We start from the raw sequence: 50301 nt of genomic DNA, 5'->3' as shown, positions 1-50301 counted from the left end.
CTCGTCGAGCCTTGCTCTTCTGAGAGGCGCTCAAGCCGCCCTCTCAGACTCTCCAGGCAACCGTCTCCCCCTACAGCTCGAATCCCTACCGCACCTCAGAACCAACACCCACTTACCGCCGTCCATCATCATCCGCATCCACCCAGCTCACGCCACTACAAACCCCTCTCCTACCGCCTCTCATCCCTACTGCTACAACCTCTACTACATAACACACCTAGGCATTCTTAATTTGTCGGTGTCGCTTGCGCCGTCGATCACGTACTCTCGTGACCATGCTTCGCATCACGCCGATCTCCGGAGGAGAGGCAGGGCTCAACTACCTGCTCTCCGGATCGGGCTGCCAGGGCGAGCACCAGGCCGGCGTCGAGCCGGGCCTCGAAGGCCCGGAGGGCTACTACGCCAAGGGCACGGAGGCAGGCACTCCGGTTGCCGTCTGGATCGGCAACGGCACTTCCGAGTGGGGCGTCGAGCAGGGCGCGGACGCTACCGAGCGTGACATCCGGGCGATCTTCGGGAAGCACGCGCACCCCGAGGAGTACCGGCAGGCGATCGGTGCCGCGAAGGCGTACATCGACGAGAACGGCCTCACCGGCACCGCCGCCAAGAAGGTCATGGACGACGCCGAAGCGTCCGCCCGCCGGGGCCGGAAGCCGTACACGTACCGCACGGTCGAGGAGCGAATCGACGACCGCCTGGCGAAGGAGCCGCAGGCCGACCCGGAGCGTGTCGCGGAGATCCGGAGGGAGGAGCGGGACAAGGGCCAGAGCTCCCCCGCCATGTACTTCGATCACACTTACTCGGCTCAGAAGTCGGTCTCCACCTACCTCACCGCGCTGGAGGCAGCGGGCCGCCACGAGGACGCCGCCAAGGTGCGCGGTGCGATGAACGAGGGCATCGCCGCGGCGATGAAGGTCTTCCAGGAGGAGGCCGGCCTCGGCCGGATCGGGTACCACGGGAAGGCCAAGGGCGACCGGCCCAGCACCGGCAGGTACGTCGACTCCACCGGCTTCACCGCCGCGATCTTCACCCACGAAGTCTCGCGGGCCGGGGACCCTCAGCTACACGCGCATGTGGGGGTTCTCAACAAAATCAAGGTGCTCGACGAGGACGGGAACGAGCACTTCGTCACCCTCGATTCGCGGTCGGTGAAGAACGCCCGCGAGGCCGCGGCCGCCGTGTTCGAGCGCACGATGGAGCAGGCCATCGAGCGGGATCTCCCCGTGGTGTTCGAAATGCGCCCGGACGGGATGGCCCGCGAGATCAAGGGGTTCGACACCGAGCTGCTCGACGCCCTGTCGGAACGGTCGTACGAGATTGACGCCCGGTACGAGGAGCTGCACGAGCAGTACGTGCAGGACCACGGCCGCGAGCCCTCCGCGTACACGAAGACGCGGCTCAAGGAGATGGCCACGCTCGACACCCGCGACCCGAAGCGGAATGAGCACCAGTCCGCCGAGGCCCGCATCGGGCGCGCTACCCGGATCGCCGAGGGCAAGGTCGACGGGGGCCTGCTCGGTGCGCTGGAGCGAGCCGAGCGGGTCGGGTTCGACACGAGGATGGCCGAGGTCGACGCGCCCACGTTCGACCGCGAGGAGGTCATCCGGGAGTCGCTGGAGGCCCTGCAGACCAAGCGGTCGACGTGGGACCGCAGCGAGCTCATCCAGCAGATCAACACCACGCTCGGTGACAGCCTCTCGCGCGACGTGCCGCTCGCGCCGCTCGCCAACGAGCTGGCGACCGAGGCACTCAAGAGCGGCCAGTACGGCGTCGTGCAGACCGCCGGCCTGAGCATCATCGACGACGCGCCGTCGCGCATCCGGCAGAGCGACGGACGCTCGGTGTTCTCCCCGCGCGCCATGTCCAGCGAGAAGTTCTCTCTGGAGGAGCACCTCAGCGACGAGGCCCGTGTCGCGGCCCGTGCCCACCAGACCGGCGCCCCGTGCCTGGCCCCGCCCGTCCTCGACCAGGTGGTCAAGGAGTCTGGCGTCACCGCCGACCAGGCCGACGTCGTGCGCGGTGTCCTCGGCGACAGCCGCAAGGTCAGCGTGGTGGAGGGCCCCGCCGGCGCGGGCAAGTCCTACGCGACCGGCGTGGTCGCCGACGCCTGGCAGGAGCACACCGGAGGCCGTGTGATCGGCCTCGGCCCCTCCGCCGTCGCCGCCGAGGTCCTCGGCGAGGAAGGCATCGAGATCAGGGAGAACACCGCACGCTTCCTGATGTACTCCAAGGGGATGGGCGCCCAGGCCGAGCGGGAGAAGTTCCGTCTGCGGTCGGGCGACCTGGTGGTCCTCGACGAGGCCGGTATGGCGTCGACCAAGCACATCACCCAGATTTCCGAGCTGTGCGAGCAGGCCGGGGCCAAGCTCGTGCTGATCGGCGACCAGCAGCAGCTGCAGTCCCCCGAGGCCGGTGGCCTGCTGCGGTCCATGGTCGAGGAGGGCCCGCACTACTCCCTGTCGAACGTGCGACGGTTCCGTGAGCCGGACGGCACGGTGCGCGAGTGGGAGGCGAAGGCGTCCCTGGCCCTGCGCCGCGGTGACGTCCGGGCGCTCGAAGAGTACGAGCTGCAGGGACTCATCACGGGTGGCACGCTGGAACAGATGAAGGCGGACGTCATCCAGGCGTACGTCGCGGACACCGTCGCCAACCGCGAGTCCGTGGTCATGACCGCCACCAATGCCCGCGCCACCGAGGTGAGCAGGGAAATCCGCGCGGAGCTCGTGCGGCTCAAGAAGGTGGACGAGAACGGGCTCCGGCTCGTTGACGACAACCGCGCGGGCGTCGGGGATCTGATCCAGACCCGGGAGAACGACGCGAAGCTCAAGGACTCCGAGGGTCGGCTCGTGCTGAACCGCCGGGTCTACCGGGTGACCGGCATTGGCGAGGACGGGCAACTCACCGCCCGCCGGGTCGCTGGCCGCGACGACAACGGCACGGAGCGCCTGGCGGGTACCGTCACGCTTCCTGGCTCGTACGTGGAGAAGAACGTCGCCCTGGCGTACGCGGGCACGGTCAACGCCGTGCAGGGCCGAACGGTCGGCTACGGCGGGTACCTCCTGGTCGAGGAGGGGATGAGCCGCCAGCAGGTGTACCCGGGCCTCACCCGCGCCCAGCGGTATAACCGGGCGTTCGCCGCGTGCCGGGTCCCCGGCGACGAGCACCGTCTTCAGGGCCTTGACCAGGACGCCATGTCGATGCTGCAGACCGCCGTCGAGCGCGACGGGGGCGAGCTGGCCGCGCTGCAGGAGCTGCGGGAGAGCCAGGACTGGGCGGAGTCGATCCCGGCGCTGGAGCCGCGCTGGCGGGACTACGTCACCGAGCACGTCCGCAACCAGTACGAGCCGCAGCTGCGGCAGCTGCTGTCCGAGGACCAGTACAAGGAGATGCGCCAGCAGGACCCGAGCACCATCTACCGGGCCCTGCGCGAGGCCGAGCTGGCTGGCCACGACGGGCCGCGCGTCCTGCAGAACGCCATCACCTGCGCGTCAATGACGTCCCCCGAGCCGGAAAACGTCACCGCCCTGATCAACTGGCGGATCGATCGGGAGCTCAAGGACCGTGAGCCGGAGAACGCCCCGGCCGGGCACAACTGGAGCGACCGCACCCCCGACATGCCCGGATTCGAGGGCATGGTCGCCCACGAGCTGGCCGAGGCCATGGACGCCCGGCGCGACGTGCTGGGCGAGCGCCTGGCGGAGGAGCCCCCGGAGTGGGCGGTCCGCCACCTCGGCCCCGTGCCCGAGGACGTTCTCGAACGCGCCGAGTGGGCCCGCCGCGCGGGCACCGTCGAGGGATACCGCGAGCTCTACAGCATCGATGCCCCGAACACGGCGATCGGCCGTCTGCCCGCGAAGGGCGCCGTGGAGCAGCGCGCCGCGTGGGAGGCCGCGCATTCCGCCCTCGGCCGCACCGAGGACCAGGAGACCCTCGCGCGGACTGGCGACGCCGCCCTGCGCGAGATGGTCAACCGGTACGAGCGCGAGAAGTCGTGGGCCCCGGGCCACTTTGGGGAGGAGCTGTCCGAGGCCCGTCAGATGGTTCTGCGCTATGAGGAGAAGGCGATCCTGGCTCAGGCCGACGCCGACATGTGCGAGGACGCCGCCGAGCGCGCGGAGCTGGAGGCACAGGCCCGCGGCTACGAGGACCTGGTGGTCAACCTGTCCGGCCGGGTCGAGGTCATGGAGCAGATCGACGCGGCCCGTTCCGCCTGGTACGAGGAGACCGCGCCGGCGCGCGAGGCCGCCGAGGCCGCCCGCGATGAGCTGGACCGCCGTGGCGCCGACGATCAGGTCCAGCAGGACGCGCAGGCTGAGGATGTCGAGCAGCAGCGGGACCAGGAGGTCGACGAGGAGTTCGTTGCCGAGCCAGAGTACGACCTTGACCAAGCGCTGGAGCTGGACTGGGAGGTCGAGGGCGAGACCCTTGACCAGGCCCCGGATGTGCGTGAGGAGGCAGAGCTGGCTCCTGCCCTTGCCCACGAGGAGCAGGAGGAGCTCGACCAGGCGCTCGCCGCGTACGAGCAGAAGTACCGCGCGGCCGTCGAGGTCGAGGACGATGTCGCCCTTGACCAGGCGCCGGACGTCGACTGGGGCGACGTGCTCGGGTTCGAGGAGTCCGAGCCGGAGCTGGACGACGTCGCGCAGCAGCTGACCGAGGAGGACGAACAGCAGCGCGTCCAGAACGAGCTTGCCGCCGAGGCTGCCGCGTACCACGAGGACCGGCGGATCGAGGCCGAGCAGGCTGCGGCCGCCGAACAGGTCCCGGCCGTCGACTGGGGGGTCGAGGGCGCCACCTGGCAGGTCGAGGAGCGCGTCGACCAGGACTTCGAGCTGCAGCCGGAGGAAACCGAGCAGGTCACGGCCGAGGAAACGTATGTCGCCCGGCCGAACCCGGAGGTTGACGCCGCGCTCGCTGCGTACGAGCAGCAGCTGCGCGAGCAGACCGTCGCGGCCCGCGACGCCGAGCCGGAGTACGACCTCGACCAGGCCGCCCCGGAGATCAACTGGGAGGTCGAGGACGAGACGTTCGAGGCGCGTCCCGAGCAGGCCGAGGCCGTCGAGCAGGCCGTCGAGGAGGAGCTGCAGCCGGAGCAGGCGCCGGTGGTCGCCGGGCCCACGGTCGAGGACCAGCTGCGCGAGTACTACGAGCGCCAGTACGTCGAGGACTCCATCAAGGCTGAGAAGGCCCGCGCGGCCAGCGCCCCGGAGGCCGAGGCCGAGCAGGCTCCGAAGACTAAGCAGCTCCCTGTCCACCTGGCCGACCTGCAGGAGGACCTCGACAAGGCGCACGCCGCCCTCACCGAGATTGTCGACCGCATGGCCGAGAGTAACCGGGCTGCCGCCGAAGCCGACGACGCGGCCCGTGCCGAGCAGGCTGAGGTCAGCCGCAGCCGCGAGGCCGAGGCCGAGGCCGAGGCCGTACCACAGATCGAGCAGGACCAGGGCCCGACCATCAGCTACTGACACGGCCCGCCGTATCTCAACCAACCAGGAGATGATCCGATTTGAGCACCGCACAGGGGTGGACGCCGCCCACGTTACGGCCGCAGGACGAGCTCAAGGCCATGACTGCATACGTCACCGAGCACGGATACGGCGACGAGAGTAAGACATACGTCCGGGGCATTGTCACCGCGCTGAACTGGGCGACCGGTGAGAGCCCGGTGTCCCCGATCACCGGCACGCGCCTTGGCCGGCCGGTCGAAGGTACGGACGCCAGCAGTGAGCGCAGCCGGGCGTACGAGGCTCTGTACGCCAACAGCGACCCCGCCCTGTGGAAGGTCACCCGGGACAACGGCCAGGACTACACGCTCGCCGTCGAGCACACGCTCGCGTGGGCCGCAGGCGGGAATGAGGGTCTGGCCGTACCGGCTGACTGGCCATGGCCCCAAGACCGGTAGCAGGAAGGCCGTAGAGGCAGCACGAAGCCCCCGACGCGTACGGTGTCGGGGGCTTCGTCGTCCGTGGGGCTACGAGGCCGCCACAGGGCCGGGAGCGGGTGCCTCCCGGCGGTTCTGCAGCTCCCAGCTCAGGAAGCCGGACAGGATCTCGTCGTCGTCGATCGCACGCGGAGCAGTGGGCAGCTCCGGGTGGTTCTCCCAGGGGTCGTCTTGGTGGACACCGGCCTGGATGCATTTGCCCAGCGTGCTGATTAGGCGGCGCTTGACGCCGGGCGCGTACCGGTCGTGCCAGTCCCCCGCGCGGGACGGGGTGCCGTACGACGTGCGGTAAATCTTGATCCACTCCTGGCACAGCCAGCCCATCTCCCGTACGGCCTCCCGGTGCCGGTACCAGCACGGCGGGATGCGGTCGGCCTCGGCCGGGGAGCCGGGCACCGGGTTGTTGCCGGCGAACGCGCCCGACTTCCACCCGACCCAGCCGTACCCGTACTGCAGCTCGTAGCGGACCCACTTGATCAGGACATCCCAGGCTTCTCCGGCCTCCTCACGGTCCATGCCCTGGTTGAAGGACCAGTTCCAGACTGCGAGCTTCTCCTCGGCCGGTCCGGCCGCCAGGGCCTTGAGGTCCTCCCCGATCTGCTTGACCGTCTTGGACAGGGAGTCCAGGCCCAAGCGGATCGGGGCCAGGGCCTGCACCTGCTCCTGCAGGCCACTGGTCCGCTCCTCCAGGTGTTCGAGCGCGTCCTGCGCGTTCCCGAGCTGGGTGAGCGCAGTACGGACGTCGCCGTCGTTCTTGCCCAGGGCCTCGACGTCCTTCTCGACCTTGGCCAGGTCCTTGGCCAGGGCGAAGACCTGCCCGGCGAGGCCGCCGCCGATCTCCGCCATCAGCGGCTTCCCTTCGTCATCGAGACACCGGCGCCCGCACGCTGGCCAGGCACGTTGGCCTTGGACAGCCTCTTGACGTCGCGCCGCTTCCACAGCGGCTTGATGTGGGTGATGACCGGGCTGCACCCAGCGAAGATGACCAGGGACTGCCTTTTGCCCAGCCTGAAGATCTGTCCGGGCATGATGACCGGCTTCTCCTCCGTGACCGTCGAAATCGACCGCTCGCCGTTTCGCGTGGTGGTGGTTTTGCGCTTCCGCTGGTAGGTGCCGCACATGTCGCTGATGTCCTTGCGGACTTGGCTGTCTCCGATGCCGCGCAGGAAGATCCTCACGTTGGCGTCATCCCAGATGATCCGGCCGCGCTGCTCGCCCCAGACCTCGAACAGCTGGGCACGGGACTGGATGACGATGACCAGGGTGATTCCCCGGCCGCCGGAGTCCGGCATCCACTTGTCGACCGGCAGCGGGATCAGGTTGGCGATCTCGTCCAGGGCCCACAGGGTGGGCGGGTCCATCCGTCCGGTGCCGTTCTTGTTGCCAAGGTCGACCGTCACCGACCGCAGGTAGTCGGCGAACATCACGAACAGCGGGGCGACCGTCGAGCCCGGCTTGTCGTTGCCGATCATGTAGAGGGTGCCCTTGTTGAGCAGGAAGGTCTCGGCGTCGAAGTGCTCGCCGGGGCCCGGCAGGACCGTCTCGGCCACCCTGGGGTTAGCCATCCAGCCGAGCGCGGAGGATAGCGTGGTGAAGATGCCGTCACCTGTGCCCTGCACGACCGTCTGCCGCTGGACCAGGAGGTTCGCCCAGTCCTGCGAACCGGCCGTAAGCAGGATGTTCGCCGCCGTCTGGTCACCGCGGTTCTGCGACCACGAGTAGACGTCCACCATCGTCTTCCCGCCGAGGGCGGCCGCGTGCATGAAGCGCGCGAGAACCTCGCAGGCCGTCGACTTGAAGAACGCGTCCACGCCTGAGCCAGAGTCGGAGCCGCTGCGCGAGCCGTACAGCAGGTAGGCGGCCCGCTGGATGGCCACCTCGCGCACCTCACAGCCGCGGATCGGGTCCCAGCGGAAGGTGCTGAGCGGCGTCTCACCGGACAGGCCCAGCGGGTCCCAGACCCACACGGGACCGAGCTGCTTGCGCATGGCCTTAGTCGCCAGGTGATCGTGGACCTTGGACGACGTGTGTACGACCGCGCCGTCCCACCGGTAGATCATCGAGTTGAGGATGATGGACTTTCCCTGCCGCGACGGGGCCAGGATCACGTAGTTGTTCTCCGGGGTGCCCCAGATGCTGGTGGGCAGGCCGCCGGAGTGCAGGCGGCCCAGCGGCACGGCGTACGCCGTGGTGGGGACCTTCTTCTCCTGGCCCTGCAGACTGGGACGGGTCTGCCTGATCATCTCCCGGGCGTGCTTGGCGGACATCTCCTCGCGGATCTCCCGCTTGGAGGCGAAGCCCGGTTTGGGCGCGTATGCCTTCCAGACCGCGCCCAGGCCGCCGAGGGTTGCCATCGCAGCGACGCCGGCCACGATCCCGGCGGGGCCCGTGACGAAGTCGGCGAAGGTGTTCAAGTACTCGAAGATGGCCGGGTCCGTGTCGCTGCCCGGCAAGCCGGGCGTCGGCACAGAGGCCGCCATGGCCGTGGTCTGCGTGTGGATCATGCGGGGTTCCTCCGTTGTCTTGTCTCGTCCGCAGGGATCAGCACTGCCATCGCCCTAAGGGGGTGTCCGACTGGTCCGGCGACCCTGCGCGCACCGAGTGCGCGGGGCCGGACACCCTTCCGCGCGTTTATCGCTGGGCGCCGCTCGGCAGCGCGCGGTTCCCCTGCGTGAGGCGATCGGACGACCGCCGCGTTCGAAGTCTGCAAAGCCGGGCCTGTGGACAACTTCCGCGCACTGCTGACTGATGGGTCGTCATACTGGCTGGCGCTGGCCGTTGATCAGATGGGGCCGCTCGGCATCCTCGGCCCGCTCATGACCGTCCGCGCGGGGGTCGCTCGACTCCTGCCGCGCGGTGCGCGGTTCCGCGCGGCGGGAATCCGAGCGCGCGGTTTCGCCCTCATGTTGCCGCGCGCCGCCGTTGGCGATCATCGCGGCCCGGATCTTGCCGAAGTCGATCAACCAGTTGCGTGCGTTGCCCTCGGCGACGCCGTACACCGTTGCCAGTTCCTTGGCGGTCGGGAGCTCCAGGCCCTCCCGTACAGCCGCGATGTACTCCTCCCAACCGGCCTGCTTCTCCGGGCTCCGGAAGGCCGGCTCTGCCGCGAGCGCGGCTGCCTCGGCCTGGCCCCCGAGCCGGTCGGCCAGCTGCGGACGCAGGGACTCCAGCAGGGCCTGCGCCTCGGTGGCCTCGGTCAGCGAACGGGCAGCCGCCTCGACCGCCTCACGCTGGTTCTCCTCAGCCTGACGCCGCAGCTCAGAAGCCTGTTCGGCCGCTGTGGTGTGCTCGCGCACCGCTTCCTGCGCCTTGGTGAGAGCCGACTGCAGGCGCTGGACTTCTCCGGTCACCTGGCGGGCTTCCTCGGCCTTGGTACGGGTCGTGTCCTCGGCGGACTCCCGCTCGTTGATCAGTTCCTGCAGCTCGTCGCGGAGCGAGGTCACCGCAGCCGCCGCCTTGCTGTGCCGCTGGGTCTCGTCGGCGATCCGGTCCTGCACCTGGGCCAGTTCGTCGGCCGCCTTAGAGAGCTTCTTCTGCTCCTCCTCGGCCCGCTCAGCGAGGCGAGCGACATTCTGCGCGTCTTCGGTCATTTCGGATTCCGCGCGCTTCCGAGCAGCTTCCGCGCGCTCCCGAGCGTCCTCCGCGCGGGCCGCCTCGGCCTTGGCCGCCTCGGTCTCCTCTGCCGCCTTGGCGAGTGCCTTCTCGGCCTCCTTCCGCGCGGCTTCCGCAGCCTCCTTCTCCCGGGCTGCCGTGCGCGTCTCCTCTTCCGCGCGCTCCCGCGCAGCCTCGGCCTCGACCCGGACCGCTTCCGCGCGGTCAGCCTCTGCGTTCGCCTCTGCCGCGCGTTCGGCCGCCTCGATCCGCTTGGCCGCCGGCATGATGGCCACCCGCTCCATCAGGTCGGTGACCTTCCGAGAGTCGTTGAAGTCGACTGTGGCGACGTCGTCCACCTGACTCCAGCCGCCCAGGCCGCGCAGTACGGCGAGCGCCTGGTGGCTGTCCACGGCGAAGTCGGACCGGTCCATCGAACGGGTGGCCCTCTTGCGCGCCTTCTCCAGCTCCGCGACCGAGCGGGTCAGCTCCCGGCGCTTGAGCTCCCTTCCCTCCACCAGGAGGTTGGCCTTCTGCTCCAGGAGAGTGCGCAGACGAAACAGCCGGCGCCCGGCCTTCTTCGCCAGCGCTGCACGGATGAGCTGGCCGTTCTTACTGTTCGGATCGAGATCCAGGCCCGCGAACAGCGCGGCCCAGCCCTTCTCCCACAGCATCGACGCGAGCTTGACCGGCCCGGCCTTGTCCTCGGCGATGGCCTCGGTCCCGCGCATCCGGGAGCGGAGTTCGAGCTCGATGACCCAGGCCGCCGTCACCGGCATGATCGCGAGAAACGGCGCCGCCGTGCCGGACGGGGCATGAATCCAGTTCGCCGCCGCCGAGACGAGCACCAGCGCCCAGGCCGTGTTGTGCATGAGCCGCAGCTGCGGAGTCCACCCGACCTTTGGGTTCGCCCGGCGGTAAAGCAGGGTGAACAGGGTCAGCTCCGTGAGGTCGAACATCGCCAGGAAGCCGACCGCGAAGGGCTCTGGCAGCTTGGCCTGGTCGAGGGCGAAGCCCCACATGCCGTACAGGCTGACGCTCATGCCGCCCAGGGCCATCAGGATCAGCCGCAGGCCCAGGCCGTCCTCCTCGGGAACCTCGGTGCCCTCGGCCCTGGCCTTCTCCTGCGCGGCTTTGCGCGCCTTGCTGGTCCGCTCGGCCTTACGCCACAGCCCACGGCCGCTCTGGTAAAGGGCGGTGCCGAGCGCCAGGAGCAGAACACCAGCGGTGACGATGAGCACCCACGCGGGGGTGTCGGACAGTGCACGGTCAAGAGTCGACGACCAGTCAAATCCCTGACCAGTTCCCGCTGCCTGTGACCAGGACGGATGTACTCCGCCCGTAGTCTGGAACAGACGCATACGGACCTCCATATCTCTGCGTCTCGGCCTCGGCGGTCCCTACAACCGCTGGGGCCTCTTTCGTTGAATCGGTCAGGCTTTCCGCTTCTTCAGGTACTCGTCGAGCGCCTCGTCGAGAAGATCTTGCAGGTTCACGTCGTGTTCGGCCGCGTAGACCTTCATCCGCTTCCGTACCGAGGCGCGGACCCGCCCGCTGATGAGGACCTTGTCCTTCGTTTTCGGGTCCGTTTCTGCCTGCTCATCGGGCACTTCGCCTCTCCTCGGTGGTCGGTCCAGTAGGTCGAGCACCATCTTCCCCTCCTGTCAGTAGCCCGCCACGAGCATACAGATAACAAGCTACAAAGTCATCAAGCTAAATTGTTGACAACGTAGCTTCGGTGGGGCTTACTGGAATGGCGAGAGGGCCGGGGTTCCCGCCCCGACCCTCTCGGACCGGTCGGGGTTCCCGCCCCGACCGGTCACGGACACCCCTGCCGTTCTCACCGAGAGGGATCTCCAGTGCGCCATCTTCCCAGGACCACCCGCGTCCTGACCACACAGGTCAACGCCGACACGACCCCCGCGCCGGACGGGCGCCGGGTGCTGGTTGTGGGCCGGTTCGTCCGCCCCGCCTGCGACAACTGCCACGGATTCGAGTCCGTCAAGGTGACCATCGGCGGCGAGCTCGTCACCGTCGACTGCTCCACGTGCAACACCTTCTCCCCGACCGCCGATCGTGACGACGAGGACCTTCTCGTCACCCAGGGGCGTGCCGCGTGAGCCCCCAGGAGCAGGCCGCCGCCGACGCGCGGGACGCGCAGGTCAAGGCGGCCGAGGAGCGGACCCGGCGGGCGCTGGAGGACCTGCAGCGCCATGGTCAGGCTGGCGCCGCCGTCTCCAAGATCGGGGATCGGGGATGAGCCTGCCTGTACGCCCGACCGATCACGAGCGCAGCGGACGCGACGACGTCGTTTCGGTGCCCGCCGAGATGGCCCGTACGGCGCACGAGTTGCACCTCGACGGCTACAGCGACGCCGAGGTCAGCCGCGCGCTCGTCGACGACGAGTTGACGATCGAGCTGCTGATGCAGAGGCCGGAGGGTACCCGGTGAGGAATCCCCTGCACCCCCTGCTCGGCTGGTGGAGCCACACTCTTGGCGTCACCCTCGGCGCGGTCGGTGTCGTCGAGGACGTCGTCGCCACCGTCCGCAGTCACCGTCTGACCAAGGCCGACAACAAGCGGCTGGCCATCTCGGCGCGGAATGTCGCGCTGGCCGAGGCCCGCTGGGGCTGCACCCACAGCCCGACGTGCCCGCCGGCTGCCGCGCCGGACCGGATGAAGGCCGTCGAGGTCTGGGCCGACGACGCCTGTGTCTACCTGTGCAACGGGCTCGTGCTCGCAGCCAGGGAGACCTGGGCCCCCGACTCCCCCTCTGGCCTCTACACCCCGATGCCGGAGAAGGAGACGACGCTGTGACGAACGACGACCGTGTCCAGGCCACCGCCGTGATCGCCCTTCTCTCGGCCATCCTTGGCTCCCTGTGGGCCCTGCAGCGCGGGTTCGACCCCGAGGGAGTCGCCCTGGTCTCCGGGCTCGCCTACGGGGCCGCCCTGGCCTTCACGGGCCCGCTGCAGGCCCCGCTCGGCGAGTCGGTGGTGACCAGCACCAAGTACGCCGCATTCACCGCCGCGTTCGCCGTGTGGGTGCTCGCCGCCGGGGTGTACTCCGGGTGGCAGCTCCTGCGCGAACGCCGTACCTCGACCTCGAAGGGGGTGTTCGCGTGACGACGCTCGCCGACATCCTCGGCAGCGAGACCGAGGCCAACCGCTGGATGGAGAGCCGCGCCTGCGGACTCGTGCTCTGGCACCGCGTTGCCCCGCAGGACGCGTACCGGCTCGTCGAGGCCGCCGTCGAGGAGCACGACCCCGCGATCCTCGCGGAGCTGGGCCAGGTGTGGACGCGCAGGCCCGAGGCCGCCGAGTCCGGCCTCCCGGCCGTCCTGGCGACCGGGTCCGCAGTGCTCCCGCTGCCCACCCTGCACGCCTACCAGCTCGACTACTGGCACCGGCTGGACCAGCCGTGACACACCGCCAGCCGTTCTCCGAGTACATGGCCGGCGGCTGCCAGCTCCGCCTGTTCGACGAGGACACCGGGGCCGGGCCCGCCACCACGGCGGGCCCGGCCCCGGGCAACACCGACCCCACCACCGACACCGACACCGACACCGACGAGACGTCCCGGACGGAGCCCCAGCCGTGACACCCCCCGACCAACTCCCCGCCTGGTACAGCCAGCACCTCCCGGTCCTGACACCGCGACCCCAGCACACCGGGCTCACCCTGCTGATCACTTACTCCGGCAGGATCGTGCCGGTCATCACCACGTCGACCGCGCTGATTCTGGCGAGGATCTGGCACGAGCAGGGCGCCGCCAACAGCGTCAGTGGTATGGCGTTGATGATCGCCCTGTCCGCCGGATCCTTCGCGGCCGCGTGCGTCTCGGCCGCCCACCGCAACAGTGACGCCGTCACCACCGCCGTGGCCTTCACCGCGTCCGGGGCGTTCGCCGTCATCGGCCCCGCCGCCTACACCGAGTCGTGGGCCCTGTCGATGCTGCTCTGGCTCGTCGCCACGGTCCTGGTGTACGTCGTCTCCTCCCGGCACTGGCGGACCGCCCGCCAGCTGCGCGAGGCCCGCGACCACGAACTTGCGCTCGCCCGGCTCGACAGCGCCACCACCGTGGCAACCGCCGCCATCGACCGCGACGCCAAGGCGCAGACCCTGGCGTACGGACTCACGCTCGCCGCCGCCGTCGAGCACCGCGCACAGCTCGACCCGATCACGTACGACCCGGCCGCCCTCACCAAGGCCGGACTGCCCGAACTCCCGACAGGAGCACCACCAGCATGACCGATCAGGCTGCACGATTCGCCGCCGTCTACGCCCTTCTGCGGGCGGCCGGAGACGTCGCGGACCATTGGGTTCAGTCGGATTTCTGCGCCCAGGTCAAGGGTGCCACCGACGCCATGCCCGTCGAGTTCGTCCACGAGAAGACCGATGAGAAGACGGTCAACGGCACCGTCGAGGGACGCCGGGCGTGCGCCTGGCACGTCACCACTTATACCGCCACCCAGGCCGCCGTCGTCGTCATCGGCTCTGGCCGCCGCTGAGCTCACACAGAAGCGCCCGCCCCCCCGAAGCATCCGGGGGGGCGGGCGCTTCTGTGTGTCGAGGAGTCAGGAGCCGTCCTCGGAGGGCCCCTTCATGGCCGCCCGGATACGGTGCTCGGTCCGTGTGAGGTACTGCAGGAGATCCCGCAGCACGCCCTCCGCAGCCCCGGGATCGTGCTGCAGGGCCGCAGCGAGGAGTCCACCCCCTATGCCGTCGTACACCGACTGTTGGTCCTTGAGGAAGCCGTACAGCGCCTCGACCGAGCGGGTCCCGTCGTTCTCGACGATCTCCGCGTCCTCGATGCCGTCCTTCCCGGCGCTCCTCTTGCGCGCGGAGGGCACCGCCGGCGCCTCGGAGATGGTGAAGCCCCGCTCCTCAGCAGCCTTCCGCAGCGCGGCCGCCGTCCGCTTCTTGCCCGACGCCTCGACGTCCCCGACGATCAGCTCCGCCTTGGTCTTCCCGGCCTCGGCGGGGCCGAGCTCCGCCACCGGCTCCATCAGCGGAGCCAGCACCTTGGCCTGCGATGCGTTGAACGGTTTGTCAGAAATTTCTGACAGTGGGGCGACCGCCAGCAGCCGAGCCGCATCGTCCACCAGCTCGTAGACGTGCCCGCGTGACAGGTGCAGCCGGTTGTCCGCGTACGTCTCCAGCGAGGTGAACTCCGGATCTTCCTTGTACAGGTCCTCCTCGATGAGGAGCCGCAAGGCAACGCCCGTTTCCACCGTCCAGCGGAGCTTGGACCAGGCGACGCTCTTGGAGCGGGTGGCTTCCGCCTCCATCAGCGCCGCCTCGACCGCCTTCAACCGCTCCTTGCGATCGACCGGCAGCTCCGCCGGATCGAGCACCCGGGCGTTGTACGGACGCGGCTTGACCAGGTCGCTGGCGTACGACTCGTCGTCGTCATCGTCGGCGACGTCGAGCGCCGATCGGACCGTCCTCACGCTCACGCTGCCGCCTCCTTGCTGCCGAACAGGACCCCGGCGAGTTGGTCGAAGTCGCGGGCCGCCGAGTCCCTCGGCGCGTGGAGCCGGATCGGCTTCTCCTCCCCCACGGCCTCCTTGACCTTCACCGAGGGCCGCACGGGGGCAATCACGGCGTCAGGGAAGTCTGCCGCCAGCTGGATGGCAGTGGCCTTCATGACCGCCGAGCGTGCCCACTCCGTCAGGATCAGCGCCAGTACGGACAGCTTGGGGTTGTACGCCTGCTGAACCTTCTTGATGGTGTTGTAGACGTCGCCCACGCCAAGTACTTCCATCGGCCCGGCCTCGGTCGGGATGATCACCTCATCCGCCGCCGCGAGGGCCGCCACGGTGAGCGTGCCCAGCGTCGGGCCGCAGTCCAACAGGTTCAGGTCGATGCCGAGAGAGCTGGACTGGATGCCCCGGGAGATGGCCAGCTCCCGGCCCACCAGGTCCGCGTCCTTCTCCACACCCGCGAGCTTCGCTCCGGCCGGGACGACGTACAGGCCCTTGAAGCGCGTCGGGTAGGTGGCTTCGTCCAGGGTGCACGCGCCGTGGAAGACGTGCGTCAGGCTGCGCCGGCGCTTGGGCTCCAGGCCCTCCGGATAGACCGGCTTCAACCAGGCCGACAGGCCCGCCTTCTGCGGGTCAACCCCGATCACCCGGACCACCCAGCCCCGAGCCGCCCCAGCCGCGCCGAGCTCCGCGACGCTGGTCGTCTTCCCGACGCCACCCTTCTGGTTGGCCACCGCGATCGTTCGCGTGGTAGTTCCGGGCTGAACCGCCTGGAACGAGGCCGGCACCCGCAGCGACGCCCGCCACTTGGTCCACTCGATGGGTTCCTCCCAGCTGGGCACCGTAGGCAGATGCCAGGAGTAGCCCCTCAGCAGCGGGATGGGTACGGGCTCGGCTTGTGTGATTGACATAGCCCGCACGGTAGCGGGCACACACGCACGCGCGGCCCGTCTCCAGCAGGAGCGGGCCGCGCGTTGTAGGGGGCAGGGAATCAACCTGCAGGTGGGAGCGCACGCCGGGCGCGAGGCCGCCGAGCAGGAGGACCGCCCGAACGGGTATACGTACCGGTCGACGCGTCGTCCCGCTCGACCGTCACGGCCGGCGCCCCGGCGAGCTGCACGTTCAGGACGACGCGGAGCCCGCCGCCGCGGTGCGAGAGCCGGGTCGGTTCGCTCGCCTGCAGGGCCGTGCACGCGTCCAGCAGCGGCAGCAGCACCGCCAGGACGTCCTCCCCGCGGTCTTTATCGTCGGTCATCAGGCGTAGCTGCACCATCAGTTCACCCCTTCGCTCATGGCGCCGGCCCCGGCGGCCGCCGTCGCGTACTCGTGCGCGTAGTCGCGTCCCATGGACCGGAGGCAGTCGAGGACCGCACGGCAGTCCCCCGCCGCCCTGTGGCCGCCGTTGAGCGGTTGCCAGCGGTTGTTGCCGTGGTACTCCGACCAGTCGCCCACCCAGTCTGAGTACGGGGTCATGACGTCCTCGAACGTCATGGCGTCGAGCCAGGCCGCCGCCTGCTCCCGGGCCCAGGACAGCGACCGCTCCCGTACATCCTCCGGCACGGTGCCCGTGCTCACCGTCTCCTCGGCCGCCTCCCGTGCGGCGCGGTCGAGGTAGTGGAGCGTCAGCTCGTGGCGCAGCCTGGCCACGTCGTACCACTTGTTGTAGATCAGGCACCGCTTGCCGTCGAGCAGTCCGGTGAGCTGCACGAGCACGTCCGAGAACGTCCGCGCCCCGGAGAGCGCCTCGGTCGTGATCCCGTGAATCGCCGCCGCATCGTCCGGCACGGGCACGCCCGGGTCCAGGAGCGTGTCGAGGAGGACCTCCCCGCGCGAGTTCAGCACGGCCAGCTCGACGATCCGCGCGTCTTCGTCGAGTCCCGTCGTTTCGGTGTCGAGCACCAGGATGTCGGAGTCGACGAGCGCGGCCGCGGCCCACCGCTTGCGCTCGTCGGCAGCCCGCGCCTCGGCCTCCCGCCGCTCCTGTGCCTCCCGCTCGTACCGGGCCTGGTTCTCCGCCTGGCGCCGCTCCTGCTCCGCGTCGTACGCCGTCTTGCACGGCGGGCACCGCCGCGACCAGTCGGGCCACCACATCGAATCCGGGAGGTCCGTGCGCTCCGGACGGAGCAGCCAGTCGTGCTCCTTGAGGTAGGCCCGCGCCGCCTTCTTGGACCCGCGCCTCTTCGTGCAGCCGTCGCCGGCGCACACCGTCACCTCGACGAGCCACGCCTCGACCCGCGTCCGCTTCTTCTCCAGCTGCTCCTGTCGGCACCCCGCGCACCGGCGATGTTCCTTCGGGTACGGCCGCTCCCGAACCGTGCTGCAGCCCGCACACGTCCGCGCCAGCAGCCGCTGCCGCTCCTTCTCCGCCCGCTCCCGGCAGGCCGAGCAGGGCCCGCGCAGGATCGCCTTGCGGACCTTCCCGCACTCCGGACAGGTGCGCCGCGCCAGCATCTTGGCCTTGGTGGCCGAGGGCAGCGGCCGCATCTTCTCCGCGGCCGCCGGGTCGTGCAGCGGCACGTCTCCGTAGTCGCGGGTACGGACGTACGCCAGCGGTGCCGCCTCCTGCTCCTCGGTCACGTTCAGCCGGTCCGCGAGCAGTTGGGTCTTCGTCCGCAGATACGGCGGCGCCTGCCCCCAGCCGTAGACGGGGACGCCGGCGGTGTGGTCCAAGGGCTTGCCCTTGGCGACCCGGGCCGGGTCCGCCTCGGTCCGGCTGGACGGGATCTGCTCCGTCGCCGTGGTGGTGCTCACTCATGCCTCCCGAAAAGAGCGTCGAGGGAATTGAAACCGTAGCAGTAATAAACCCCATTCCGCTACCGTTCAAACATTTCAGCCAAACGAGGGAACGGCGAAATTTGGCCGCTATTACTACGCGCGTGCGAATGCGCTTATCTAAATGGAGATCCATTATTTAGAGTGCGCCGCGATCACTCGTCTGCCGTAGCGGGTCCGTACCTTGCCAGGGCCTCCCGGACGATCCTCGGCACCGGGTAGAGCCGCTCCGCCAGCTCGTTGCGCTCACGCTTCTGCCCCTCGGTCAGGACGAGGCCGGCGCCGACCAGGCCGCGCGCTTCGAGCTCCCGCATCGGTGCTTCCGACACCCGCCACGCAGCGGTGCGCAGCCTTGTGACCAGCGCGGTAGGCAGGCTGTAGTTGCGCTGAGCCATGGAGATCCCGAGGCTTGCCCCCGGCCAGCGGCCCGAGAGGGCGAGCTGCTCGACCTCGGCCACGGTCAGCGGTGCCCACGGGCCGGCCAGGTCCGGCTCGTCGAGGCGCTGCTCGACTGCCTGGGCGACGACCGTCTCCAGGCTGGGCCACTCCGTGGGCCGCATCCGGGCCACGATGATCCGCGCCTGTTTCCTGGTATTCCCCTGGTTTACCAGCGCGTTTATCGTCGCCATTGCTTCTAGCGTCTGCTGCTTTTTCATCAGGTCAAATTGGCCCGCCTGGTAGGCGTAGATCATCACCGTGATCGGAGTCTTGTCCATAGGGCTAGCTTAATGGAGATCCATTGATCAGCTTCGCGATGCCCGATTTTTCCCCTGGCTCGGCCTGGTTGTACGGCGCACGGGGTCGGTAGCTCCTCGGCCCCTCGGCACGAGTGGCCCCACCAAGGCGCACCCCTACGCAGGCGACCCGCGCCTGCCCCTTGTCGCGGACGCTCTCACCGCATCTGCGGCCACCCCGCGAACCCGTCTCGCCGAGGCCCTGGCCGACCAGCACGGCGGATCCGTCCGGACCTGGGAACGCCTGCTCACCCAGGCGGCCCGCTCCCCCGCCCCGTAGAGCCCGAACGAGAGCGCGGAAGGGGCCCGGCCGCACCGGCCGGGCCCCTTCCGCGTGTTCGCGTGCGGTCAGTGCCAGCGCTTGTTGGTGTCGTTGATGGCGAGTTCGGAGGGGGTGAGGTCGACGTGCATGGTGATGCCGGGCCGGCCGCCGACCTTGATCAGGAAGTTTCCTCGGCCGGGAGGGTCGACGGTGTTGTCCGTGGTGTCCCAGCCGGGTGGGGTGGACCATTCGGTCAGCCGCTGCTGTTCGATGCGGGAGAGGTCGACGACTTTCTGGAGCCGGGGCATTTCGTCGCGGGGCAGGCCCGCGCAGATGACCATTCCGGCCCGTTCGACGAATCCTGCGGCTTTGAGCCGGTCTTCTTCGGCGGGCAGGGCGAGGAGGTCGCGCATGGAGTGCGTGATCATGGCCATGCCGACGCCGCGTGTTCGGTTGACGCGGGTGAGGACGTCGACGCGCTCGACAAGGCCGCTGGAGGCGCGCAGGACGCGCCATAGTTCGTCCAGGACGAGGAAGTAGCGGCGTTCGGGCTCCAGTCCGGCATCGGACAGGGCGTGTGAGGCGGCCACGGCGCCGAAGCCGTACGACCAGCAGGAGAGCAGGGCAGCCGCCTGCAGCATCACCTCGGAGTCGTCGATCGAGGAGACGTCGAAGCAGACGGGGGCGTCGCGGCGCATGGGTTCGCTGGTGGGGTGGGCGAAGGTATCGCCGAGCCGTCCGCGTCCCAGGAGGCCGGCGAGGGAGGACTCCAGGCGCTCGGTGATGTCGCGGTAGCGGGTGATGTCGCCGCGGTCGAGGGCCGCCGCCCGTACGGTCTCGGGTGCGTCCTTGATGACTTGGAGGAGGTCGCCGAGGACGGGGACGCCGTCGTGCCGGTCGTCGAGGACGTCGAGCGCGGCGGCGAGCAGTGACTCCTCCCGGTCGGTGGGGGGTTCGCGGCGCAGGATGGTGATCAGGGCGGAGACCATGTGGAGGCGCCGTCCGTGGGCGTCGGCGAGCAGGGCCCGTCGTGCGTCGCCGGTCAGCCGGGCCGCGACCGCCGTGGTCTCGCCCGGATCCAGGATGTTGAGGTAGCCCCGGCCGCGGCCCAGGGTGATGACCTGCCCGCCGAGCGCGCGGATCAGGTCGACGTAGTCGGGTTTCAGGTCCCCGAAAATCAAGGGGTGGACGCCGTATCCGGCGAGGCCGAGCGCCATCCGGCGGATGATTGTGGATTTGCCGAGTCCGGGCTGGCCGAGGACGAACGCGCTCGGGTTGGAGATCAGTCCGGCCCGCTGGAACCACGAGATGGGGTCGCAGCAGACCGTTGCTCCGGAGTGGAGGTCACGGCCGAGCGGCACGCCCTTGGCGGGGGTGCCGCTGCCCGCGCCGTACGGCCACAGGCCGCAGACCTGCACGGTGGTGCCGCGCCATTCGGGGGCGGGGTCGAGGTGGGGCTGGGCTCCGCCGCCGGGGCCCGGCCATCCCCGGGGCCCGGGGCGGCGGCGCGGTGTGGTGCTGCGTGCCATGGGGTGGACCTCTTACATGTTGTCGCGGATGGCGGTGGGCACGACCAGGTGGAGGGGCAGTACGAGGCCGATGGGCAGGCCGGCGGCGAACGCGGATGCCTGGGATCCCCGGACCAGGCGGAGCCGGATCCGGGCCGGCGCGGCGAGGTTGTCGACCGCGGCTTGTGCGCGGGGCAGGTCTGCGGCGGAGGTGACCGTCGCGGTGACGACGAGGCCGAACCGCACGACGCCCGCGCCGGACGCCTCTTCGTTGGCGGTCTGCTCAGCAGCTTGGAGTGCGGCGTGGTCCCGGGCTTTGCCCACGGGGCCGGACTGGGCCCTGAAGATCGCGTCGCGCCGGTCGCGCTCGACGATCCGCGCGGCGGAGGCCGGGTCGTGCGGCCGGTAGAGGAGGGTGACCCGCTTGCGGGCGATGTCGGCGTGGGGGACGAGGAGACCGGTGAGCGCCGAGGAGAGGATTTCTCCGCGCGGCGCCTCGCTCATGGCCCAGGTGACCGACCAGGCACTGTCGTGCCAGTAGTGCTCGCGGGTCTCCTCGGCAGCCTGAGGGCCCGCGTCGTCCCACGTCAGACCACTGCCACCGGCGGCGCGTGCTTCTTCGACGAGGGTGGCGACCGCCGGGTCGTAGGCGATCCGTACGGCCTCGGCCAGTTCGGTGGCCGTCAGCGGGCGCGCGGTGCCGGCGCCGGTCATGGACAGTCCGGAGGTCAGGCCGGGCAGCCGGGTGCCGAGGTCCACGGCCATCTCCTCGGCCGTACGGCGTGCGTGGCCGGGGCGGGGGGCGCCGGAGTAGGTCAGCGCGATGCGGGTGGAGATCTGCGCGGAGCTGGCGGGGTAGGTCTCCAGGACCTCCTGCAGCATCGTGCGCGCCAGCTCCGGCGCGTCCGCGGCGAGGTTGCTGCTCACCTCGTGCTGGAGACGCAGCCCGCTGTCCGGGGCCGTCTCGACCGTGACGCTCGCGCCGATCAGCGCCGGTTCGGTCGACAGGCCGGCCAGCCACTGCCCCCAGTACGCCACCCAGACGTCGATCTGGTCCTGGTCGACGAGCGCGGCGCCGTCCGCGTCGCAGGACAGCACGACGACGTGATGCCCCGAGGACGGATAGCTCAGCAGTCCGAAGGGCCGGCCGTAGCTGTCCTGTGCCTCGGTCAGGGTGGAGGAGGCGGCGAGGCCGGGAAGGGTGCAGGTGCCGTGTCCGGTGCGGCCCAGCGGGCCCGAGCGGTAGAGGGTCGAGCCGCGCTGGGAGTTGCGCCGCCAGGCGATACGGCCTGCCATCCGTACGAGCAGGCTGCGGCCGTGCTGGTCGCGGACGGCCAGGGGCGCCAGGACCAGCGTCAGAACGATGGCCAGGACGAGCGCTAGGACCACGGACATGAGCATCGCCAGGACGACGACCACGAGCCCGGCGATCATGATCACAGTGGGGGCGAGACCGAGCTGGCCGACCCCGGCGGTCGCCGGTTTCCGCCAGTTGCCGTACGTGCGGACCGGGGTGGGGTCACTTGCTGCCACGGGGACCATTCCAGGGTCGAGGGGGCGAGGAGGGGCGCGGGGCGGAACCGCCCGATCCCTTCGGGGGTGTGGGGGCGCCTGTCCCGGAGGCGGGGGCCGCCGGGCGGGGGACGGCCCCGCTGGATCCGCCGGTGCCGGAGCCGCCGGTCGAGGGGCGAGCGCCGGATGCGGGAGCGGAGGCCGGCGGGGTGCCGCCGGTCGAACCGCCGCCGGAGGGTCCGGCGCCGGACGTGCCGCCGCCCGGCGCCGGAGTGCTCCCGCCGGTGGTGCCGCCGGAGGGCGCGGCACCACCAGTGGTACCTCCGCCGGAGGGGTTCCCGCTGGTTGGGGGAGTCCCGCCGGGGGTGCCGCCTCCACCGGGGGTGCCGCCGCCCGCGGTCTTGCCGCCGGAGGGCCCGCCGGCTCCCTTGGCCGCCGCTCCGCCCGCCGCCGCGCGCCCGGCCAGCGCGGCGCCGCCGGTCTTGATCGCGAGGGCGCCCGTGGCGACCTTGGCCGCCATCCCGGCGGCGCTGCCCCCGGCGCCGCCGCCGAGGCCGCCCTGCTCCATGACCGGGGTGACCACCCGCATGAGGGCCGGGAGCGTGAACGCGGCCAGGATCAGCAGCGAGACGCCGTACAACTGGTTGATCAGGCGCTTGTCGTCGTTGGTGGAGAACTGGGAGAACGCCGTGGCGTAGATGATGGCGGCGGCCGGCTTGTAGGCGACGAACGCCAGGAGCCAGCCGACGGATTTGTTCCACCAGGCCCGTCCCTGCTCGGTGGTGGAGGCCGCGGCCGCCAGGGGCAGGGTGCCGACGAGTACGAAGAGCATGGACTGACGGAAGATCACGGAGAAGAGCTGGACGACGCCGCTGACCAGGAGCAGGACCGCGAGCAGCAGGGACACGGCGAGCTGGTTGACGTCGTTGAGGGCCGTCATGTCGAGGAGCTTGTCGGAGAACGCCTTGATGCACTCCTTGGACGCGGAGCCGTTGGTGTTGGGGCAGTTCAGGGAGCGGTTGACGATCCAGACCGCGAACTGGTCGCCCGCCTTGGTCAGCAGGTTGATGACGGCGACGGCCGCCGAGGTGGCGACCACCAGCCGTACGATGCCCGCCACGGCGTCCCGTCCGGGGTCGGCTCTCCGCGTCCAGGCCATCCGTCCCGCCGCTATCAGCAGGGACAGCACGGCCAGCCACTGCGTGATCGCCAGCGTCGAGCCGAAGAGGAACGCGATCGTGCCGGTGGACTGACTGAGGGTGGGACTGTCGGCGCCGAGCCAGCCGAGCGCCAGCTCCTTGACCATCCAGACCGCGCCTTCCTGGAAGGAGTGGACGATCTCCTCCCAGGCCGAGGCCGCCGCTTCCGCGACCTGCTCCTTCGCCGCGTCCTTCGCCTGGCACGCGATGGGAGTACCGAACCCCGGCAGATCCTCCAGATTGTCGTCCCAGAAGTCGCACCAGCCCATGTCAGAGACCGCCCCACACGACGTAGCCCTCAAGACTCGTGACCGTCTTCTGGGGCGGGGTGACGGACGGGATCTCGTACTGCCAGTCGCCGTCCGCCCAGCGCAACGTCACGGTGGAGACCTGCATGACGCCCTGATCGAAACGGCTGACCATCTGCAGTACGGCCGTCTCCGGGGTGTAGGTGACGAACTGGTACCCGGCGAACTGGCCCAGCTCCCCGGGCACCGGGGCGACCGGCTCAGCCGTCTCCTCGTACGCGCCGCGCGTCTCCAGCAGCAGTTCCTTGCCGTCGCCGTACGTCTGCTCCTCGACCACCTTCTTCCAGTCGTCGGCGAAGGCGTAGCGGGTGCCGATCTGCGCCGCCGCGATCAGCGCGCCGGTGGGCGAGTGCGCGTAGCAGCGGGCGATGTCGCCCTCGACCACGGCGGGGCCTGAGTCTTTCGACGTGGGGACCGCCACGGTGCTGACCAGGTCCCAGTCGGCAGCCGGTGCCGTACGCGGAATGTCCTGGGAGGCCGTCAGGCCGGGGCAGCCGGGCCCCTGCCCGGAGGCCGGAGGCCCGCCGGCCGACGATGTCGGAGCGGCCGTCTTGCCGTCGTCCGGGCTGCCGGTCGTCATGAGGACGACGCCGCCGGCCACGACGACGACGGCGAGGAAGAGGGCGCTGGCCTGCCACCGGCGCGAGGCCCACGGGCTGGTCCGGCGGTCGTCCTCGGGGGGAAGTTCGCTGGCCATCATCACGCCTCTCAGGTCAGTTGGGTGACGATGCCGGAGGCCGACCCCGCGAGGACGCAGGCCGCCATGACGATGCCGAGGCTGCCCATGTGCTCGCTGCCCTCTCCCCGGCGGTGAGCCATGGCCATCCGGCCGGCGACGACGAGCACGCCCGCGACGCACGCCATGGTGACCGCGAGGAACACCCAGTGCAGAACGGTCAGGAGCTTGTCCCAGCCCGGGGGGTTTCCGCCGCCCTTGGTGGGGTCGGGCGCCGCGAGCAGCGCCTGCTGGCCGGTCTCGGCCAGCGTCATCAGAAGAGTCATCGGGTCCCCGATTCAGGATTCAGTGAGTGTGAGCAGGTCGCGAGCCAGTCCGGCCGACTCGCGTGGTATCGCGTCTGGCGGACGTCCCTGCCGCCAGTCCTCGGCCCAGGAGATTTTCCACGTCCTGGGGACACCGCCGGAGACCAGCCGGACCAGGTCGCGCAGGGCCGGGGGCAGACGCCCCGGAGCGTCCGCGACCAGGACCAGGCCGAGCAGCTCGACGCCGGGCAGCACACCGGACGCCCACTGCCGCGCGGCGAGCTGGGCCTGCTGGAGGCCCGCGGCGTGCGTGCGCGCGACCAGGACGACGGGCTGACGGCCGTGGGCCGACAGCGGCCAGCAGCGGCCCGCGTCCACGCCGCCGGGCACCACGGAGCCCAGAGTCGTGACTCCGGCGCCGCCGTGGCAGCCGAGCCACCACCAGCGCGCCGGCGCCTGAACTTCCCGTACGGGCAGGCCGATCGGGGGCGGGTCCACGCCGCCCGGCTGTGGCCGGATACGTACCTCCCGGGGCGCCCCCGGAGGCGGGCCGCCGGCCGGTGCCGGGGCGGGGGGTGCCGTCGTGGGGGCCGCTGGAGTCACCCAGGGATTTTCCGTCTCAGGTGTCACAGGAGGCTCCCTTGGCCATATAGCAGGGTCACAGAGTGTCCGATAACACCGAATCTGGTCAACTGCGTTCGCCCGGGGCTACGGTGGCCGGAATGACCACGCGGAACCGTCCTGACCGGGGGCAACGATGGCTAGGATCCACAGACATGGCATATGGGGACGGAAGGGCCGCCCGGCCTGCCGGGCGCCCGTTCGCAGGCTATCCGCCGCTACCGACACCGGTACCGGCGGCCGAAGCGGCCCCGGCCGCACCGCATCTGACGGAACGACGCGTACCGCCTCTAAGTGTTCGAAAGCGGGCATTGTGCGCAATGGTGGGGCGATCCTGGCGTCACCTGAGGGGCGGGGAGGAGCTGACCGCCCCTCAGGCCGTCACCGGTACGGGTGGCGGGGAGTGAGCTGGTGAACGCGCTCAAAGGGGGGCCCGCCGCCATGCTCGCGGCGGGCTGCACGGCCGCCGTCCTCATCGCCACCGCGGTGACCGGCGCGGCCGTCGACGAGGACGACGATCTCCCCGGTGACGCCCTCGGCCTCAACGTCGAGGCCATCCCGGCCGAATACCGCGACTGGATCGTCCAGGCCGGCCAGACCTGCCCGGAGAACCCGGAGGTGTCGGCCGCGCTGATCGCGGCCCAGATCGAGCAGGAGTCCGGCTGGAACCCGGACGCCGTCTCCCCCGCAGACGCCCGGGGGCTCTCCCAGTTCATCCCCGGGACGTGGGCGACGTGGGGAGTCGACGCCGACGAGGACGGCGTCGCCGACCCGTTCAGCCCGCCGGACGCCATCATGAGCCAGGCCCGGTACGACTGCTGGCTGGCCGACCAGGTCCGCAGCTACAAGATCCCCAGCGCCGACGTGCGGCGCCTCATGCTCGCCGCCTACAACGCGGGCCCCGACGCCGTACGCCGGTGGCAGGGCATCCCCCCGTACGCGGAGACCCAGCGCTACGTCGCCAGCATTCTGCAGCTCATCGCGAAGTACAGCGCGGCCGTCGACCAGCCGGCCGGACCGTTCGGTCAGCGCGTCGTCGCGCACGCCCAGCGCTGGATGGGCACCCCGTACTCATGGGGCGGAGGCAATGTCAACGGCCCCAGCTTCGGGTTCGCCCAGGGTGCGAGCATCAACGGGTTCGACTGCTCCAGCCTGGTTCAGTACGCCGTCTATCACGCGTCCGGGGGCAAACTCACGCTCCCCAGGACCTCCCAGGTCCAGGCCACGGTGGGCGAGGCGGTCTCCCCCGGTGACATCCGGCCCGGCGACGTGATCGCCTTCCAGCTCAACGGCCCCAGTGCCGGGTATGACCATATTGGAATTTATGTCGGCGATGGCATGTTCGTGCACGCGCCGCGTACCGGGCAGACCGTGTCCACCGCCCGTCTGGCAGACGGGTACTACTCGGGCAAGACCCAGACCATCAGGAGATACGGATGACGCGGACCGGCATTCTGCCGCTCGCCCTCACGGTGACCGCCCTACTGGTCACCGCCGGGTGCAGCGGCTCCGACGACGGCACGGTGTCCGGGAAACCGCCCGCCGCCAGCACGGCGCCCGCGCCCACCGGCACCGGGCCCTACCCCGTCCCCACCAACGCGACCGCAGCCCCCGAGCAGCCCCGGGCCACCGAGCTCCGCCAGCCCAAGGGCGGCATCCCCTCCCCCGGCGGCGTCGACCAGGCCGACGCCGGCGCGATCTCCCGGGCCGCGCTCACCGCGCTCATGACGTACGACACGACGGTCGACTCCTCCCGTACCGAGGCGTCCCTGCGCACGGCGGCCGCGGGATGGTGCACCGCTTCGTACGGCGCCACTCTCCGCGCCACGACCTCCCGGTCCGGGACCGGCGCCGCGTGGGCGACCTGGGCCTCCCACCGCGCCTACACCACCGTGGAGCTGACGCCCGCCGACGAGGCCGGCCGCCCCGCCGACACCGCCACCACCGCATACCGCCAGTGGTCCATGACGGTCACCCCCAAGGGGCGCGACGGATGGACCGGCGCCCCCGAGCAGTACGCCGCGTTCGTCGAACTCGTGCGCGCGGCTCCCGGGGCGCCGTGGCGCCTGAACTCCCTCTCACTCCAATAGGACCAGCATGGACACCGCACGCGTACCGCCCTGGCCCCTCTACCGGCTCACCGCCGAGGAGAGCGGGACCGTCACCGTCACCGGGCCCGCCGCTCCCGGCGAACCCCACCCGGACCGCGCCGCCGCCGTCACGGCCGTGGCCGCCATCGCCGCCGGCCTCACGCCACCGCGCCCCGTACGGGCGCAGGCCCAGGACCTCGACGGCACCCTCTGGCCTCTGATCATCGGCCCGGACGGCACCGCCGCCGAGGACGGCGCCCCCACCCGCCCCCGGCGCACCCGTACGACCAAGCGCGCGGCCGGGCGCCGTACGCCCGCACCCGCGGCGCCGTTCGAGGAACCGTCCGGCATCCCCGGTGCCCCGGCGGAGCCCGAGGAAGAACGCCAGGTTCTCAGCGGCGTGCAGCAACTGCTCGCCCAGGCGCACGCCCGCCAGAACCAGCGCAAGGAGCCCGCCCCGCCGTCCGCGCCCGCCGTACCGGCGGCGCCCGTCGCCGCCGCGCGGGTGGAGCCGATCCCCACGCTGCTGACCATCCGCCGGTGCGCCGACGCGGGGGACCTCGACCGCGCGGCGGAGCTGGCGAGGCTGCTGGACGATGCGGTCTCAGCGGCCCACGGGCCCAGCCACCCCAGCGCGCTGGAGGCGCGCACCCTGCGGGCGGATGTCAGCGCCGCGCGCGGCGAGGCCACGGAGGCGATCGCCCTGTACCGCGACATCGCCGAGCGGCACATGTACGCCGGGGACTCCGAGACCGCCGATCAGATCGCGGACCGCGCACACACCCTGTGGCAGCAGATCGATGACCCCCGCACGGCCGCCGCCATCGGGCCGGCCATCGTACGGATGCGCGGTCACATCCCGGGCCGGCGCGGGGGATACGCCCACGCCCAGCAGCTCCAGGCGTACCTCGAACACGCGGTGGGGCAGGGCCGGGGGTGATTCACCCCTGGGACCAGTCGATGCCCGAGGGGTAGTAGTGCCCCAGCGGCTCGTCCGGGGCTCTTGGAGGAAGCGGGGCCCGCCGGGGGCGAGGCGGGGGAGGCGGCGGCAGCAGGCCGGCCTGGTGGTCCAGGGCCGTCCGCAGCGCCGCCACCACGGCCGCCGTCCCCGCCTGCCACCCTAGAGCGGCATCGCCGTCCAGCTCCTCCGGCACCTCCGCCGCCCTTTCCACCAGCTCCAGCGCCCGCGCCCATGTCCCCACCTCCACCATGGACACCAGCTCGTCAGGGCCCTCCCGCACCGCCGTACGCCCGCACGGTCTCCAGCTCAGCTCCAGCCGTCGTCGCGCGTACTTCGCCCGAGCGCGGAGCCGGTCCGTCGTCGGTGTCTCCTCGTCAGCCACGGGCCAACAGTAGGAGACCGGACGTCATCTAGGCGGCAGTCCGCACGGGCCCTGGTGATGCCGATGCTGCGGACAGGGTCGGCCGGCCCTGTTGATCCACCGGGCGCAGTAGGTGCGGAACTCCTCGCCGGGCGGGATGTGCCAGAGAGACTCGTCCTGTTCCCGTTCCCACTCGGACGGCTGCTCGGTGACCCTGTTGACGTCGCCCGGCGCGACGCTCAACTCGACATCGCTGTCGAACAGGACGACGTAGGGGTACGGAGCGACGTACTGCCTGACGAGCATCACCCGGCCGAGCGTCCCGGGCGGAACGTGATAACTGACGGAGCAGTCCGCTGGTTCCGCTCCCCAGCCCTCCTCCGCCTCCAGGCCGTCGTGCGGGTATGACCCCCGCAGCCGGTGGGTGGCTTCCACCCTGTCGCCGCAGCGCAGAGTCAGCTGACCCACCCTCACCCGGCGGGCCAGCTCCAGCCGGTCCGCCAGCGAGAGCTTCTCCAGGAGGCCGTCGAGCTGACTGTTCACCGGCCCAGGGTATTCGTCCACGGACGCCGAGAACCCTGGAACGCGGAGAGCCCCCCGGACGTCCGGGGGGCTCTCCGCGTTCCAGGCGCGCGGGTACTACGCGGCGTAGGCCGCAGGGGCCATGGGCCAGGAGCCGTACGGGGCGGGCTGTGGTGCGGCGCTCAGTACGTACCGGAGTGCCAGGGCGCTGTCGGTCACCGTCTTGTTGTAGCCGCGTCCGGTCTCCAGGCCGGTGACGACAGCGTGGTGGGAGCTGAGGTCTCCGCACCACGCCCTGAGCTGGGCAGCCGGATCGCCCCCCGGCTCCGCCTCCACGATCTCCAGCGACCAGGCCGGACACCACGGTGTCCACGGGGCCGGGTCGATGATGTCCGCCATGCGCGCCGCGGCCGTACGGAGCCACCACAGGGCATCGTCCGCGTCCAGAGCCGAGTACAGCGCCAGCGTCCAGCGGCGCGCGTCGGCGCCGGTGCAGACCGAGACCCGGCACACGATCCCGTACAGCGAGGCGGCCGGGGTCATCGCGGGCCCTCGTCCGCCCGGTAGGGGCGCCACAGGAGGCCGGCCGCGGCCTCTGGATCGACGAGGTGGATTGAGCAGCGGCCGGGGTGGATACGCAGCAGCCTGCACGCACCGTGCCCGTAGGTGTCCGACCCGCAGGTCTCGACCCTGGTGAACCCGTGCGGCTGGCTCTGTCCGACCCACGCGGCCCAGATCGGGGGTCCGTCCGCGGCGTGGCGCCGCACCATCCCCCAGTGCGGCTCCGTGGGGAGATGCGCCTGTACGGCGCATCGCGGGTCGGCCGTGACGGTCTCGGTGTCGACCAGGGCGTCGCCCAGCGACATCAGCACCGACAGGTAGGCGTCCGCGAGGCGCAGGCGTGCGCCGCAGACCCGGGCGCGGGGGCGCGTGCGGTGGTGGAGATCGATCATCACTTACTCCCATGGGGTGATCGGCGAAGACGGAGCGAGACTTCGGCCCAGACGACGAGGCCGGTCTCACGGTGGTGCCAGTCCCAGTTCCTGGAGAGCGCGGCCACGAGGAGGAGGCCGCGTCCGGACTCGGCCCCGGCATCCGGCAGGCGCAGGCAGGGGATGCCCGTATGGCCGCCCTGATCGGTGACCATGACGGTGAGGGTGTGGTCCACGCGGTAGAGAGCGACCTGCACGTGGCCGCCCGCTCCGTGTGCCACCGCGTTGGCGACGAGTTCGCTGGCGATCTGTACGGCGTCGTCGCGCGGTTCGTCCGGCACGTGCCAGTGGTCCAGTTGCGCGGCGGTGAACGCCCTTGCCGCCGCCGGGGTGAGCATGTCCGCAACGGCGTACTCCTGCCGCGCGTACTGGCGCAGGGGGGCGCGGGTCACGGAGCCACCGCCCTGCGCGAGAGGTGGTCCAGGGCCCGCCGTACGAGCGCCGTGGTGATGACCTCGGCCAGTACGTAGGCATCGGTGGCGGGGCGCCCGTCCGCCGGGGGGACCACCCACCGGCGAACGGAGTGGGCCGGGGCGATCCCGGCGGGCGCGCACGTGGTGCCCCGCAGCGCCGGCCAGACCGGCGCCGTACCGGGGGCCACCAGGACCTCGAACACGCCACGGGCCGGAGTGATCCAGACCGGCCCCAGCACGCCCCGCTGACGGCACCGCGCCACGACGTCCAGGCCCAGCGGAAGCGTTATCCGCACGACGTCCCACCGGAGGCCCGCCGTTCTCGGCACGCTGTCGGCTGGAACGGTTGTGGTGATGGTCTTCGGGTCGGCCATGGCGACCCCTCTCCCTCGTCTGCGTGCAAACTCTGGGCGCCCCGAGGTCTCACCGAGCGTGAGGCAACGGTGGCGGTCAGTGGAGTATGGCATTGTGCATCTCAAAATGTGAATCTCATTGCTGACATCTCTCGTGCTCATCTGGATGAGCCCACGCACCCTGACACCCCGTCCATCCGCGTACGGGAGAGGGGATTTGCTGCTCCGGAGCAGGGCCGGGAGACTGACGACCACGATGGAGGGGACGACATGGCCGCAGTAGGAGCCACCACCCGCAGGCGCCAGCTGGGCGCGGAGCTGTACCGGCTCCGGGCCCGCGCCGGGATGACGCTGGAGGCCGCCGGGGACGCCGTTGGCGTGTCGCGGGCGACGATCAACCGCTACGAGTCAAAGGCCGGCGGGGTGAAGTGGGTGATCGCCGAGAAGCTGTGCGGGGCGTACGGCGCCACGCCGGCCGAGACCGACGCGGTGGTCCGGCTCGCGAAGGAAGCCAAGGTCCAGGGCTGGTGGAAAGCGAACCAGTACGCCGACGCGATTCCCGACTGGATCACGCCGCTGCTCACCTTGGAGGACGAGGCGGTCGAGGAGTGCCACTGGGCCAGTACGTACGTCCCGGGCCTGCTCCAGACCCGCAGCTACGCGGCGGCCGTCATCAACGCCGCCGAGTCCCGCACGTCGCCGCCCGACGAGATCACGCAGATGGTCGACGTGCGGATGAGGCGACAGCAGGTCCTCGTCCGCCCGTCGCCGATGCACATGTGGGTGATCCTCGACGAGGCGGTACTGCGGCGCGTCGTGGGCAGCGCGCAGATCATGGCCGAGCAGCTTGACCACCTCGCGCAGGCCGCGCAGAGCCAGCACGTCACCATCCAGGTACTCCCGTTCAGCGCGGGCGCGCACGCGGCGGAGTCCACCGGCTTCATCATCATCCGGGGACCCGAGCCGGAGCTGGACGTAGTCCACCTCGGCAACCTCTCCGGCGCCCTCTACCTGGAAAAACCGGACGAACTCGTCCGCCATCGCACGGTGTTCGACTACCTGCGTAGCCAGGCGCTCAGTCCGGCGGAATCATCTGAAATGATTTCGTCTTTTGTCGAGCAGTTCGCCGCCGTGGCGGCGCGCAAGGAGTCTGACTGATGCCCACCACCGACCACGTTTGGTACAAGTCCTCGTACAGCGGCGGAGCCGGCTCCGACTGTGTGGAGACAGCCATCCAGGCCCACGCCGTCCGTGTACGCGACTCCAAGAACACCCAAGGCCCGCAGCTCTGCCTCTCCCCGGCCGCCTGGACCGTGTTCGTCACTGACGTGGCCGGGCCCCGCTCGTAGACGTCCCGGAGAACTCGAAGGGGGCCCGACCACGTGGTCGGGCCCCCTTCGAGTTCTCCCGCGGCGACTCTCAGCTCTTCCGCGCGACGTACCCCCACTGGTCCACGTCCGGATCGATCGTTCCTTCGGGATGCCAGCGGTTGATCGGGCCGAGGCCGGGCGGAGGGATGGTCAGGCCGGCCGCCATCGCCAGCATCTCCTCGGCGGTGGACGTCACGTAGGGCTGAGTCCCCGAGGCCCGGTACGACGCGTGCACCGCGTCCGTCTCCGGTGTCGAGATCGTGGTGCACAGCACCAGATAGCTGCCCGGTGCCAGGCGCGCCATGTAGCCCTGCACCAGCGCCGCGGCCTCGACCGGGTCGGTGACGTGCCCGATGGTCGACAGGAGCATCAGCGCGACCGGCTGCTCCAGGTCGAGCGTCTGCGCCGCGCGGGCGAGCACGGCGTCCGGGTCGGCCAGGTCGGCGTCGATGTAGTCGGTGGCGCCCTCGGGTGTGCTGGTGAGCAGGGCGCGCGCGTGCACCAGGACGATGGGGTCGCGGTCGACGTAGACGATCCGGGAGTCCGGCGCGACGCGCTGGGCGACCTCGTGGGTGTTGTCCGCCGTCGGCAGCCCGGTCCCGAGGTCGAGGAACTGCCGTACGCCCTGCTCCGTGGCCAGGTGACGGACCGTCCGGCCGAGGAACGCACGGCTCGCGCGGGCGATGTCGCGGGCGGCCGGGTACTCCCGCACCATCTGCTCGGCCAGCCGCTGATCGGCCTCGAAATGATCCTTGCCGCCCAGCAGGGCGTCCCAGAACCGGGCGCTGTGGGCGATGTCCGGCTGAAGGTCCAGGTCCTGAGGAAGGTCGTCCGTCATTGGGCGTGTCCTTTCGGGAGCGGTAGGCGGGCGGTCGGGGAGAGCGCCAGGGTCGCGGTGACGTCCATGGCCGCCTGGTACGTACGGACGGCTCCCAGATCGTCGGTCACGGTAGCGGTCTCCGCGTGCAGGCCGCGGACGATGAGCCGGTCCGCGAGCAGGGCGTGGTCGTAGCGCAGTATGTCGGCCGGCCCGCCGAGCAGCAGCGGGTGCGGACCGGCGGAGGCGGGGATCACCTGCACGGTGACGAAGTCACGGCGCACGGTGTGCCGGTCCAGCGCCTCCAACTGTTCGCGCATCACGGCCGGATCGTCGGTGACCGGCCGGGTGAGTACCGCCTCCTCCATCAGCACCCACAGCCGCGGGGGCCGCTCCCGGCCCAGGGTGTGCTTCTGACGGGCGTACAGCAGCTCCAGGCGCTGCTCGATCTCCCCCTCGTCCGCGTACGGGTGGCGCAGGTGCAGCAGCGCCCGCGCGTAGCCGGGCGTCTGCAGCAGTTCGGGCACGACGCCTGGCGCGTAGGAGCGGATCATCCCGGCGGCCGACTCCAGGTCGATCACCCCGGCGAGGTGATCGGGCAGCAGGCTGCGCCAGGGGTGCCACCACCCCGGCCGGAGCGCGTCGTCGAGCGCGTCCAGGACGTGCCGGGCCTCGTCGGCAGGCGTGCGGTAGAGGCCCAGCAGGTGGGTGACCGTGGCGGTACGCGGCGCGGTCTGCGCGCGCTCCAGCCGGCTGACGGTCATCTCGTGGACCCCCAGCGACGCCGCGGCGGCCTCGATGGTCAGGCCGGCCGCCTCCCTGCGTGCGCGCAGGTCTGCGGCGAAGAGCCGCAGCGCCACCGTGGGACCGGATCGAGGCCGGGACACGGGTCTCCCTCCCTTATGGGCGATGTGCCCTCCATGATCCCGCATATCGCGCGCCGGATCAGCAGGGCATCACTTTGCAGGGTTGCAGAGTGTGGGTAGCGGCGTGATAGTGGATTAAGCCACACGGCCGAAAACGAACCCCCCAGCGAGCCCTGGAGTCCCCATGTACGTCTGCATACCGGCAGACCTCTCCCACCTCACGCACACCCGCCGCATCGTCTCCTCGGAACTGCGCAGATGGCGCTGCCCCCGGGGGCAGATAGAAGCCGCCGAGGTCGTCGTCACCGAGCTGGCCGCGCCGCTGTGCCGCCCCGGGATCCAGGCGTACGACCTGACGATCCAGCCCTCACGCCACCACCCGGGCGCGGTCACCCTCTGCGTGGGCGTCCGGGGCGAACTGACCCAGCGCGACATCCCCATCCCCCGCCCGCGCCCGCCGGCCGACGACCTCCCCGACACGGCATGGCCCGCACTGCTCGACGCCCTCACCAGCCACCGCAGCGTCCGCGCCACCGTCCCCTGCTGCTGAACCCCCGGCCGTACGACCCGCATCCGCCCGCACCTCGCAAGGACTGACACCTGATGGCCTACTTCGCCCTGCCCGACGCCCCCCGGATCGGCGCCCGCGGTCTCGCCCTCTCCCACAGCCAGATCGCCGTGCACGAGGACCCGCTCTTCCTCCGCGCCCGCGACCGGCACCCCGACCGCCGCGTCGGACTCGTCTCCGGCGGAGGATCCGGCCACGAGCCCCTCCACGTGGGACTCCTCGGGCAGGGCGGACTCGACGCCGTCGCCCCCGGCGAGATGTCCGCCAGCCCCCACGCCGGACAGATCACCGCCGCGTCCCTGGCCGCAGCCACCACGGGCGAGGTACTGCACATCGTGAAGAACTACGCCGGCGACCGGGTCAACTTCGCCAGCGCCGCCCGGCAGCTCCAGGACGAACACGTGACGGTCGGGACCGTCGTGGTCGACGACGACCTCGCCACCGCCGGAGCAGCCTCCGGCCCCGGCCGCCGGGGCACCGCCGCCACCCTCATCGTCGAAAAACTCCTCGGCGCCGCAGCCGACCAGGGCGCCGGCCTCACCGAACTGGTCGAGCTGGGCGCCCAGATCGTCTCCCAGTCCCGCTCCCTGGCCGTGACCGCCCGCGCGTACACCTCCCCCACCACCCTCCGCCCCGCGTTCGACCTAGGCCGCGAATACGACTACGGATCCGGCATCCACGGAGAACGCGCGGCACGGCGCATCAACTCCCTGCGCCCCACCCAGTACATCGTCCGCCGCATGCTGGCCGACCTGCTGGAGTCCGTCAGCCCCGGCCCCGAAGGCGTGATCCTCCTCGTCAGCGGCCTCGGCGGCACCGCCGAGCTGGAGCTGCGCGGCATCAGCGCACTCGCCTACGACGACCTGACCGACCGGGGCATCACCGTGGCCGCGATCGCCGCCGGCACCTACGTCAGCGCCCGCGACACCGCAGGCATCAGCCTCACCCTCACCGCACTACGCCCCGGGTGGCTCTCCCTGTGGACCGCACCCGCCCAGACCCCCCTCCAACTCCCCGGTGCCGTCAGCCAACAGCCCCCCGCCACCACCTCGTCAGCACGCCCGCAGGCGTCCCCGACCGTGCTCCAGCCCGGCCGCCGTGACGCGCTCGAACAGCTGGCACGACTGACACGCGAGGTCCACCCCGTACTCACCCGGCTCGACCAGAAGGCCGGAGACGGAGACTTCGGAGACAACTGGGCCGGAGGCGTCGAGCGGGCACTCCAGGACGCCCGCACTCACGGCACCGCCGGAACGGCCGCACTCGCCACCGCGTTCAGCAGCGTCGGAGGGACCAGCGGCCCCCTCTTCGGTCTCCTGTTCACCCGCCTCGCCCAGGCTCTCGGCAACGAGCACCAGGACCAAGTCGACATCGCTGCACTGGCCACCGCCAGCGCCGACGCCCTCGACGCCATCCGGGAGACCGGCGGTGCCGACGTAGGGGACCGGACCCTCCTCGACGCACTCGCCCCCGCATCAGACGCACTCGCCAGCGCGGCAGACGGCCGGCGCGAAGCCGCCCTCACCGCCGCCGCACTCGCCGCGATACGCGGCGCGGACACCACCGCCACTCTCCCCGGCCGCCAGGGTCGCGCCAGCTACGTAGGCGACCACGCACTCGGCATCCCCGACCCCGGAGCCGTCGCCATCGCCCTCATCTACACCGTGATCGCCCAGACCTACGAGCCTCAGCACAGCAGACAGATACCCGACATCACCACCATCACAGCCTCCTGACCTGCCCGGACAACCGAGTTTTCCCCATGCACATGGGGAAAGGACCCGTACGACAGACCCTGTCGAGGGTCGAGGCCCGGCGGCCCTGCGCCGCCGGGTTCCAGGCCGTCAACGCGGCACCCTCGATGCCGTCCAGAAGAAGGTCGAGCGACTCAACAGCCTGCCCGACTGGAGGCCGAGGCACCCCTGAGCTGCGCCCGCCTGACGGGACGTCGAAGGAAGTTCGCGAGCGGCAGACGGGAATTTGTGAAGCGACACGCGTTTCATGTTGAAACAGTGACCCTGTGTATGAGTAAGATCGTTCCCATGCCAGGAGTACAGGGAGCACCGCACCCCAAGACTACGGAGTTCAATCGTGGTCGGGACATGCGCGCGACCGTCGTGCTCAAGCCTGGCGAGGATGCTCGTGTTCACTACGAGGAACTTGTCAAGAAGTTGGGCGTGTCCGGGGCGCAGGTGCTCCGGGAGGCCCTGGCAGAGCTGCACCACAAGCTGCTTCCCGAGCAGCAGGAGCAGCGGAGAGACCCCGGACAAGCAGAAGACCCTGGCTCCAACGGAGCCAGGGCCTTACTCGTCTAGGGGGGACCTCGAATCCCGCCCCCGGGAGAGGTCCCATCGCATCATCGAACAGTTGAGTTGTTGATCACCTGGCTGACTCCCAATCAGCCATCCGCCCAGAACCCGCGTGAAGTTGAGCGCCAACTCGACCGCCACGCAAGAACACAGGAGGCCACCTAAGAACCCACAAAAGACCAGGTCAGGGCCGGTTTCCCGGTCCTAGTTGCCCCAGGCCCTCCGCAGGTGGGTCCCGTTTTTGTTGCTTTGTAGACCCCAGAAGGTGGTGTCCCCATCGTAGCGGACAGCTGCGGTGTCAGCCCAGTGCGCCCAAGTTCCGGTGTGTCCACCGAGTTGGCCGCTCACGGCGTGTCGCGTACGGATGCACGTACCCAGGAAAGCCCCGTGCTTATCCTGCGGGCCCCCGTACTCAGGCTCACCACCTGGTACCGGATCGCGGAGATCGCGCGGCACCGCGGAACGCTCCCCCAGACGAAGTTCCGCCTGGCGAAGTTCCTCAACTCCCAGCGCCTCGACCCCATGACCGGCCGCGTAGAGGGCCGGTACGGCACGGCGCAGGTGGACGGGGGAGTCGCCCTGTCCGAGCGCTACGCGTACGTGTACGAAGTCGGCACGGACCGGTTCTGGGACGACCTCAAGGGCCTGTACCGCCTCGGGTTCGCGGAGCGGGTCCAAGCGCCGGCGCCCGGCCGCCGCGCGGTGTACGCGCTGTGCCTGCGCGAGGATGCTATCCCCTCCGACCTCCCCGAGGACCTCATGCGCGAGCTGCGTGTCTGGGACCTCCCCGAGGCAGAGGACCCGTACGAGGACGCGACCCTCGGCCGCCTGGCGGCCCGCCCGGCCCCGACCGTCGAGCCGTTCGTCGTACGCGGAGAGACCCAGGAGACCCATCGGCTCATCACCGAGCTGGCCGCCGCCCCGCGCTGGGAGCACCCGGCCGACAGCCCGGCCGCCGCCGTCGCCCAGTCGATCCGGACCGAGTGGCAGCGTGCCTCTCGGTCCGCCGACGCCGAGGCTGACCCTTGGCCCGGCTGGGAGCCCGTAGAGGAGCCCCAGGCCGCCCTTGTGGCCCCCGCCGTGACGAAGCCGACCCCTGGTCCGGACTTCCGCTGCGTAGCCGTTGCCGACCGCGACCGTGCCGCCGAGATGACCGCCCGAGTCCAGCTCCTGATGGCACTTGGGGTTAATGGCAAAGCGTCTCCTCTATACGCGAAGGGGTTCACACAACTAGTTGGTTTTTCATCTACAGGTAGTGGTGAGCTGATCTGGTCGGACGAAATGGAAAAAGCAAAGACGACGCCTTCGGCGGCGACTGGAAAGAAGACCGGCCACCTCTTCGGGGATGACGTCAGCGCCGTTGCCAGAAGCGTCATGCGCCGTGTGTGGCACTCCTGGAGGGCCCAACTCGGCCATGGGGTGGTGTTCTTGCCTTCTGGCACCCCGGAGGAACTCAGCCGGTCAATCACGGGCGACTCGTGGTCTGACCTGCACCACACGGTGACCATCGCCCTGCGCCGGTCAACCGAGTCCGAGCTCGTCGAACTGCTCACCAGCAACATCGTCCGGCGCAACGAGTGGGGCAAGATCACGTTCAAGGTCGAGAACATGGGCCGCCTGGCTGCCTGGCGCCTGTGGCGGCTCATCAACGACCGGAAGAACGCCCACGGCTACGGCCGCCGCCGCGAGGTCAAGGTCGCCGCACACGTCGAGGCGTGGGACGAGGCGACGCCTGAGCAGCGGGCACGGATGCGGGCCCGCGTCGAGCAGGCTCGTGAGCTGGACCGGCAGCGCGAGGCCGTTCGGGTCGAGCAGCGCCTGGCCGAGCGTGCCGACCGGCGCGAGCGCTGGGGCCTGCACCGGTTCGAGCAGCCGGAGCTCCGCGGTTCCACCCCGGCCGAGCCGCGCCGCTGGGCCCAGCAGCCGGAGCAGGTCCACATCGAGGAGCAGGCCGAGCGCCAGCGCATCGAGCGCCCGTCGTTCGCCTCGGCCGAGGCCACCCACCGGGCCGCCCTGGCCAAGGCCCGCGCGGAGAAGGCCGCCCGCAAGGCCCTCGGCCGGGGGTGACCTCGATACCCTGCCCGGCACGACCGACCCGAGGAGAACCAGCTCATGCCCGTCAAGGACGCGTGCCAGAACTGCGGGGCGCCCCAGCAGGAGAAGGACCGGTACGGCGCGTGCAGGGGGGTTGAGGAACATTGATGTCAGATCGTGCGCCTGTACTCTCCGTGACCGTCCTGCCGCAGATAATGCGCTGTTATCTGTGGCAACGCCGGGCGTCACCTACTGAGACGTGGTCCGGCGAGCGCGCGAAGCGGCCCCGTTATCTGCGGCATCGCGCCGACCGACCGTTGCCGCACGATCCGACGTGGTTGTTCCTCAACTCCCTGCAGCCGGTGCGGAGCCCGCTGGACGCGATGAGCACCAGGACCACGCCGGTACGGTGAACGGACGCCCGGAACCACCAGGTCACCGGCACAACGGAGGGGAGCAGGCCATGATGCTGGCCGTACGGATGAGCCCGGAGGTCGAGCAGGCCCTCGGCCCGCAGATGGCCGTGCAGGCCCGCGGCATCACCGAGGGCACTTGCATCGAGTGTCAGCAGCCGCTCGACTCCGGGCCGGTCAACGTGGTGCTGGGCATGGGGCCCGTGGGCGCCGGCGGCATCTGGTTCGTGCACGATCGCTGTGCGCCGTCGCGGATCATCGAGCTGAACGCCGAGGCCGAGGCCGCGCTCGTGCAGCCCGAGGACGGACTCGACATGACGATGGCCGCGGGCATCGTCGAGGGTACGCCCGTGCTCGTCGCCCGCATGGTGATGACGCCGTACTCTGGCACGCACGGGTCCGAGCCGCGCAACGTGTTCATGCAGGCCCTGCTGGAGAACGGCTTCCAACTCGTCACCGCCGAGCTCGACGCCGAGCCGCTGTCCGAGTGGATCGCCGTGTTCCAGCCCCTCGGCCGCGACCTGCAGCTCGTCGTACTGACGCCGACCGGGGAGCGGTTCTACCAGGGCACGCTCCCCAGGCCGCCCGCCGGATGGGTCAAGGCCGTGCTCGACGGCCGCCAGGTCCTGCTCCTCGGCGGAGATGTCGCGGGCAGCCACGACGCCGCCGAGGTCGAGCAGGCCGCCGCCCTGGCCGTCGCCGCGAGCGAGGGCAAGCTGGCCGGCGCCCGCGTCGCGGCCGGACGCCCCAGCGACTTCGGCCTCTCCTGACGCCTCAGCCACTTACGCCCGAGCAGCTGAAACAGCAAGAACACCATTGAGGGCCCCTGAGTTGACCTCGACAGGGGGCCCATTCTCGCGTCCGTGATCGCCCGCCCGCTGGGCTACCGCCGAACCCGCGGCCGCCGGGGCCCAGAAAGAGGAAACGGGCAACACGGCGAAGTCCCTGGTTCCGGAGCCGAGTTGGCCCGACCGTAGACCCATGCCCCAGTTGCGAATCGTGAGCTTCGGCTACGGGCACAGCAAGCCCCGGCCCAGCTGTGCCCTGATGTTCGACGCCCGTCACCTCACCGACCCGTACCTCGACCCGACCCTGCGCGACCTCGACGCCCGCGACCCCCGCGTACAGCGGGCCGTGATGCGCACCCCCGGCGCCCAGGCCCTACTCGCCGCCATGGTCACCGCGGCGTACCAGCTGCTCGCCCAGGCCGACGACGACGCCACCGTGACCATCGCGGTCGGGTGCGGGGGCGGTCGGCACCGAGCACCTGTTCTTGCCTCCCGGGCCGCCGCGCACATGGACCACCTCGACGAGCTCCGCGTCCAGGCCGTGCACCGCGACCTCGACGAGCAGCTGCTGCCCGCCGGCGCGGGCGAGGCCGCAGCGTAGGGGAGACTGGAGAAGTGCCCCGGTGGCGAGGGCGACGTCCGGCCGATGCTGCCCGCCGCCGGGGCCTCTCCCTATATAGGGGAGAAGCCATCCGACCGTCACCGTCGTTGAGTAGGCCATGGACCTGTTGCCCAGCACCGCGGCGCCGGGTGTCGCCGAGCGGGCCGAGGCCCTGGCCGATGCCGCGTGCGAACTGCACGACGCCGCCAGCACTCCGGCCAGCTGGAGCGTGGCCGCCGTCGAGGACGCGGTCGAGTCGCTGGAGACCACCGCGCTCGCCCTCGCGGTTGCGCACTCCGACGCCGCCGCGGCGATGCTCGTCATCAGGCAGCAACTGGGCCAGCTCCGCGAGCGCCTCGGCCTCCATCCCGGCGAGTCCGTGACCAGCCCTGATGACGAGCACCAGGAGCAGGCCGTCGTTCCGCCGACCCCGATCCGACACACTAGGCAACGGCGCGGCCTCGGCCCCGGATACCAGGGCCTGCGAATTCCGCCGGGCCGTACCGCCACCGGGCGGTAGACGAGTAGCGTCGACACCAGAGCGACGAGGAGGTCACCGTGACCGCACAGCCCGACCACCAGGCCGACCGGCCCGGCTTCACCCCGCCTATGGGCACGCTCTCCGAGCTGCGCGAGGCGCTGTCGACGTGGGGCTTCCCCGGCGACCGCCAGCAGTTCGAGAAGGAACTCAACGCCCTCGACCTCGACGACCTCACGAGCGTGCGCGAGATCACTCAGGCGTACCGGCACCGGATCCGGCTCCGCTACGACCCGCAGGGCATGGCCGCGCTCGCCCGCTCGACGGACCACGTCGAGGGCGAGCTCCGGCAGAGACTCATGGGGGCCAGCGACCGGTGAGCCACGCCTTCTACTCCTTCACCGCCGCGAAGATCCTCCGCGAGCTCAGCCGGTCCGAGAAGGTCGCCGTTGAGTCCGTTCGCCGAGCGCTCGAAGACGACCCCAACCCGGAGCACGCGCGTGGCCTCCCCGACGCCGACCCGCACAGCGAGTCGTACGTCGTCGAGCTGCTGCCCGAGCAGACCGGTGGCCGCGGGATCAGCGTCGTGTACCGCTACTCGCAGGACCTGGACGCCGCGCTTATCCTGTGGCTGATCGCCGGACCGTAACCTCGCATCGGATGCGACCCGCGCGCACGGGTGAGGAACATCGGTACAGCCGTTGGCGCTGAGAAGGATCATGAAGCCCGTCACCGACACGGTGGCGGGCTTCGTCGTGCCCGGCCCGCTGGACTCCGGATAAGCTCACTTGTCCGGAGTCCAGAAAGCCGCATGACGGGCACTCAGGGGAGACCATGACGAACGCGGATCAGTCGGTCACGACGAGCACCACGGACCGTCAGGTCGGTGTCCCGGCGCCCGGACGGTTCGACGCGGAGACCGAGGCCCGGCTCGACGGCATCGACCGCGACGCGACGAAGCACGTCGAGGACAACCGCCCGGCGAAGACCCGCAACGGGTACGCCGCCGACTGGCGCGCGTGGGAAGCGTTCTGCAAGGAGACCAGCCTCCCGCCCCTGGCCGTCCGGACCGGCACGCTCGTGTTGTTCACGGAGTGGTGCTGGATTCAGCCCGGCTACAAGGCCGGTCTGTTCATGGCGCCCTCGACCATCGACCGCCGTCTCGCCGGAGTCGTCGTCACCGGCCGCCGTCAGCACAAGCTGCAGCTGGCGGTCGACGTCGCCGAGGAGGCCCGCGCCCTGCTGAAGTCGAAGGTCAAGGCGATGGAGAAGGCGGGCGAGCAGCGTGGCCGGGGTCAGGCCCCGGCCCTGCTCGTACGGCACATGGAGCGGATCGTCCGCATCCTGCCGGACGACCTGTCCGGCATGCGCGACCTGTCGATGATGACGATGCACTTCGCCATCGCCGGCCGCGAGCACGAGGTCGGGTGGCTCCGCGAGCGGCACGTCGCCGAGGACCCCGAGGGCCGGGGCCTGATCGTGGACGTGCGGATCAGCAAGAACTACCCGCGCGTGGTCCAGGTGCCGTACGGCTCCCGCGCCCACCTCTGCCCCGTCCGGGCCTGGCGACGTTGGCGTGAGGCGTCCGGTATCGGCGCCGACCCGGACGGGTTTGCCTACCGCCGCCTGCACTCGCGACACCACACCGTCATGGAGGCCGGCCTCGGCGACGAGGCCGTGGGCGACGTCATCACCCGGCTCGGCGAGCGGGCCCAGCTCGACATCCGGCCCACCGGGCACAGCCCGCGCCGGGGGCTGGTCACCGAGTCCTCCCGCGCGGGCAACCCGGACGCCGTGGCGGAGAAGCAGGGCGGTTGGGCGAAGGGCTCGAAGGTGATGAGGACGTACCGCGAGGACGACGACGGGTTCGCCGAGAACGCTCTGCACGGCGTGCTGTAGGCCCGCTCCTATGGCGCATCCGCCATAGCCGCCGACGCGCCGGAGCATGATCCATCGTGACGGCTAGGCGCCTCGATGTGACGCCTACCGCGACGGCCGTTCGGAGGCGTCACGCCCCTGCTCGACGAGCCGCCGCCGCATCCGCCAGGCCCGGGTGCGGCACCGCTTGCTGCAGTACACGGCATCCGTCCGCTTCCGGACCGACACAGACCACCCGCACACCGGGCACAGGCCGAGCGCGTACAGCTCACCGCCGCGCATGATGTCGAGCGAGCGATCCACCGCCCGCCCGATGATCACCTCACGCCGTTGGACCCGGCGCCAGTGCTTCGAGCGGCAGGCCGAGTTGCAGTACCGCCGGTTCGGCCCCGCGTCCCGGGGCAACGGCGCCCGGCACGTACCGCAACGACGGACCGGCTTCCTGGCCACCCTCTCAGCCTGGCCCCCTCGGGAGCCGAGGGGAAGGCCGACCAACTACGACAGGCCCAGTTCTTCCCGGGCCTGCAGGACGAACTCGCGTAGCTCCGACCCGTCCGCTCCGCCGTCGCACACCCATCCGTCCGCGACGAACTGGCGGATCATCCGGCGCCGCGACTCGGAGCCGGTCAGCGACAGGGAGACGTACAGCACGATCGTCACGCCCGGCTCTATGTAGGAGTCCCACCAGGCCGGGACCTCCCCGTCGCGCTCCGGGACGAGGTAGTGCTCGACCCGCCGAACCCGCAGTTCCAGCGGGCCCGGCAGCGGGTACGGCTCCTCGCGCGTGCCGAGCCGCAACGACGTCCCCATGATGAGGTCGCCCACCGCCGGCACCGCCAGGGCCCGGTAGCCATCGGGCCGCTCGACCTTGCCGAGGAGCCCCTGGGGAGGCTCGCCCTCGAATGCGTGCTCGTAGAACTCGATACGTACGCCCAGATCGATCATGCCGCGATCCTGGCACAGCGGGCAGGCCCGCAAGGGCAGTTGAGCAGCTCCCCCTCCTCGGCCGCCCTCGGTCGAGGAGGACCTCGGCACCCCCGGGCCGAGACGGCGAAGACGGTCTTCGCCGATAACTTGCTGTGCGACGACCTGCTCGCGGAAGCTCCCCTTCGGTCCCAACTTGCTGCCCGCGGCTGTCCCACGTCACATCTGGGCGGTGGCCACGTACGAGTGGGTAGGTCCGTCGCCGCCGGCAACGGCCGTCCATCCGCCCTGGCGGGGCAGGCTGCCGTGCTCGGAGAGGTAGGTGGGCATCCACGCCTCCGGGTCGCCCGCCAGCGTGTGCAGCAGGGCGGTGCTTGGCGGGAACATCCGGTCGGCCACGACGCAGGCCATGCGCAGAGCCTCGGACATCGACGGAATCTCCGTCACCCGTGAGTGCGTGCGCTCCGGGGTGCCCCGGCCTCTCACGGTGACCTGCCACTGCAGGCCCGTCCGTTCGTAGTCAGCGAGCGCCTCGGGGGCCGTCGCCATCTGCTCGTGCGCCGTGGCCGCCGTGACCGTAGCCGGGCCCGTCAAGGTCACCATCACCCCGGGTACCGCCTCGACGTGCCCGTCCGACACCGGCCCCAGATTCCTCGGCCGCCGTGGCTTGTTCGCCTTTTCCCGTCCCATGGACGGTTCAACGACCAGTCGGCGGATACGTTGCCGCCCGCCGATGTCCGCGCGGCCAACTTCCTGTTTTCGGCCCTCATTTGAGGTCGGATTTTTACACCGTCCCCAGCTCAGGACCGGTAACAGTCTGCCCCTCGGTCGAGCGGACTGTTACCGCGCCGAGCGTCGCCGAGTCGACCGTCGAGCGCGTCCTCGGCCCGTCCGTGGGGCGCCGGGGCTCCGTAATCCTCCGTGGCCTGCAGCGCGCGCGACTGCGGGTGATTCGGGCTGTGAAAGACGGCCAGCGGCGAAGGGAGGGGGGTCGGTGGCCGACCGGTCGGCGACTGCCCCGGTTCGTCGTGGCCCGGACCGTACCCCCGCCGTCGCACCTGCAGGCGCGTGAGGCGACCGCACCGCCGGCCGTGGCTGAGGGGGAGCAGCTGCTGCCGCGCGTCACGCCGGGGCCGTCGAGGTCGCTCCGCGTCGGTGCGGGTCCGTCGTGGCGAGGAGCGTGTCGTCACCGGTCGGCGCGGGCCCGTGGGGACCCGCAGCCCACGGCCGTCGCGGCGAGCACGGCGGTCCGCACGGTTGTCGATCTCCCCCCTCCAATCCATTTCAATTCAATCCATCACCGTAATGCATTGGATTGGGTTGACGTAATGAATTGGAATGGATTAGAATGGGGGGACCGCGAAGGACCGGAACGAGGGAGAGCACGATGACCGAACTGCAGGGCAGCGGCGAGGACTTCGACTTCATGCGCGACGTCGTCGGCGACGACCTGGTGGTGGGCGGAGTCGTCTACGACAGCGACGTGTGGCAGTCGGACGGCGAGGGCGGTGTCGAGAGGCGCGAGCCGTAGGCGTGACGGCCCCGGCGGGGGGCGCCCCCGCCACGTTCGCCAGGACCGCTGAGAAGGAGACCGCGATGGAAGACCAGCCGACCGCCGTGCAGCCGACCATCTGGCTCGTGACCCGGGCCGAGGACCCGGGCGCGATCCCGTGCGTGGACGAGGCCACGGCCCGCGCGTACGCCGAGCAGCGGTACCGCGAGGATGAGGACCCCGACGACCCCGCCGTCCTGCGCTGGGACGACGACGGGGAGCTCGTCGACGACGCGTTCCCCGGCAGTTACCAGGGCGCCGATTGGACCGTTTCCGAGACGCCCGTGATCTGCCCCGCCGACCTCACCAACGCCGAGTAGGAGCACCCCAGATGAGCGAGCAGCAGCCCGAGGCCGAGGCCACCGTCGCGACCGAGGCGGACAAGACGCCCAAGTGCGCGTTCCCCGAGTGCAACCGCGCGCCGGTCCCGAAGGACCCGCGCGTCCGGGGGGCGGCGCCGAAGTACTGCGACGACCCGGAGCACAACGCTGCCACGGCATACAAGCTCAAGAACCAGAAGCCCGCCGGCACCGCGGCCGCCGAGGCCGTCGAGGTCGACACCGAGCGTCCGGTGACCACCGCGGCCACGACCGCTGTGTTCGTGGGCGAGACCGTCCTCACCGCCGTGAAGACGCTGGAGAGCCAGCTCCCCCGGTACGTCGCACTTCTGGAGAGGCGCGACGACCCGGAGGCCGCCGAGGCCCAGGTCGCCAACGCCGAGGCCCGCGCCGATGCCCGGATCGCCGAGGCCCGGGAGGAGCTCGTCACCGAGCGCGGTCGCAGGGAGAAGGCCGAGCGGCGGGCGAAGAGCGCCGAGGAGGCCAAGGCGGAGGCCGACGAGGCAGCGGAGGAGGCGCTCCGTCAGCTTGACGAGGGGAAGGCCCGGTTCGAGGCCGAGACCGCGCGCGTCCGCGAGGAAGCCGAGGCCGAGGTCGCGCGCGCACGCCAGGAGGCGGAGGACGCCGTCACGGCCGCCCGCGAGGAGGTCGAGGAGGCGCAGGCCCAGTTCCAGAGTGAGACCGCGCGCATCCGCGAGGAGGCCGCCGAGCAGGTCACCACCATTCAGACCGAAGCGGCCATGGAGGTCGAGACCGCCAAGCACGACGCGGCGAGCCGGGTCGAGCGGATCACCCAGGAAGCCGCCGAGGCCCGCGAGCAGCTGCTCGCCGAGACCGCCGCGAAGGTCACCGAGTTCAAGCAGCAGGCCGACGAGCGCGTCGAGGCCGCGGAGGCCGCCGCCGGCCGCGCGCAGACCGAGGCCGAGCGCCAGGTCGAGGAGATGCGGCAGACCGTCGAGGCCACGGAGGCCGGTGCCCGCGAGGTGAAGGCCAAGGCCCTGCAGGACGTCGAGAACGCCAACGCCCGCGTGGTCGAGGCGAACGCGAAGGTCGAGGAGGCCCAGGCCGCCGCCCGCCAGGCGCACGCCGACGCGAACACCAAGGTCGACGCCGCCAAGGAGGTGGCGAAGGCCCTGCGCGAGGAGGTCGAGCGGATGGCCACCGCGGCGCAGACCCGAGAGGGCCGCATCACCACGCTGGAAGGCGAGGCGAGGGACCTGTACGGCCAGCTCCGCGCCGCCGACAGCAAGGTCCGGGACGCCGAGGACAGGGCCCGTACGGCCGAGACCCGCGCGGACACGGCCGAGCGCCAGTTGCAGGACCTGCAGGGCAAGCGGAAGTAGAGGAGACCGCCCGATGACGACCACCGAGCCGCTGCCCGTGGCAGTGCCCCAAGCTCACGTTGATACCGCCGTGGCCACGCTCCGCGCGGAACTGGGGCGCAGCGACAGCAAGGCCAGCCTGTTACTGGCCCTGACCGGGGCCACCCTCGCCGGGTTGGTCTCGGCCGCCGGCAACACTCATCTGCCCACCGCCTCCCTGGTGACCGGATCGTTCGGCGCGGTCGCCATGCTCACCGCGACCGTGCTCTTGCTGCTCTCGGTCCGCCCGACCTTGTCCGGCACCGGATGGCCGCGTTGGCCCGCGATGCCCGACGAGCAGCTGCGCGCCCAACTTGCCGCCGGGCAGCAGATCGACGAGGCGAAGGTCCTTGCGGCCGCCGCCGCACGGAAGTTCCGCCGCATCCGCGCCGCCATTGACTGCGCATTGGTCGGGCTCGGATTCCTCGCGCTCGCCGCTGCTCTTGCCGCCGTCCTCTGAGAAGGAGAGTCCGACATGCCCGACCCGGTCACCGGCGAAGGATTCGACGCCCCGTCGCCCGAAGTCGCCTACATGGGCGCCCCGGACTTGATCCACGAGACCGCCGAACTCACGGCGCTCTCCGAGCGACTGCGGGCCGAGACCGCGAACGCCGTTGCTGAGGGCACGTACGAGTTCGACGAGCACCAGGAGCGTCTGATCTTGCTCCGCCGCGCGGCCCTGTCCGACCGGTTGTCGCTCGCGTACCCGGACGTCGAGGAGTTCGTGACCGACGCGGCGAAGCTGGCCCATGAGCTGGCCCGGTTCGACCGCGACCACGGCACCCACCAGGGGCCGATCGGACCGGGCGCGATCGAGTGGGACCCGTCCCACCGCCCCTACATCCGCCAGGAGTACGACCACTGGGGATGGTGACCACCCACCCCCGCCCAACTCCCCCACCAACGAAGGGACCCCATGTCCACCACCCCCGCCGACGCCCACCAGCTCCCGCCGGCCTCCCGGCTCGCCGACGTCCTGCAGCAGCTCATGACCGAGTACCCGACCGACGACGCCGAGCACTCCCCCGCCTTGGTCGCCGCAGTGCTGACCGTCACGCCGTTGCACGGCGACGACCGGGGAACCGCGATCGAGGTCCCGCTGCAGGCCGGTCAGGTCGAGTGGCTGACCAACCTGGTCAGCAAGGAGTCGGCCCACTGCCGCAACGCGCACTCCGACCAGAGCGGTCAGTGCGGGCACTGCGCCGGCACCGGCTCCGCCCGGCCCGGCCAGTCGCTACGGTGACGACGACGAGCACCAGGACCACGACGAGCAGGAGGGGCCGAGCCACATGATGCTGGCCGCGGACAAGGGCGACATCAACACGATCATCGGGGGCATCGCTCCCGACTGGGGACCGTTCGGCGCCCTCGGCACCGAGGCGAAGACCATGGTCCAGGTCGTCATGGCACTCGCCATCCTGATGTGCCTGGCCATCGCGATCTGGGGAGCGGCGAAGCAGCGGATCGGCGCCACGGCGATGCGCGACACGTTCAGCGCGGAGCAGGGCAAGGGCCTGATCATCGCCGGACTGGCAGGCGTGTTCATCATCGGCTCGCTCGGCACCGTCTTCACCATCGTGTACGGCATGGCCGTCTGATGAGTCCCGAGTCGGTCGTCCCGTGGGCCGCCCTGGCGGCTGACCCCGCGACCGTCGAGAGCTACCGGGCCAAGGTCTACACCGACCGGGGCCCGGACCTCTGCCACTACTTCCTCGGCGCGATCAGCAGCTCCGGCCACGGCAAGCTCCGCGCCGGATCGAGGAAGACGGGCACCTCCCGCGTGGTCACCGCGCACGTCCTGGGCTACGTGATCGCCAACGGCGCCGACGCCCTCCCCGAGGGCCACGTCGTACGGCACACGTGCGATGAGTCCAGCTGTCAGCTTCCCGCCCACTGGGTGGCCGGCGAACGGCTCGACAACATCCGCGACTACTACGCCCGCAGCCACCGGGCCGGGCACGCGCTCGGCGATGTCCGGGGCCCGGACGGACGCGCCACGGCCATCCGCGACGCGATCCTCGGCGCCCTGGCGACCGGCGCCGACGTCGAGGTGGCCATCGCCGCCGCGATTGCAGCGGGTAACCCCTCGGGGGCCTCCCAGGAGACCCTTTTCTGAACCCCCTGGTAACAGTTGGAACCGCCCGTACGTTGATCAAACCCCATGCACATGGAGGCAGGAGCGACCGTGAACGTCCCGAAGACCGACCCGGGCCGCGAGGGCACCCGGATGATCGCCGCGCTGGAGAAGTGCTGGGCCGCGATCCAGAAGAACCACCCGGACGTGCCGCCGGTCCTGTTCATCAGCGGAACCGGAATCGCGCGCAGGCAGACGGAGAAGCCCCGCACGTCGACCGACGCACCCCGCCGCCGGCACTACCCGACCCGGGGTCACCACTGGGCCGACCGGTGGGCCGTGGCCGAGCACGAGGGCAGGCTCGCCGAGCTGTTCGTGGCCGGAGAGACGATCCGCGACGGGGGCGAGGAGATCCTCAAGACCGAGCTGCACGAGGCCGCCCACGCGCTCGCCCATGTTCGAAAAATCCAGGACACCTCCAAGGGTGACCACAGGTGGCACCGCAAAGAGTTCGCGCAGCTGGCCCGCGAGGTCGGACTCGAACCTCCGCGCAAGAGCGAGAAGCCGTTGGGTTTCTCCAACTGCACGTTGACCGACGCGACCCGCAAGAAGTACGCGTCCGTCATCCGCCAGCTCGACGCGGCCGCCCTCCCCGGCCTCGGTGTCGACGACGAGGACGCCGCCGTCGAGGAGGAGCCCACCGAGCCGGAGACCCCCGGCTCGACCAACGGCAAGCGGGTCAAGGTCACATGCGGATGCGAGCCGGAGCCGCGGGCGTTCCCCGTCACACCGAAGGTCCTGGCCGAGGGTCCGATCATCTGCGGACTGTGTGAGCAGCCGTTCACCCTCCCCGCCGAGGCCGCCGTCGAGGAGGACCAGGAGCAGCCCGCCGACACCGGGCCCGGCCCCGAAGCGGAACCCGACTCCCCCGCCGCCGAGTTCGTCCTGGCCCTCCCCGAACCCCGCCCCGCCGAGGTTGTCGAGTCCCGGGATTCCTCCATGGACATGGGGCGTTGACCCGTCCGGATGGGCCGCGCTCGCGCGGCCCACGGCCGCCGTGGTGCCCGTGCGTTTCCCCATGGACATGGGGCGCAGCCCAGCGCCGGCGCGCGAAGCGCGCGGCGGAATCGGCCGCCGCCTCAAATCACTCGTGGTAACAGTCGAGGCCCGCCCCCACGTTGGGGGTCGGGCCTCAGCTCGTCTCTGGCGAGCGTACAGGGGCTCGTGCGGCTCGTCGAGCCTTGCTCTTCTGAGAGGCGCTCAAGCCGCCCTCTCAGACTCTCCAGGCAACCGTCTCCCCCTACAGCTCGAATCCCTACCGCACC

At 70.8% G+C, this 50301-nt stretch carries 59 protein-coding genes; 34 read left to right on the top strand and 25 right to left on the bottom strand.

The features are described from left to right. Positions 1–275: 275 nt before the first annotated feature. Positions 276–5465, top strand: a complete 5190-nt coding sequence (gene mobF, locus ACIO3P_RS38285) for a MobF family relaxase (protein WP_401855928.1) — start codon at positions 276–278, stop codon at positions 5463–5465. 41 nt (positions 5466–5506) lie between these two features. Continuing rightward, complete coding sequence (locus ACIO3P_RS38280; protein WP_401855926.1) at positions 5507–5902, top strand: hypothetical protein; 396 nt, start codon at positions 5507–5509, stop codon at positions 5900–5902. A gap of 69 nt (positions 5903–5971) precedes the next feature. Here ACIO3P_RS38280 and ACIO3P_RS38275 read toward each other — a convergent pair whose 3' ends face one another. The 4 genes from ACIO3P_RS38275 to ACIO3P_RS38260 form a co-directional block, all read right to left on the bottom strand. Then, on the bottom strand, positions 5972–6787 hold the full coding sequence (locus ACIO3P_RS38275; RefSeq protein ID WP_401855923.1) for a hypothetical protein: 816 nt from the start codon (positions 6785–6787) through the stop codon (positions 5972–5974). Then, positions 6787–8445, bottom strand: coding sequence for a type IV secretory system conjugative DNA transfer family protein (locus ACIO3P_RS38270; RefSeq protein ID WP_401855921.1), 1659 nt, complete (start codon positions 8443–8445; stop codon positions 6787–6789). Before ACIO3P_RS38270 ends, ACIO3P_RS38275 begins: the two co-directional genes overlap by 1 nt. 252 nt (positions 8446–8697) lie before the next feature. Continuing rightward, the gene (locus ACIO3P_RS38265; protein WP_401855919.1) at positions 8698–10773 is read right to left on the bottom strand and encodes a hypothetical protein; all 2076 of its coding nucleotides are present in this window, start codon (positions 10771–10773) and stop codon (positions 8698–8700) included. 192 nt (positions 10774–10965) lie between these two features. Beyond that, positions 10966–11184: a ribbon-helix-helix domain-containing protein gene (locus ACIO3P_RS38260; RefSeq protein WP_401855917.1), complete on the bottom strand. Its 219-nt coding sequence runs from the start codon at positions 11182–11184 to the stop codon at positions 10966–10968. Positions 11185–11391: 207 nt separating this feature from the next. On the opposite strand from ACIO3P_RS38260, the gene ACIO3P_RS38255 reads away from it, so the two are divergent. Genes ACIO3P_RS38255 through ACIO3P_RS38215 form a run of 9 tightly spaced genes read left to right on the top strand, consistent with a single transcriptional unit; the run spans position 11392 to position 14041 of the window. Then, entirely contained in the window at positions 11392–11652 is a 261-nt protein-coding gene (locus ACIO3P_RS38255; RefSeq protein ID WP_401855914.1) for a hypothetical protein, read from the top strand. Beyond that, positions 11649–11792 (top strand): hypothetical protein, encoded by a 144-nt coding sequence (locus ACIO3P_RS38250; protein ID WP_401855912.1) that lies wholly within the window; start codon positions 11649–11651, stop codon positions 11790–11792. Before ACIO3P_RS38255 ends, ACIO3P_RS38250 begins: the two co-directional genes overlap by 4 nt. Beyond that, entirely contained in the window at positions 11789–11983 is a 195-nt protein-coding gene (locus tag ACIO3P_RS38245) for a hypothetical protein (protein WP_401855909.1), read from the top strand. The genes ACIO3P_RS38250 and ACIO3P_RS38245 overlap by 4 nt, the downstream gene beginning before the upstream one ends. Then, entirely contained in the window at positions 11980–12348 is a 369-nt protein-coding gene (locus tag ACIO3P_RS38240) for a hypothetical protein (RefSeq protein ID WP_401855907.1), read from the top strand. Before ACIO3P_RS38245 ends, ACIO3P_RS38240 begins: the two co-directional genes overlap by 4 nt. Next, complete coding sequence (locus tag ACIO3P_RS38235; RefSeq protein ID WP_401855905.1) at positions 12345–12656, top strand: hypothetical protein; 312 nt, start codon at positions 12345–12347, stop codon at positions 12654–12656. The genes ACIO3P_RS38240 and ACIO3P_RS38235 overlap by 4 nt, the downstream gene beginning before the upstream one ends. After that, positions 12653–12955 (top strand): hypothetical protein, encoded by a 303-nt coding sequence (locus ACIO3P_RS38230; protein ID WP_401855903.1) that lies wholly within the window; start codon positions 12653–12655, stop codon positions 12953–12955. Before ACIO3P_RS38235 ends, ACIO3P_RS38230 begins: the two co-directional genes overlap by 4 nt. Further along, the gene (locus tag ACIO3P_RS38225; protein WP_401855901.1) at positions 12952–13131 is read left to right on the top strand and encodes a hypothetical protein; all 180 of its coding nucleotides are present in this window, start codon (positions 12952–12954) and stop codon (positions 13129–13131) included. Before ACIO3P_RS38230 ends, ACIO3P_RS38225 begins: the two co-directional genes overlap by 4 nt. Next, positions 13128–13781, top strand: a complete 654-nt coding sequence (locus ACIO3P_RS38220; RefSeq protein ID WP_401855900.1) for a hypothetical protein — start codon at positions 13128–13130, stop codon at positions 13779–13781. Before ACIO3P_RS38225 ends, ACIO3P_RS38220 begins: the two co-directional genes overlap by 4 nt. Then, on the top strand, positions 13778–14041 hold the full coding sequence (locus ACIO3P_RS38215; protein ID WP_401855897.1) for a hypothetical protein: 264 nt from the start codon (positions 13778–13780) through the stop codon (positions 14039–14041). Before ACIO3P_RS38220 ends, ACIO3P_RS38215 begins: the two co-directional genes overlap by 4 nt. A gap of 66 nt (positions 14042–14107) precedes the next feature. On the opposite strand, the gene ACIO3P_RS38210 is transcribed toward ACIO3P_RS38215, so the two are convergent. The 11 genes from ACIO3P_RS38210 to ACIO3P_RS38160 all read right to left on the bottom strand — a co-directional run bounded on the left by ACIO3P_RS38210 (position 14108) and on the right by ACIO3P_RS38160 (position 24790). Next, on the bottom strand, positions 14108–14989 hold the full coding sequence (locus ACIO3P_RS38210; RefSeq protein ID WP_401855894.1) for a hypothetical protein: 882 nt from the start codon (positions 14987–14989) through the stop codon (positions 14108–14110). After that, positions 14986–15927: a ParA family protein gene (locus ACIO3P_RS38205; protein WP_401855892.1), complete on the bottom strand. Its 942-nt coding sequence runs from the start codon at positions 15925–15927 to the stop codon at positions 14986–14988. The genes ACIO3P_RS38210 and ACIO3P_RS38205 overlap by 4 nt, the downstream gene beginning before the upstream one ends. Before the next feature lie 80 nt (positions 15928–16007). Beyond that, the gene (locus ACIO3P_RS38200; protein ID WP_401855890.1) at positions 16008–16271 is read right to left on the bottom strand and encodes a hypothetical protein; all 264 of its coding nucleotides are present in this window, start codon (positions 16269–16271) and stop codon (positions 16008–16010) included. 17 nt (positions 16272–16288) lie between these two features. Then, positions 16289–17767 (bottom strand): exonuclease domain-containing protein, encoded by a 1479-nt coding sequence (locus ACIO3P_RS38195; protein WP_401855887.1) that lies wholly within the window; start codon positions 17765–17767, stop codon positions 16289–16291. A 176-nt stretch (positions 17768–17943) separates the two neighbouring features. Beyond that, positions 17944–18504: a hypothetical protein gene (locus ACIO3P_RS38190; RefSeq protein ID WP_401855885.1), complete on the bottom strand. Its 561-nt coding sequence runs from the start codon at positions 18502–18504 to the stop codon at positions 17944–17946. A gap of 366 nt (positions 18505–18870) precedes the next feature. After that, positions 18871–20313: an ATP/GTP-binding protein gene (locus ACIO3P_RS38185; protein ID WP_401855883.1), complete on the bottom strand. Its 1443-nt coding sequence runs from the start codon at positions 20311–20313 to the stop codon at positions 18871–18873. A 12-nt stretch (positions 20314–20325) separates the two neighbouring features. Next, positions 20326–21825 carry an SCO6880 family protein gene (locus tag ACIO3P_RS38180; protein WP_401855881.1) on the bottom strand — a complete coding sequence of 500 codons (1500 nt, stop codon included), beginning with the start codon at positions 21823–21825 and terminating at the stop codon, positions 20326–20328. Then, positions 21812–23272 (bottom strand): hypothetical protein, encoded by a 1461-nt coding sequence (locus ACIO3P_RS38175; protein WP_401855878.1) that lies wholly within the window; start codon positions 23270–23272, stop codon positions 21812–21814. Before ACIO3P_RS38175 ends, ACIO3P_RS38180 begins: the two co-directional genes overlap by 14 nt. 1 nt (position 23273) lies before the next feature. Beyond that, the gene (locus ACIO3P_RS38170; RefSeq protein WP_401855875.1) at positions 23274–24008 is read right to left on the bottom strand and encodes a hypothetical protein; all 735 of its coding nucleotides are present in this window, start codon (positions 24006–24008) and stop codon (positions 23274–23276) included. A gap of 11 nt (positions 24009–24019) precedes the next feature. After that, positions 24020–24313 carry a hypothetical protein gene (locus ACIO3P_RS38165; protein ID WP_401855874.1) on the bottom strand — a complete coding sequence of 98 codons (294 nt, stop codon included), beginning with the start codon at positions 24311–24313 and terminating at the stop codon, positions 24020–24022. 12 nt (positions 24314–24325) lie between these two features. Then, entirely contained in the window at positions 24326–24790 is a 465-nt protein-coding gene (locus ACIO3P_RS38160; RefSeq protein ID WP_401855873.1) for a DUF6668 family protein, read from the bottom strand. 534 nt (positions 24791–25324) lie between these two features. On the opposite strand from ACIO3P_RS38160, the gene ACIO3P_RS38155 reads away from it, so the two are divergent. From ACIO3P_RS38155 to ACIO3P_RS38145, 3 genes are read left to right on the top strand one after another with little or no spacing between them, the layout of a single operon-like run. Further along, positions 25325–26353, top strand: a complete 1029-nt coding sequence (locus ACIO3P_RS38155) for an NlpC/P60 family protein (RefSeq protein ID WP_401855872.1) — start codon at positions 25325–25327, stop codon at positions 26351–26353. Then, positions 26350–27003, top strand: coding sequence for a hypothetical protein (locus ACIO3P_RS38150; protein WP_401855870.1), 654 nt, complete (start codon positions 26350–26352; stop codon positions 27001–27003). Before ACIO3P_RS38155 ends, ACIO3P_RS38150 begins: the two co-directional genes overlap by 4 nt. Before the next feature lie 7 nt (positions 27004–27010). Continuing rightward, positions 27011–27943, top strand: a complete 933-nt coding sequence (locus ACIO3P_RS38145; RefSeq protein WP_401855868.1) for a hypothetical protein — start codon at positions 27011–27013, stop codon at positions 27941–27943. A 1-nt stretch (position 27944) separates the two neighbouring features. On the opposite strand, the gene ACIO3P_RS38140 is transcribed toward ACIO3P_RS38145, so the two are convergent. From ACIO3P_RS38140 to ACIO3P_RS38115, 6 genes are all read right to left on the bottom strand, one after another. Next, on the bottom strand, positions 27945–28346 hold the full coding sequence (locus ACIO3P_RS38140) for a hypothetical protein (RefSeq protein WP_401855867.1): 402 nt from the start codon (positions 28344–28346) through the stop codon (positions 27945–27947). A gap of 24 nt (positions 28347–28370) precedes the next feature. Next, complete coding sequence (locus ACIO3P_RS38135; protein WP_401855866.1) at positions 28371–28868, bottom strand: hypothetical protein; 498 nt, start codon at positions 28866–28868, stop codon at positions 28371–28373. A 96-nt stretch (positions 28869–28964) separates the two neighbouring features. Beyond that, positions 28965–29390, bottom strand: a complete 426-nt coding sequence (locus tag ACIO3P_RS38130) for a hypothetical protein (protein WP_401855864.1) — start codon at positions 29388–29390, stop codon at positions 28965–28967. Then, complete coding sequence (locus ACIO3P_RS38125) at positions 29387–29800, bottom strand: hypothetical protein (RefSeq protein WP_401855861.1); 414 nt, start codon at positions 29798–29800, stop codon at positions 29387–29389. Before ACIO3P_RS38125 ends, ACIO3P_RS38130 begins: the two co-directional genes overlap by 4 nt. Next, the gene (locus tag ACIO3P_RS38120; RefSeq protein WP_401855860.1) at positions 29800–30231 is read right to left on the bottom strand and encodes an ATP-binding protein; all 432 of its coding nucleotides are present in this window, start codon (positions 30229–30231) and stop codon (positions 29800–29802) included. Before ACIO3P_RS38120 ends, ACIO3P_RS38125 begins: the two co-directional genes overlap by 1 nt. Next, complete coding sequence (locus ACIO3P_RS38115; RefSeq protein ID WP_401855857.1) at positions 30228–30626, bottom strand: hypothetical protein; 399 nt, start codon at positions 30624–30626, stop codon at positions 30228–30230. Before ACIO3P_RS38115 ends, ACIO3P_RS38120 begins: the two co-directional genes overlap by 4 nt. 249 nt (positions 30627–30875) lie before the next feature. On the opposite strand from ACIO3P_RS38115, the gene ACIO3P_RS38110 reads away from it, so the two are divergent. Both ACIO3P_RS38110 and ACIO3P_RS38105 read left to right on the top strand, forming a co-directional pair. After that, entirely contained in the window at positions 30876–31763 is an 888-nt protein-coding gene (locus ACIO3P_RS38110; RefSeq protein ID WP_401978289.1) for a helix-turn-helix domain-containing protein, read from the top strand. Beyond that, entirely contained in the window at positions 31763–31954 is a 192-nt protein-coding gene (locus ACIO3P_RS38105; RefSeq protein ID WP_401855978.1) for a DUF397 domain-containing protein, read from the top strand. The genes ACIO3P_RS38110 and ACIO3P_RS38105 overlap by 1 nt, the downstream gene beginning before the upstream one ends. A 70-nt stretch (positions 31955–32024) precedes the next feature. On the opposite strand, the gene ACIO3P_RS38100 is transcribed toward ACIO3P_RS38105, so the two are convergent. Beyond that, entirely contained in the window at positions 32025–32813 is a 789-nt protein-coding gene (locus ACIO3P_RS38100) for an SAM-dependent methyltransferase (protein ID WP_401855976.1), read from the bottom strand. Next, positions 32810–33679 carry a Scr1 family TA system antitoxin-like transcriptional regulator gene (locus ACIO3P_RS38095; RefSeq protein WP_401855974.1) on the bottom strand — a complete coding sequence of 290 codons (870 nt, stop codon included), beginning with the start codon at positions 33677–33679 and terminating at the stop codon, positions 32810–32812. The genes ACIO3P_RS38100 and ACIO3P_RS38095 overlap by 4 nt, the downstream gene beginning before the upstream one ends. A 163-nt stretch (positions 33680–33842) precedes the next feature. Between ACIO3P_RS38095 and ACIO3P_RS38090 the strand changes: the two genes are divergently transcribed. From ACIO3P_RS38090 to ACIO3P_RS38050, 9 genes are all read left to right on the top strand, one after another. Then, positions 33843–34208 carry a hypothetical protein gene (locus ACIO3P_RS38090; protein ID WP_401855972.1) on the top strand — a complete coding sequence of 122 codons (366 nt, stop codon included), beginning with the start codon at positions 33843–33845 and terminating at the stop codon, positions 34206–34208. 53 nt (positions 34209–34261) lie between these two features. Further along, the gene (locus tag ACIO3P_RS38085) at positions 34262–35962 is read left to right on the top strand and encodes a dihydroxyacetone kinase subunit DhaK (RefSeq protein ID WP_401855970.1); all 1701 of its coding nucleotides are present in this window, start codon (positions 34262–34264) and stop codon (positions 35960–35962) included. A 960-nt stretch (positions 35963–36922) separates the two neighbouring features. Then, complete coding sequence (locus ACIO3P_RS38080; protein ID WP_401855969.1) at positions 36923–38602, top strand: hypothetical protein; 1680 nt, start codon at positions 36923–36925, stop codon at positions 38600–38602. A 430-nt stretch (positions 38603–39032) separates the two neighbouring features. After that, positions 39033–39752, top strand: coding sequence for a hypothetical protein (locus ACIO3P_RS38075; RefSeq protein WP_401855967.1), 720 nt, complete (start codon positions 39033–39035; stop codon positions 39750–39752). Between the two features lie 211 nt (positions 39753–39963). Beyond that, on the top strand, positions 39964–40371 hold the full coding sequence (locus tag ACIO3P_RS38070) for an ATPase (RefSeq protein ID WP_401855965.1): 408 nt from the start codon (positions 39964–39966) through the stop codon (positions 40369–40371). Positions 40372–40489: 118 nt separating this feature from the next. Continuing rightward, the gene (locus tag ACIO3P_RS38065; protein ID WP_401855963.1) at positions 40490–40891 is read left to right on the top strand and encodes a hypothetical protein; all 402 of its coding nucleotides are present in this window, start codon (positions 40490–40492) and stop codon (positions 40889–40891) included. A gap of 38 nt (positions 40892–40929) precedes the next feature. Beyond that, on the top strand, positions 40930–41229 hold the full coding sequence (locus tag ACIO3P_RS38060) for a hypothetical protein (protein WP_401855961.1): 300 nt from the start codon (positions 40930–40932) through the stop codon (positions 41227–41229). Then, the gene (locus tag ACIO3P_RS38055) at positions 41226–41498 is read left to right on the top strand and encodes a hypothetical protein (RefSeq protein WP_401855958.1); all 273 of its coding nucleotides are present in this window, start codon (positions 41226–41228) and stop codon (positions 41496–41498) included. The genes ACIO3P_RS38060 and ACIO3P_RS38055 overlap by 4 nt, the downstream gene beginning before the upstream one ends. Positions 41499–41683: 185 nt before the next feature. Continuing rightward, a complete protein-coding gene (locus ACIO3P_RS38050; RefSeq protein WP_401855956.1) occupies positions 41684–42748 on the top strand; it encodes an integrase in 1065 nt (354 codons plus the stop codon). A 474-nt stretch (positions 42749–43222) separates the two neighbouring features. Here the strand turns inward: ACIO3P_RS38050 and ACIO3P_RS38045 are convergent, their stop codons facing one another. After that, entirely contained in the window at positions 43223–43672 is a 450-nt protein-coding gene (locus ACIO3P_RS38045) for a hypothetical protein (protein ID WP_401855954.1), read from the bottom strand. A gap of 198 nt (positions 43673–43870) precedes the next feature. Continuing rightward, entirely contained in the window at positions 43871–44290 is a 420-nt protein-coding gene (locus tag ACIO3P_RS38040; protein WP_401855951.1) for a hypothetical protein, read from the bottom strand. A gap of 748 nt (positions 44291–45038) precedes the next feature. On the opposite strand from ACIO3P_RS38040, the gene ACIO3P_RS38035 reads away from it, so the two are divergent. The 9 genes from ACIO3P_RS38035 to ACIO3P_RS37995 all read left to right on the top strand — a co-directional run bounded on the left by ACIO3P_RS38035 (position 45039) and on the right by ACIO3P_RS37995 (position 49993). Then, positions 45039–45182: a hypothetical protein gene (locus tag ACIO3P_RS38035; protein ID WP_401855949.1), complete on the top strand. Its 144-nt coding sequence runs from the start codon at positions 45039–45041 to the stop codon at positions 45180–45182. Between the two features lie 65 nt (positions 45183–45247). Further along, positions 45248–45523 carry a hypothetical protein gene (locus tag ACIO3P_RS38030; RefSeq protein ID WP_401855946.1) on the top strand — a complete coding sequence of 92 codons (276 nt, stop codon included), beginning with the start codon at positions 45248–45250 and terminating at the stop codon, positions 45521–45523. A gap of 11 nt (positions 45524–45534) precedes the next feature. Then, positions 45535–46884 carry a hypothetical protein gene (locus ACIO3P_RS38025; protein WP_401855943.1) on the top strand — a complete coding sequence of 450 codons (1350 nt, stop codon included), beginning with the start codon at positions 45535–45537 and terminating at the stop codon, positions 46882–46884. A 13-nt stretch (positions 46885–46897) separates the two neighbouring features. Next, the gene (locus ACIO3P_RS38020; RefSeq protein ID WP_401855941.1) at positions 46898–47362 is read left to right on the top strand and encodes a Pycsar system effector family protein; all 465 of its coding nucleotides are present in this window, start codon (positions 46898–46900) and stop codon (positions 47360–47362) included. Between the two features lie 15 nt (positions 47363–47377). Beyond that, on the top strand, positions 47378–47776 hold the full coding sequence (locus ACIO3P_RS38015) for a hypothetical protein (RefSeq protein ID WP_401855939.1): 399 nt from the start codon (positions 47378–47380) through the stop codon (positions 47774–47776). Between the two features lie 42 nt (positions 47777–47818). After that, on the top strand, positions 47819–48145 hold the full coding sequence (locus ACIO3P_RS38010) for a hypothetical protein (protein ID WP_401855937.1): 327 nt from the start codon (positions 47819–47821) through the stop codon (positions 48143–48145). Positions 48146–48191: 46 nt separating this feature from the next. After that, a complete protein-coding gene (locus ACIO3P_RS38005; RefSeq protein ID WP_401855935.1) occupies positions 48192–48500 on the top strand; it encodes a hypothetical protein in 309 nt (102 codons plus the stop codon). Further along, on the top strand, positions 48500–49018 hold the full coding sequence (locus tag ACIO3P_RS38000) for a hypothetical protein (protein WP_401855933.1): 519 nt from the start codon (positions 48500–48502) through the stop codon (positions 49016–49018). Before ACIO3P_RS38005 ends, ACIO3P_RS38000 begins: the two co-directional genes overlap by 1 nt. A 69-nt stretch (positions 49019–49087) precedes the next feature. Next, positions 49088–49993, top strand: coding sequence for a hypothetical protein (locus tag ACIO3P_RS37995; protein ID WP_401855931.1), 906 nt, complete (start codon positions 49088–49090; stop codon positions 49991–49993). The last annotated feature ends 308 nt before the right edge of the window (positions 49994–50301 follow it).

This window comes from Streptomyces sp. NPDC087310 (assembly GCF_044744405.1).
In the GTDB taxonomy this organism is placed as follows: Bacteria; Actinomycetota; Actinomycetes; order Streptomycetales; family Streptomycetaceae; genus Streptomyces.
The sequence above is the reverse complement of the archived record's forward strand: the minus strand, read 5'-3'. Positions and strand labels throughout refer to the sequence as shown.

Excerpts from the sequence above, each read along its gene's own strand:
- ACIO3P_RS38165 (WP_401855874.1), bottom strand. The coding sequence starts at position 24,313 with ATGACTCTTCTGATGACGCTGGCCGAGACCGGCCAGCAGGCGCTGCTC.
- ACIO3P_RS38200 (WP_401855890.1), bottom strand. The coding sequence starts at position 16,271 with ATGACCGACGATAAAGACCGCGGGGAGGACGTCCTGGCGGTGCTGCTG.
- ACIO3P_RS38205 (WP_401855892.1), bottom strand. The coding sequence starts at position 15,927 with ATGTCAATCACACAAGCCGAGCCCGTACCCATCCCGCTGCTGAGGGGC.
- ACIO3P_RS38145 (WP_401855868.1), top strand. The coding sequence starts at position 27,011 with ATGGACACCGCACGCGTACCGCCCTGGCCCCTCTACCGGCTCACCGCC.
- ACIO3P_RS38125 (WP_401855861.1), bottom strand. The coding sequence starts at position 29,800 with ATGATCGATCTCCACCACCGCACGCGCCCCCGCGCCCGGGTCTGCGGC.
- ACIO3P_RS38260 (WP_401855917.1), bottom strand. The coding sequence starts at position 11,184 with ATGGTGCTCGACCTACTGGACCGACCACCGAGGAGAGGCGAAGTGCCC.
- ACIO3P_RS38150 (WP_401855870.1), top strand. The coding sequence starts at position 26,350 with ATGACGCGGACCGGCATTCTGCCGCTCGCCCTCACGGTGACCGCCCTA.
- ACIO3P_RS38190 (WP_401855885.1), bottom strand. The coding sequence starts at position 18,504 with ATGGACAAGACTCCGATCACGGTGATGATCTACGCCTACCAGGCGGGC.
- ACIO3P_RS38065 (WP_401855963.1), top strand. The coding sequence starts at position 40,490 with ATGGACCTGTTGCCCAGCACCGCGGCGCCGGGTGTCGCCGAGCGGGCC.
- ACIO3P_RS38045 (WP_401855954.1), bottom strand. The coding sequence starts at position 43,672 with ATGATCGATCTGGGCGTACGTATCGAGTTCTACGAGCACGCATTCGAG.
- ACIO3P_RS38010 (WP_401855937.1), top strand. The coding sequence starts at position 47,819 with ATGTCCACCACCCCCGCCGACGCCCACCAGCTCCCGCCGGCCTCCCGG.
- ACIO3P_RS38020 (WP_401855941.1), top strand. The coding sequence starts at position 46,898 with ATGACGACCACCGAGCCGCTGCCCGTGGCAGTGCCCCAAGCTCACGTT.
- ACIO3P_RS38075 (WP_401855967.1), top strand. The coding sequence starts at position 39,033 with ATGATGCTGGCCGTACGGATGAGCCCGGAGGTCGAGCAGGCCCTCGGC.
- ACIO3P_RS38115 (WP_401855857.1), bottom strand. The coding sequence starts at position 30,626 with ATGGCCGACCCGAAGACCATCACCACAACCGTTCCAGCCGACAGCGTG.
- ACIO3P_RS38110 (WP_401978289.1), top strand. The coding sequence starts at position 30,876 with ATGGCCGCAGTAGGAGCCACCACCCGCAGGCGCCAGCTGGGCGCGGAG.
- ACIO3P_RS38070 (WP_401855965.1), top strand. The coding sequence starts at position 39,964 with ATGCCCCAGTTGCGAATCGTGAGCTTCGGCTACGGGCACAGCAAGCCC.
- ACIO3P_RS38035 (WP_401855949.1), top strand. The coding sequence starts at position 45,039 with ATGACCGAACTGCAGGGCAGCGGCGAGGACTTCGACTTCATGCGCGAC.
- ACIO3P_RS38175 (WP_401855878.1), bottom strand. The coding sequence starts at position 23,272 with ATGGGCTGGTGCGACTTCTGGGACGACAATCTGGAGGATCTGCCGGGG.
- ACIO3P_RS38275 (WP_401855923.1), bottom strand. The coding sequence starts at position 6,787 with ATGGCGGAGATCGGCGGCGGCCTCGCCGGGCAGGTCTTCGCCCTGGCC.
- ACIO3P_RS38185 (WP_401855883.1), bottom strand. The coding sequence starts at position 20,313 with ATGGCACGCAGCACCACACCGCGCCGCCGCCCCGGGCCCCGGGGATGG.
- ACIO3P_RS38100 (WP_401855976.1), bottom strand. The coding sequence starts at position 32,813 with ATGACGGACGACCTTCCTCAGGACCTGGACCTTCAGCCGGACATCGCC.
- ACIO3P_RS38090 (WP_401855972.1), top strand. The coding sequence starts at position 33,843 with ATGTACGTCTGCATACCGGCAGACCTCTCCCACCTCACGCACACCCGC.
- ACIO3P_RS38215 (WP_401855897.1), top strand. The coding sequence starts at position 13,778 with ATGACCGATCAGGCTGCACGATTCGCCGCCGTCTACGCCCTTCTGCGG.
- ACIO3P_RS38245 (WP_401855909.1), top strand. The coding sequence starts at position 11,789 with ATGAGCCTGCCTGTACGCCCGACCGATCACGAGCGCAGCGGACGCGAC.
- ACIO3P_RS38130 (WP_401855864.1), bottom strand. The coding sequence starts at position 29,390 with ATGACCCCGGCCGCCTCGCTGTACGGGATCGTGTGCCGGGTCTCGGTC.
- ACIO3P_RS38005 (WP_401855935.1), top strand. The coding sequence starts at position 48,192 with ATGATGCTGGCCGCGGACAAGGGCGACATCAACACGATCATCGGGGGC.
- ACIO3P_RS38270 (WP_401855921.1), bottom strand. The coding sequence starts at position 8,445 with ATGATCCACACGCAGACCACGGCCATGGCGGCCTCTGTGCCGACGCCC.
- ACIO3P_RS38000 (WP_401855933.1), top strand. The coding sequence starts at position 48,500 with ATGAGTCCCGAGTCGGTCGTCCCGTGGGCCGCCCTGGCGGCTGACCCC.
- ACIO3P_RS38015 (WP_401855939.1), top strand. The coding sequence starts at position 47,378 with ATGCCCGACCCGGTCACCGGCGAAGGATTCGACGCCCCGTCGCCCGAA.
- ACIO3P_RS38170 (WP_401855875.1), bottom strand. The coding sequence starts at position 24,008 with ATGGCCAGCGAACTTCCCCCCGAGGACGACCGCCGGACCAGCCCGTGG.
- ACIO3P_RS38050 (WP_401855956.1), top strand. The coding sequence starts at position 41,684 with ATGACGAACGCGGATCAGTCGGTCACGACGAGCACCACGGACCGTCAG.
- ACIO3P_RS38105 (WP_401855978.1), top strand. The coding sequence starts at position 31,763 with ATGCCCACCACCGACCACGTTTGGTACAAGTCCTCGTACAGCGGCGGA.
- mobF (WP_401855928.1), top strand. The coding sequence starts at position 276 with ATGCTTCGCATCACGCCGATCTCCGGAGGAGAGGCAGGGCTCAACTAC.
- ACIO3P_RS38030 (WP_401855946.1), top strand. The coding sequence starts at position 45,248 with ATGGAAGACCAGCCGACCGCCGTGCAGCCGACCATCTGGCTCGTGACC.
- ACIO3P_RS38085 (WP_401855970.1), top strand. The coding sequence starts at position 34,262 with ATGGCCTACTTCGCCCTGCCCGACGCCCCCCGGATCGGCGCCCGCGGT.
- ACIO3P_RS38025 (WP_401855943.1), top strand. The coding sequence starts at position 45,535 with ATGAGCGAGCAGCAGCCCGAGGCCGAGGCCACCGTCGCGACCGAGGCG.